The sequence below is a fragment of the Streptomyces sp. NPDC001157 genome, from assembly GCF_053598255.1.
The window spans coordinates 1-55,010 of record NZ_JBSFJW010000007.1 but is presented as its reverse complement, the minus strand read 5'-3'; the positions used below and the strand labels follow the sequence as shown (position 1 = coordinate 55,010).

The 55,010-nt window shown below is 69.3% G+C and carries 56 protein-coding genes and 2 pseudogenes (1 of these 58 running past the window's edge); 36 read left to right on the top strand and 22 right to left on the bottom strand.

The features are described 5' to 3' along the window. The 3 genes from tadA to ACWDAG_RS15020 form a co-directional block, all read right to left on the bottom strand. Positions 1 to 177: the 5' end (the start) of a tRNA adenosine(34) deaminase TadA gene (tadA, locus tag ACWDAG_RS15030; protein WP_450696031.1), read on the bottom strand. 249 nt of this gene lie to the left of the window's left edge; only the first 177 of its 426 coding nucleotides appear in the window; its start codon is at positions 175 to 177; the stop codon falls past the left edge of the window. Between the two features lie 59 nt (positions 178 to 236). Next, entirely contained in the window at positions 237 to 764 is a 528-nt protein-coding gene (locus ACWDAG_RS15025; RefSeq protein WP_450696030.1) for a tRNA adenosine deaminase-associated protein, read from the bottom strand. A gap of 240 nt (positions 765 to 1,004) precedes the next feature. Next, on the bottom strand, positions 1,005 to 1,199 hold the full coding sequence (locus tag ACWDAG_RS15020; protein ID WP_450696029.1) for a hypothetical protein: 195 nt from the start codon (positions 1,197 to 1,199) through the stop codon (positions 1,005 to 1,007). A gap of 95 nt (positions 1,200 to 1,294) precedes the next feature. Here ACWDAG_RS15020 and upp point away from each other — a divergent pair, with 95 nt between their 5' ends. After that, complete coding sequence (upp, locus tag ACWDAG_RS15015) at positions 1,295 to 1,930, top strand: uracil phosphoribosyltransferase (RefSeq protein WP_450696028.1); 636 nt, start codon at positions 1,295 to 1,297, stop codon at positions 1,928 to 1,930. A gap of 95 nt (positions 1,931 to 2,025) precedes the next feature. Here the strand turns inward: upp and ACWDAG_RS15010 are convergent, their stop codons facing one another. From ACWDAG_RS15010 to ACWDAG_RS14985, 6 genes are all read right to left on the bottom strand, one after another. Further along, on the bottom strand, positions 2,026 to 2,664 hold the full coding sequence (locus ACWDAG_RS15010; RefSeq protein WP_450696027.1) for a LytR C-terminal domain-containing protein: 639 nt from the start codon (positions 2,662 to 2,664) through the stop codon (positions 2,026 to 2,028). A gap of 110 nt (positions 2,665 to 2,774) precedes the next feature. After that, positions 2,775 to 3,071, bottom strand: coding sequence for a type II toxin-antitoxin system VapB family antitoxin (locus tag ACWDAG_RS15005; protein WP_003999914.1), 297 nt, complete (start codon positions 3,069 to 3,071; stop codon positions 2,775 to 2,777). Positions 3,072 to 3,252: 181 nt separating this feature from the next. Beyond that, a complete protein-coding gene (locus ACWDAG_RS15000; RefSeq protein ID WP_450696026.1) occupies positions 3,253 to 3,375 on the bottom strand; it encodes a hypothetical protein in 123 nt (40 codons plus the stop codon). A 56-nt stretch (positions 3,376 to 3,431) separates the two neighbouring features. Further along, complete coding sequence (locus ACWDAG_RS14995; RefSeq protein ID WP_450696025.1) at positions 3,432 to 3,746, bottom strand: hypothetical protein; 315 nt, start codon at positions 3,744 to 3,746, stop codon at positions 3,432 to 3,434. Positions 3,747 to 3,826: 80 nt separating this feature from the next. Continuing rightward, complete coding sequence (locus tag ACWDAG_RS14990) at positions 3,827 to 4,492, bottom strand: HdeD family acid-resistance protein (RefSeq protein ID WP_450696024.1); 666 nt, start codon at positions 4,490 to 4,492, stop codon at positions 3,827 to 3,829. Positions 4,493 to 4,601: 109 nt separating this feature from the next. Next, entirely contained in the window at positions 4,602 to 5,195 is a 594-nt protein-coding gene (locus ACWDAG_RS14985; protein WP_450696023.1) for an HhH-GPD-type base excision DNA repair protein, read from the bottom strand. Positions 5,196 to 5,285: 90 nt separating this feature from the next. On the opposite strand from ACWDAG_RS14985, the gene ACWDAG_RS14980 reads away from it, so the two are divergent. The 10 genes from ACWDAG_RS14980 to ACWDAG_RS14935 all read left to right on the top strand — a co-directional run bounded on the left by ACWDAG_RS14980 (position 5,286) and on the right by ACWDAG_RS14935 (position 18,255). Continuing rightward, positions 5,286 to 7,436 carry a penicillin acylase family protein gene (locus ACWDAG_RS14980; RefSeq protein ID WP_450696022.1) on the top strand — a complete coding sequence of 717 codons (2,151 nt, stop codon included), beginning with the start codon at positions 5,286 to 5,288 and terminating at the stop codon, positions 7,434 to 7,436. After that, positions 7,429 to 8,022 (top strand): GNAT family N-acetyltransferase, encoded by a 594-nt coding sequence (locus ACWDAG_RS14975; RefSeq protein WP_450696021.1) that lies wholly within the window; start codon positions 7,429 to 7,431, stop codon positions 8,020 to 8,022. The genes ACWDAG_RS14980 and ACWDAG_RS14975 overlap by 8 nt, the downstream gene beginning before the upstream one ends. Beyond that, positions 8,019 to 8,486, top strand: a complete 468-nt coding sequence (locus ACWDAG_RS14970) for a cupin domain-containing protein (RefSeq protein ID WP_450696020.1) — start codon at positions 8,019 to 8,021, stop codon at positions 8,484 to 8,486. Before ACWDAG_RS14975 ends, ACWDAG_RS14970 begins: the two co-directional genes overlap by 4 nt. A gap of 445 nt (positions 8,487 to 8,931) precedes the next feature. Continuing rightward, the gene (locus ACWDAG_RS14965) at positions 8,932 to 10,665 is read left to right on the top strand and encodes a copper resistance CopC/CopD family protein (protein ID WP_450696019.1); all 1,734 of its coding nucleotides are present in this window, start codon (positions 8,932 to 8,934) and stop codon (positions 10,663 to 10,665) included. A gap of 251 nt (positions 10,666 to 10,916) precedes the next feature. Continuing rightward, on the top strand, positions 10,917 to 12,230 hold the full coding sequence (locus ACWDAG_RS14960; protein WP_450696018.1) for an ABC transporter substrate-binding protein: 1,314 nt from the start codon (positions 10,917 to 10,919) through the stop codon (positions 12,228 to 12,230). Further along, positions 12,227 to 13,207: a carbohydrate ABC transporter permease gene (locus tag ACWDAG_RS14955; protein WP_450696017.1), complete on the top strand. Its 981-nt coding sequence runs from the start codon at positions 12,227 to 12,229 to the stop codon at positions 13,205 to 13,207. The genes ACWDAG_RS14960 and ACWDAG_RS14955 overlap by 4 nt, the downstream gene beginning before the upstream one ends. Beyond that, entirely contained in the window at positions 13,204 to 14,088 is an 885-nt protein-coding gene (locus ACWDAG_RS14950; protein WP_450696016.1) for a carbohydrate ABC transporter permease, read from the top strand. The genes ACWDAG_RS14955 and ACWDAG_RS14950 overlap by 4 nt, the downstream gene beginning before the upstream one ends. Before the next feature lie 26 nt (positions 14,089 to 14,114). Further along, entirely contained in the window at positions 14,115 to 15,431 is a 1,317-nt protein-coding gene (locus ACWDAG_RS14945) for a glycoside hydrolase family 36 protein (RefSeq protein WP_450696015.1), read from the top strand. Beyond that, positions 15,428 to 17,440, top strand: coding sequence for a beta-galactosidase (locus ACWDAG_RS14940; RefSeq protein WP_450696014.1), 2,013 nt, complete (start codon positions 15,428 to 15,430; stop codon positions 17,438 to 17,440). The genes ACWDAG_RS14945 and ACWDAG_RS14940 overlap by 4 nt, the downstream gene beginning before the upstream one ends. 38 nt (positions 17,441 to 17,478) lie before the next feature. After that, positions 17,479 to 18,255: an Fpg/Nei family DNA glycosylase gene (locus ACWDAG_RS14935; protein WP_450696013.1), complete on the top strand. Its 777-nt coding sequence runs from the start codon at positions 17,479 to 17,481 to the stop codon at positions 18,253 to 18,255. Positions 18,256 to 18,273: 18 nt separating this feature from the next. On the opposite strand, the gene ACWDAG_RS14930 is transcribed toward ACWDAG_RS14935, so the two are convergent. After that, positions 18,274 to 18,741 (bottom strand): hypothetical protein, encoded by a 468-nt coding sequence (locus tag ACWDAG_RS14930; protein WP_450696012.1) that lies wholly within the window; start codon positions 18,739 to 18,741, stop codon positions 18,274 to 18,276. 93 nt (positions 18,742 to 18,834) lie between these two features. Here ACWDAG_RS14930 and ACWDAG_RS14925 point away from each other — a divergent pair, with 93 nt between their 5' ends. Beyond that, positions 18,835 to 19,881, top strand: coding sequence for a helix-turn-helix transcriptional regulator (locus tag ACWDAG_RS14925; RefSeq protein ID WP_450696011.1), 1,047 nt, complete (start codon positions 18,835 to 18,837; stop codon positions 19,879 to 19,881). Positions 19,882 to 20,051: 170 nt separating this feature from the next. Further along, positions 20,052 to 21,581, top strand: coding sequence for a cytochrome bc1 complex cytochrome b subunit (gene qcrB, locus ACWDAG_RS14920; RefSeq protein ID WP_450696010.1), 1,530 nt, complete (start codon positions 20,052 to 20,054; stop codon positions 21,579 to 21,581). On the opposite strand, the gene ctaF is transcribed toward qcrB, so the two are convergent. Next, positions 21,499 to 21,903 carry an aa3-type cytochrome oxidase subunit IV gene (ctaF, locus tag ACWDAG_RS14915; RefSeq protein ID WP_450696009.1) on the bottom strand — a complete coding sequence of 135 codons (405 nt, stop codon included), beginning with the start codon at positions 21,901 to 21,903 and terminating at the stop codon, positions 21,499 to 21,501. The two genes, qcrB and ctaF, sit on opposite strands and share 83 nt — an antisense overlap. Further along, complete coding sequence (gene ctaD, locus ACWDAG_RS14910; protein ID WP_450696008.1) at positions 21,900 to 23,579, bottom strand: aa3-type cytochrome oxidase subunit I; 1,680 nt, start codon at positions 23,577 to 23,579, stop codon at positions 21,900 to 21,902. Before ctaD ends, ctaF begins: the two co-directional genes overlap by 4 nt. Positions 23,580 to 23,779: 200 nt before the next feature. On the opposite strand from ctaD, the gene ACWDAG_RS14905 reads away from it, so the two are divergent. After that, positions 23,780 to 23,971, top strand: a complete 192-nt coding sequence (locus ACWDAG_RS14905; RefSeq protein WP_450696007.1) for a hypothetical protein — start codon at positions 23,780 to 23,782, stop codon at positions 23,969 to 23,971. 52 nt (positions 23,972 to 24,023) lie between these two features. On the opposite strand, the gene ACWDAG_RS14900 is transcribed toward ACWDAG_RS14905, so the two are convergent. From ACWDAG_RS14900 to ACWDAG_RS14875, 6 genes are all read right to left on the bottom strand, one after another. After that, positions 24,024 to 25,052 (bottom strand): Ppx/GppA phosphatase family protein, encoded by a 1,029-nt coding sequence (locus tag ACWDAG_RS14900; protein WP_450696006.1) that lies wholly within the window; start codon positions 25,050 to 25,052, stop codon positions 24,024 to 24,026. After that, complete coding sequence (locus ACWDAG_RS14895) at positions 25,006 to 26,061, bottom strand: iron-containing redox enzyme family protein (RefSeq protein WP_450696005.1); 1,056 nt, start codon at positions 26,059 to 26,061, stop codon at positions 25,006 to 25,008. Before ACWDAG_RS14895 ends, ACWDAG_RS14900 begins: the two co-directional genes overlap by 47 nt. After that, on the bottom strand, positions 26,058 to 26,279 hold the full coding sequence (locus ACWDAG_RS14890) for a CDGSH iron-sulfur domain-containing protein (RefSeq protein ID WP_450696004.1): 222 nt from the start codon (positions 26,277 to 26,279) through the stop codon (positions 26,058 to 26,060). The genes ACWDAG_RS14895 and ACWDAG_RS14890 overlap by 4 nt, the downstream gene beginning before the upstream one ends. Further along, entirely contained in the window at positions 26,263 to 26,952 is a 690-nt protein-coding gene (locus tag ACWDAG_RS14885) for a HemK2/MTQ2 family protein methyltransferase (RefSeq protein ID WP_450696003.1), read from the bottom strand. Before ACWDAG_RS14885 ends, ACWDAG_RS14890 begins: the two co-directional genes overlap by 17 nt. 240 nt (positions 26,953 to 27,192) lie before the next feature. After that, positions 27,193 to 27,723 (bottom strand): hypothetical protein, encoded by a 531-nt coding sequence (locus ACWDAG_RS14880; protein ID WP_450696002.1) that lies wholly within the window; start codon positions 27,721 to 27,723, stop codon positions 27,193 to 27,195. A gap of 173 nt (positions 27,724 to 27,896) precedes the next feature. Continuing rightward, positions 27,897 to 28,358 (bottom strand): DUF6174 domain-containing protein, encoded by a 462-nt coding sequence (locus ACWDAG_RS14875; RefSeq protein ID WP_450696001.1) that lies wholly within the window; start codon positions 28,356 to 28,358, stop codon positions 27,897 to 27,899. Between the two features lie 213 nt (positions 28,359 to 28,571). On the opposite strand from ACWDAG_RS14875, the gene ACWDAG_RS14870 reads away from it, so the two are divergent. From ACWDAG_RS14870 to ACWDAG_RS14855, 4 genes are all read left to right on the top strand, one after another. After that, positions 28,572 to 29,618, top strand: a complete 1,047-nt coding sequence (locus ACWDAG_RS14870) for a cation diffusion facilitator family transporter (protein WP_450696000.1) — start codon at positions 28,572 to 28,574, stop codon at positions 29,616 to 29,618. Positions 29,619 to 29,887: 269 nt separating this feature from the next. Beyond that, on the top strand, positions 29,888 to 31,747 hold the full coding sequence (locus ACWDAG_RS14865) for a glycoside hydrolase family 15 protein (RefSeq protein ID WP_450695999.1): 1,860 nt from the start codon (positions 29,888 to 29,890) through the stop codon (positions 31,745 to 31,747). 13 nt (positions 31,748 to 31,760) lie between these two features. Beyond that, entirely contained in the window at positions 31,761 to 33,158 is a 1,398-nt protein-coding gene (locus ACWDAG_RS14860) for an MFS transporter (protein WP_450695998.1), read from the top strand. A gap of 187 nt (positions 33,159 to 33,345) precedes the next feature. Then, positions 33,346 to 34,008, top strand: coding sequence for a class I SAM-dependent methyltransferase (locus ACWDAG_RS14855; RefSeq protein ID WP_450695997.1), 663 nt, complete (start codon positions 33,346 to 33,348; stop codon positions 34,006 to 34,008). A gap of 1,253 nt (positions 34,009 to 35,261) precedes the next feature. Here ACWDAG_RS14855 and ACWDAG_RS14850 read toward each other — a convergent pair. After that, complete coding sequence (locus ACWDAG_RS14850) at positions 35,262 to 35,639, bottom strand: winged helix-turn-helix domain-containing protein (protein ID WP_450695996.1); 378 nt, start codon at positions 35,637 to 35,639, stop codon at positions 35,262 to 35,264. 1,267 nt (positions 35,640 to 36,906) lie between these two features. Between ACWDAG_RS14850 and ACWDAG_RS14845 the strand changes: the two are divergent. The 3 genes and pseudogenes from ACWDAG_RS14845 to ACWDAG_RS14835 form a co-directional block, all read left to right on the top strand. After that, positions 36,907 to 37,897: pseudogene (locus ACWDAG_RS14845) on the top strand (tyrosine-type recombinase/integrase); the annotation flags it as partial. Between the two features lie 444 nt (positions 37,898 to 38,341). After that, a complete protein-coding gene (locus ACWDAG_RS14840) occupies positions 38,342 to 39,280 on the top strand; it encodes an AbiTii domain-containing protein (protein ID WP_450695995.1) in 939 nt (312 codons plus the stop codon). 253 nt (positions 39,281 to 39,533) lie between these two features. Beyond that, the gene (locus tag ACWDAG_RS14835; protein ID WP_450695994.1) at positions 39,534 to 40,559 is read left to right on the top strand and encodes a hypothetical protein; all 1,026 of its coding nucleotides are present in this window, start codon (positions 39,534 to 39,536) and stop codon (positions 40,557 to 40,559) included. Positions 40,560 to 40,618: 59 nt separating this feature from the next. Here the strand turns inward: ACWDAG_RS14835 and ACWDAG_RS14830 are convergent, their stop codons facing one another. After that, on the bottom strand, positions 40,619 to 41,866 hold the full coding sequence (locus ACWDAG_RS14830; protein ID WP_450695993.1) for an XRE family transcriptional regulator: 1,248 nt from the start codon (positions 41,864 to 41,866) through the stop codon (positions 40,619 to 40,621). A 158-nt stretch (positions 41,867 to 42,024) separates the two neighbouring features. Further along, a complete protein-coding gene (locus ACWDAG_RS14825; protein ID WP_311591204.1) occupies positions 42,025 to 42,360 on the bottom strand; it encodes a winged helix-turn-helix domain-containing protein in 336 nt (111 codons plus the stop codon). A 424-nt stretch (positions 42,361 to 42,784) separates the two neighbouring features. Here ACWDAG_RS14825 and ACWDAG_RS14820 point away from each other — a divergent pair, with 424 nt between their 5' ends. The 15 genes from ACWDAG_RS14820 to ACWDAG_RS14750 all read left to right on the top strand — a co-directional run bounded on the left by ACWDAG_RS14820 (position 42,785) and on the right by ACWDAG_RS14750 (position 54,832). Further along, positions 42,785 to 43,597, top strand: a complete 813-nt coding sequence (locus tag ACWDAG_RS14820; RefSeq protein WP_450695992.1) for a DUF4097 family beta strand repeat-containing protein — start codon at positions 42,785 to 42,787, stop codon at positions 43,595 to 43,597. Between the two features lie 101 nt (positions 43,598 to 43,698). Then, a complete protein-coding gene (locus ACWDAG_RS14815) occupies positions 43,699 to 43,989 on the top strand; it encodes a hypothetical protein (RefSeq protein ID WP_450696322.1) in 291 nt (96 codons plus the stop codon). Continuing rightward, positions 43,986 to 44,432 (top strand): Pycsar system effector family protein, encoded by a 447-nt coding sequence (locus tag ACWDAG_RS14810; RefSeq protein WP_450695991.1) that lies wholly within the window; start codon positions 43,986 to 43,988, stop codon positions 44,430 to 44,432. The genes ACWDAG_RS14815 and ACWDAG_RS14810 overlap by 4 nt, the downstream gene beginning before the upstream one ends. Positions 44,433 to 44,488: 56 nt before the next feature. After that, positions 44,489 to 45,547, top strand: coding sequence for a conjugal transfer protein (locus tag ACWDAG_RS14805; RefSeq protein WP_450696321.1), 1,059 nt, complete (start codon positions 44,489 to 44,491; stop codon positions 45,545 to 45,547). Further along, a complete protein-coding gene (locus ACWDAG_RS14800) occupies positions 45,547 to 45,894 on the top strand; it encodes an RRQRL motif-containing zinc-binding protein (RefSeq protein ID WP_450695990.1) in 348 nt (115 codons plus the stop codon). Before ACWDAG_RS14805 ends, ACWDAG_RS14800 begins: the two co-directional genes overlap by 1 nt. Before the next feature lie 2 nt (positions 45,895 to 45,896). After that, complete coding sequence (locus ACWDAG_RS14795; RefSeq protein WP_450695989.1) at positions 45,897 to 46,214, top strand: hypothetical protein; 318 nt, start codon at positions 45,897 to 45,899, stop codon at positions 46,212 to 46,214. Next, positions 46,208 to 46,393 carry a pRL2-8 gene (locus ACWDAG_RS14790; RefSeq protein ID WP_450695988.1) on the top strand — a complete coding sequence of 62 codons (186 nt, stop codon included), beginning with the start codon at positions 46,208 to 46,210 and terminating at the stop codon, positions 46,391 to 46,393. The genes ACWDAG_RS14795 and ACWDAG_RS14790 overlap by 7 nt, the downstream gene beginning before the upstream one ends. A gap of 139 nt (positions 46,394 to 46,532) precedes the next feature. After that, positions 46,533 to 48,665: an FtsK/SpoIIIE domain-containing protein gene (locus ACWDAG_RS14785; protein WP_450695987.1), complete on the top strand. Its 2,133-nt coding sequence runs from the start codon at positions 46,533 to 46,535 to the stop codon at positions 48,663 to 48,665. A gap of 207 nt (positions 48,666 to 48,872) precedes the next feature. Beyond that, positions 48,873 to 49,337 (top strand): hypothetical protein, encoded by a 465-nt coding sequence (locus tag ACWDAG_RS14780; protein ID WP_450695986.1) that lies wholly within the window; start codon positions 48,873 to 48,875, stop codon positions 49,335 to 49,337. 202 nt (positions 49,338 to 49,539) lie between these two features. Next, positions 49,540 to 50,142, top strand: a complete 603-nt coding sequence (locus ACWDAG_RS14775) for an SAM-dependent methyltransferase (protein WP_450696320.1) — start codon at positions 49,540 to 49,542, stop codon at positions 50,140 to 50,142. Continuing rightward, a complete protein-coding gene (locus ACWDAG_RS14770) occupies positions 50,139 to 51,017 on the top strand; it encodes a bifunctional DNA primase/polymerase (RefSeq protein WP_450695985.1) in 879 nt (292 codons plus the stop codon). The genes ACWDAG_RS14775 and ACWDAG_RS14770 overlap by 4 nt, the downstream gene beginning before the upstream one ends. Beyond that, the gene (locus ACWDAG_RS14765; RefSeq protein WP_450695984.1) at positions 51,014 to 51,337 is read left to right on the top strand and encodes a hypothetical protein; all 324 of its coding nucleotides are present in this window, start codon (positions 51,014 to 51,016) and stop codon (positions 51,335 to 51,337) included. Before ACWDAG_RS14770 ends, ACWDAG_RS14765 begins: the two co-directional genes overlap by 4 nt. A gap of 11 nt (positions 51,338 to 51,348) precedes the next feature. After that, positions 51,349 to 52,896, top strand: coding sequence for a YfjI family protein (locus tag ACWDAG_RS14760; protein WP_450696319.1), 1,548 nt, complete (start codon positions 51,349 to 51,351; stop codon positions 52,894 to 52,896). Between the two features lie 340 nt (positions 52,897 to 53,236). Next, complete coding sequence (locus ACWDAG_RS14755; protein ID WP_450695983.1) at positions 53,237 to 53,464, top strand: excisionase family DNA-binding protein; 228 nt, start codon at positions 53,237 to 53,239, stop codon at positions 53,462 to 53,464. Positions 53,465 to 53,548: 84 nt separating this feature from the next. Then, positions 53,549 to 54,832, top strand: coding sequence for a tyrosine-type recombinase/integrase (locus ACWDAG_RS14750; RefSeq protein ID WP_450695982.1), 1,284 nt, complete (start codon positions 53,549 to 53,551; stop codon positions 54,830 to 54,832). 84 nt (positions 54,833 to 54,916) lie between these two features. On the opposite strand, the pseudogene ACWDAG_RS14745 reads toward ACWDAG_RS14750, so the two are convergent. Then, positions 54,917 to 55,010: pseudogene (locus ACWDAG_RS14745) on the bottom strand (NAD-glutamate dehydrogenase domain-containing protein); the annotation flags it as partial.

The following is a 55,010-nucleotide window of genomic DNA, read 5'->3' as shown; positions in this document are numbered from 1 at the left end:
GAGGTCGGCCGCGGCCCGGCGGATCGCGAGGACCTCGGCGTGCGCCGTCGGATCACCGGTGGCCTCGCGCTCGTTGTGTCCGGCGCCGAGCACGGTCGTACCGTCCGAGGCCAGTACGACGGCGCCCACGGGCACGTCGGCGCCGGCCCGTCCGGCCTCGTCCAGGGCGAGCCGCATCGCGGCCCGCCAGCGGTCGCGTACCGGGTCGGGGGTGCCTCCTTGGGTCGCTGCAGCGGTCAGCGGACGGTCTCCAGGACCTCCGAGGCTCCCAGGGCCTCGGCGATCGTGTTCAGGGCGTCCTCGTCCAGGCTGCGCAGCTCCTTCGGGCTGACACCGAGGTCGTCGAGGATCTCGGCGTCGCCGACGGGGCTGTGCGGCACGGACTCGGCGGACGGCGTGTCCTCGTCGCCGTCGTCCTCGTCCTCACCGTCCTCTGTGCCGTCGAGGTCGAGGGAGTCCAGGTCGGCGTCGTCGTCGCCGGGCTCCCTTCCGAGCAGTTCGTCGGTGAGCAGGATCTCGCCGTAGCTGCTGCGGGCGGCGGCGGCGGCGTCCGAGACGTAGATACGAGGGTCGTCCTCGCCGTCGACGCGGACGACGCCGAACCAGGTTTCTTCCTGCTCGATCAGGATGAGCACCGTGTCGTCCTCGGTCGAGGCTTCCCGGGCGAGATCGGCCAGATCCGACAGGGTTTCCACATCGTCGAGCTCTGTGTCGCTCGCTTCCCACCCGTCTTCGGTGCGCGCGAGCAGTGCGGCGAAGTACACCGTGACTCTCCCACTGGTCTTAGGCGTGCCGGTTGGAGGTCCCCCCGGCGGGGCTCAGGGCGGGGAGAGCTGTGCTCCGAGCCCCACCCACTCGGAATCGTGGCAGAAACAAGGCGTTCAGGGGACGTCTTCGGCACCCTGTGTCCGCCTACTTTGATCGGCCACGAGCGGGATCGTACGCGGCGATCGGCGTGTGCACGCAACGGGTTGCCCTCAGGCGCGTCCCGAGTCGGACCCGAGCTACCAGCGGAAGGTGCGCATGCGCATGGCGTGGCGCAGCCGTGCGGTCTTGGCGCGCCTGGGCTGGACACGGTCCCGCAGCTCACGGGCTTCGGCGAGGTCACGCAGGAACTGGGCCCTGCGGCGCCGGCGCTCGGCGTCGGTCTCGGCCGACGGCGAGTCGCCTCGGGTTTCACGCTCAGGCAGGTCAGGCATGGGCACACCACCCCCCGGTACGTCCTCCCACTTTCCCTCTGATGGGCGGTTTGATGCCAGCGCAGGGCTCACGGGGGCGCGGTTACTGTTAGGGCATGCGTCTCCACGTCGTCGACCACCCTCTGGTCGCTCACAAGCTCACCACGCTGCGCGACCAGCGCACCGACTCCGCGACCTTCCGCCGTCTCGCCGACGAGCTGGTCACCCTGCTCGCCTACGAGGCCACGCGCGACGTGCGCACCGAACAGGTCGACATCACCACGCCGGTCTCCACGACCACCGGCGTCAAGCTCGCCCGCCCGCGACCCCTGGTGGTGCCGATCCTGCGGGCCGGGCTCGGCATGCTCGACGGCATGGTGCGGCTGCTGCCGACGGCAGAGGTGGGCTTCCTCGGCATGATCCGCAACGAGGAGACGCTGCAGGCGTCGACGTATGCCTCCCGCATGCCGGAGGACCTCTCCGGGCGTCAGGTGTACGTCCTGGACCCGATGCTGGCCACCGGTGGCACGTTGGTCGCGGCGATCCAGGAGCTGATCAAGCGCGGTGCTGACGATGTGACCGCGGTGGTGCTGCTGGCTGCCCCCGAGGGGGTTGAGGTCATGGAACGTGAGCTGGCGGGGACGCCGGTGACCGTGGTGACGGCGGCCGTCGACGAGCGGCTCAATGAGCACGGGTACATCGTGCCGGGGCTGGGGGATGCGGGGGATCGCCTCTACGGGGCGGCTGAGTAGGGCTTCGCCTTTTCGCCGTACGGGTGCGGAGGTTTCGCGGCTGCGGGTCGTTTGTGGTTGATCGCGCAGTTCCCCGCGCCCCTGAGGGGCGCGTCTCAGCAGCGCTTCGTTGAAGACGTCGGCGTCGGCTGGGGATTGGTCAGTGCCGTCAGTGCCTTGTCCGCGGCTGCCTTCGGGGTGAGGTCCTTGAAGGCTGTGCCGAGGATCAGGTCGACATCCGTGCCCTTGCGGGTGTCGGCGCGCCGTTCCGTGCCGGCGAGCTGGGTGGCGAGGACGGGGAGCGAGCTGTTGAGGGTGGACGGGGCGCCGAGCAGTATGGCGGTGCCCTTGACCTTCTTGTCGAACTCCTTGGACGCGTTGCCCACATCGCCGATCTTGAAGCCGCGCTTCTTCAGCTCGTCCGCCGTGCTCTTGGCCAGCCCGCTGCGGGGCGTGGCGTTGTAGACGTTGACCGTGATCGTGCCGGGCTTGGGCAGGGCGGCCTTCTTGGTGTCGGCCGAGGGGCTCGGCTTGGCCCTGCAGTCCGCCTTGGGACCGGCCGCCGAGGCCTTCTCGCCGCCGCCGGTGAAGAGGTCGATGAGCTGCAGCGTGCCCCAGCCGACCAGGCCGAGTGCGGCGACGGAGGCCACCAGGGCGACCCCGAGCCTGCCGCGCCGGCGCCTGCGCATCCGTGGGTATTTGTCCCCCGTGATCCGGTACTTGCCGCCCATGCCCGGGGGGGTCAGCATGCTCATGAGCGCAGCGTAGTGCTCCCGGGCGGCGATGCCTACTAGATGATCATTCGAGGCCGCACAGGTGAACCCGAAAGGGCCAAGCCGTTACCGGCGGGCCTTCGGGGGGTGCGTCAGTCGAGTTCGAGCACGCGTGCGTGCAGCACCTGGCGCTGCTGCAGCGCGGCCCGCACCGCGCGGTGGAGGCCGTCCTCGAGATACAGGTCGCCCTGCCACTTGACGACGTGTGCGAACAGGTCGCCGTAGAAGGTCGAGTCCTCGGCCAGGAGGGTCTCCAGGTCGAGCTGTCCCTTGGTGGTGACGAGCTGATCGAGGCGGACCGGGCGCGGCGCGACGTCCGCCCACTGCCGGGTGCTTTCCCGGCCGTGGTCGGGGTACGGCCGGCCGTTTCCGATGCGCTTGAAGATCACACGGAAAGCCTACCGGTCAAGACCTTCCGGGCGCAGCCATGGCGACGCAGTGCGGGGACCGAAAAGAAGTTGCAAAACGGGGCAAATGATCCGTACGGGTGTTACGCACAGGCTGTGGACGGTGGGCGTGGGCCCGGCGGAGGCGGTGGTTCACGGGGAACGTCCGCCTCCGCCGGCGGAATCAGCGGTCCCGTTCCTTCGGGGGCTGCTCGGGTTCCGGCTTCTTCAGGTTCTGTTTCGGCGCGTTGCGTGCGGCTTCGGCGCGCAGCAGCGCGCGCAGGACCGCGTACGGGTCGGAAGGCATGGCTGTGTTCCTTGGTTCCTTGCGTGGTGACTGACTCTTCCGGGGGCCGGGGTCTGTCAGCAGCGCAGGACCACGGAGCGCACGGCGTGCAGGGCGTGCGGCGGCCGGGGCGGGGTGGTGAGGGGGTGGTCCGCCGGGATGTCGAGGGGGCGGGCCTGGAGGGGCGCGGGGCGCAGGGCCACGACGGTGCGGTGCAGGGCGTCGGCCGCCGGCCGCACGGCCGCGTCCGGGGCGTCGTACTCGACGATCTCCGTGGCCGCGGAGGGTGCCGCATACAGCTCCGCGTGTGAGCCCGGGACCAGCAGGGCGAGCAGCAGGACGAGCGTCCGCAGCCAGGCGTGGCCGCGGGACAGGCTTCGTACGGTGCTCACGGGAGATCATCTGCCCAGGGGGCGTCCGACGTTCTGCATGTCGGGGCCGAGAACCGCCCGTTCGGGGGACTCGGCGGGGCTCAAAGGGTGCGTGGCACTTGCCGGGCCCGGCCCCGGATGCGGAATGCGGTGACGATCTCCACCACGCCGACTGCGACCAGCCAGATGCCGCCGACCAGGGTGAGGACGGCGACCGATGCGAACGGCGAGTCGATCAGCACGATGCCGCCGAGGAACGTGACGATCCCGAGGAAGATCTGCCAGCCGCGGGCCGGCATGGTGCTGTCGGAGGCGGCGGCCAGGGTCTGGGTGATCCCGCGGATGAGCCAGCCGATGCCGATCCACAGGGCCAGCAGCAGGATCGACCGCATCGGGCCGCGCAGGCAGAAAAGGCCCAGCAAAATCGACAGGGACCCGCTGATGAAGGCCAGGACGCGCAGCGCCGTGGTCCTGTGTGTGCCGAACGCGGCGACCAACTGGAAGATGCCGCTGATCAGGAGGTAGACGCCGAAGAGGACGCCTGCCGCGAGCAGGGAGGCGCCCGGCCAGACCAGGACCAGGACACCGAGGATCAGGGAGGCGGCGCCGGTGAGCAGGACGACCTGCCAGGCGGCGCGGGAGAGGGCGTGCAGGGGGCCTTCGAAGGGGGGTTCCGGCTCATGCGGGCCGGTCGCGCGTCCGGCGGCGTGGACCTTGCGGTCGTCGAACTGCGGGCCCGCGGAGGAGCCGCTCGATGGCTCGGTCATGTTCCATGCTTGGACCTGCCGTGGTCGGCGCGCCACCCCTGGGAGCCGGTCGGCTGACGGCTGTCTCCCGGGTGCCTTCCGCTCTTTCCCGGCCGCTGCTTCCGGGCCGCTACTTCCCGGTGGCCTTCGCGGCCTTTGCGGCCGCCTTCATCTCCTGCTTGTGCGCCCGGACCTTGGCCAGTGAGTCGGGTCCCTCGATGTCGGCGACGGAGCGGTGGCAGTTCGCCTCGCCGTATCCGCCCGCGGCCTCCCGCCAGCCCTCGGGCCGGACGCCGAGCTGTTTGCCCAGCAGCGCCAGGAAGATCTGCGCCTTCTGCTTGCCGAAGCCGGGCAGCTCCTGGAGGCGCTTGAGGAGCTCACGCCCGTCGGCCACGCCCTTCCAGACCAGCTCGGCGTCGCCGTCGTAGTGCTCGACGAGGTACTGGCACAGCTGCTGGACGCGCTTGGCCATGGACCCCGGGTAGCGGTGCACGGCCGGCTTCTCGGACAGCAGCGCGGCGAAGGCGTCCGGATCCATGACGGCGATCTCGTGCGCGTCCAGGTCGTCGGCGCCGAGCCGGTCCGCGATCGTGCGGGGTCCCTTGAACGCCCACTCCATCGGGACCTGCTGGTCCAGCAGCATCCCGACGAGCGCGGCGAGCGGGGAGCGTCCGAGGAGCTCGTCGGCCTTGGGGTCCTGGGCGAGGTGCAGGGTGACGTCCATGTCCCCGATCATGCCTCTTTCATGCCTCGCGTACGATTCCGGCACGAATTACTTAGGCAAGGCTTGCCTTAATGTGTAGGGGGTTGCAGCGTGACGATCGAGATCCACCGCGACGCGTGGGGCATCCCGCACCTGCGCGCCGGCAACGCCCGCGAACTCGCCCGCGCCCAGGGTCTGGTGACCGCCCGCGACCGCGCCTGGCAGCTGGAGGACGGGCGGCACCGCGCGCAGGGCACGTCGGCGTCCTTCCTCGGCCCCGAGGCCCTGCACTGGGATCGGTTCGCCCGGCAGGCCCGCCTCGACGACACCGCCCGGCGCTGCTGGGCGGCCCTGGAGGAACGGGACCCCGAGACGGCGGACTGGGTACGGGCGTACGTCGACGGGGTCAACGCCGGGCTGGAAAGCGGCCCGACGGCCCCGGAGTTCGACGCCGTCGGTCTTGCCCCCGGCCGCTGGGAGCCCTGGACCCCGCTCGGCATCTGGCTCGCCACGCACATCCTGTTCGCCGGGTTCCCGGCGAAGCTGTGGCGCGAGGAGGCCGCGGTGCACCTGGGCGAGGAGGCCGTCGGGCTGTTCGCCGCCGACGGGCCCGGCAGCTCCGGCAGCAACGGGTGGCTGGTCGGCGGGGCGCGGACCACGACCGGTCACGCCGTGATCGCGGGCGACCCGCACCGGCTCATCGAGGACCCCGGGGTCTATCAGCAGATTCACCTCTCCTGCCCGGAGTTCGACGTCGTCGGTCTTGCCGTGCCCGGCGTTCCCGGTATCGCTCACTTCGGCCATGCCGGCCCGGTCGCCTGGGCGATCACCAATGCCATGGCCGACTACCAGGACCTGTACCGGGAGCGGCTGCGGCGTACGGGGGTCGGGGTGGAGGCCCTCGGGCCGGACGGGGTGTGGCGGCGGGCGGCCCGGCACACGGAGAGCGTCGAGGTGGCGGGGGAGGGGGCGGTCGAGGTCGAGGTGATCGAGACGGAGCGGGGGCCGGTGATCGCCGGGGGGATCCCTTTCGCCCCCGCCGCCCCTTCCCTTCCCGTCCCTGGGGGCTCTACCCCCAAACCCCCGTTCGGCCCTGAAGGGGCCTCGTCCTCAAACGCCGGACGGGCTGAAGGGCTCGCCCTTCGTCACCCGCCCCGCGTCACCAGCGACCTCGGCTTCAGTGCACTCCTCCCCCTCCTGCGGGCCCGGCGGGTCGCCGACGTGGATCGTGCCGTCGATCTGTGGGCCGAGCCCGTCAACGTCGTCCTGGCCGCCGACACCGAAGGTGGCCTGCTGCACCGTGTGGCGGGGCGGGTGCCGGTGCGGGCCGAGGCCAATCGGCGCCGGCTGGTCCCGGCCTGGGAACCCGGTCACGAGTGGCAGGGCTGGCACGAGATGCCGCGCGCCACCGAACTCACCGACTCCGTGGCCGTGATGGCCAACCAGCGCGGTATCGCGACCCCGCTCGGCGTCGAGTTCGCCCCGCCCCACCGCGCGGACCGGATCGCCGCGCTGCTGGCGGAGAAGGAGCGCTGGTCGGCCGCCGACATGCCGGCGATCCACACGGACACCCATCTCGCGTCCGCCGGGCCCCTGTTGGACCACCTGGCCGCCCTCGAAGGCCTCTCCCCCGAGGCCGCCGTCCTCCGCGACCGCCTCCTGCGCTGGGACCGCCGCATGGACGCGAGCAGCACCGACGCGGCCGTCCACGCGGCGGTGCGCGGCGCGGTCGTGCGGCGTCTCGCGGCGCACCCTTCCTTCGCCGCGCTCTCCGCTCCGCCCGCCTGCCCCGAGGTCTTCCTCCCTTGGCTCGCCCTGCTCCCGCGTATCGGTTTCGCCCTCGAACACCTGCTGCGTGCGGAGGAGTTGTACGGCGTCGACCGGGCGGACGTCGTGCGGGCGGCTCTGGAGGAGGTGGCCGCCGAGCCGCCCGCCGGTGCCTGGGGGGACACGCACCGGCTCGCTCCCTGGCGGGCGCTCACCGGGACGCCGTACGACGGGCCGGGGCTCTCCGGCGACCACGACTGCGTGCTGTGCACCTCGGCCGTGCCCGGGCTGACGGATCTGGCCGCGCGAGGGCCCGCCGCCCGGTACGTGTGGGACCTGGCCCGCCGCGAGGACAGTCTGTGGGTCGTCCCCTTCGGTGCGTCCGGTGTCCCCGGCTCGCCCCACCACGACGACCAACTCCCCTTGTGGCTGGAGGGAGACCTCGTTCCGGTCGTCACCGACTTCGCCCTCCTGGAGAAGGAGACCCATGAGTGACGTGTACGTCCACGAGGAGAGCGTCGACGGTTTCGGCACCGTCCGTATCCGTGCTCTCGACCCGTACGCGGACGCGGAGGTCGTCCACCGCTGGGCCGCCGAGGAGCGTGCCGTCTTCTGGGGCATGAACGGCCTCACCAGGGACCAAGTGGCCGGGATCTACGCCCATATGGACACCCTCGACACCCATCACGCCTTCCTGCTGCTCAAGGACGGCACACCGGCCGCACTGCTCCAGACGTACGAGCCGGAGGCCGACCGCGTCAGCGAGTGCTACGCGGTGCAGGGCGGCGACCTCGGCGTCCATGTCCTGCTGGCGCCCGCCGGCCCGGACGGCGGGCGGTCCGGCTGGTCGGCGGCGCTGTTCGGGGTCGTCGCGTCGTACGTACTGAAGGGCCTGGACCGGCGCCGGATCGTCGTCGATCCCGATGTGCGCAACGAGAAGGCGATCGCCCGTTTCCTGCGGCAGGGTTTCGAGGCGGGGCCGGTGGTCGTGCTGCCCGAGGTCGACGTCCCGGACGTGTACCTGCCCGCGAAGAAGGCTCAACTGGCCTTTCTGCGCCGGGAGGTAGCCTTCCCCGAATGACTCCTGAGGACCTCGTCGCACACTACGGACTGGAACCGATCCCGCGCGAGGGCGGCCTGTTCCGCCAGACCTGGGCGGGCCCCGAGCGCGCCGACGGACGGCCGGAGGGCACCGCGATCGTCGCCCTGCTGACGGCGGACGACCACTCGGCCCTGCACCGTCTGCCCACCGACGAGATCTGGCACTTCTACCTGGGTGACCCGCTGGAGCTGCTGCTCCTCGCCCCGGACGGAACGTCCACGACGGTGGTGCTCGGACCGGACGTACTGGGCGGCCAGCAGCCCCAGACGACCGTGCCGGCCGGCACCTGGATGGGCGGGCGGACCGTCGGCGCGTGGACGTTCTTCGGCTGCACGATGGCGCCCGGGTTCACCTACGAGGGCTACGAGCACGGGGACGCGGCCGAGCTCACGGCGCGGTATCCGGCCGAGGCCGACCGGATTGCGCAACTGTGCCGTCCATGAAGCTGCTGGAGGGACAGGTCGCCCTGGTCACGGGCGCCGGGTGCTGGGGGCGTGGGTGAGGTGCCGGGCCTTGGGCCGGGTGTGTCGGGGGCGGCGGGTCTTGAGGAGTGGAGTGGGCCGTGCCCTCAGGACGGCGGGTCCTGAGGCGGAGGGGCAGCGGGCGGTTACCCTCAGGGCCCCCGGGGGGGCGTGGGTGAGGCGGGTGTTGCTCGGTTTGCGGCTGGTGTCGTGGGGGGCGAGGTAGGACCTGGTGGTGGACGGTGGGCCCGGGGCTTGCGGTCGGTTCTTTTGGGGGCCGCGGACCGGGGTGGGGTTCGGTGTGGTGAGTGCTCGGTGGTTTGTGTGCGTACCTATTCGGGAGGCGGTCGGGGCCGGGACGGAGAGTGGCGTGCGGTGTGACGGTGAGCGCGGAGGGCGCCGGCGGCGGCGATGGCTTCAAGGGCTGGTGTTGCTGGGTGCCCTTTTGGGACTGACCGTCGGCGGTGCGGGGGCCGCGTCGGCCCACGCGGCCCTCAAGTCCACCGACCCCGAGGACGGAACCGTCCTCAGGGTGGCCCCCCGCTCCATCACCCTGACGTTCACCGAGTCCGTCGGTCTGCTGGACGACTCCTTCCGGGTCCTGGACCCCGACAACCGACGTGTGGACATCGGCGAGGCACAGCACGCCGAGGGCCGCTCCGACACGGCGAGCGTGACCCTGCCCGCGAGGCTCGCGAAGGGCACGTACGTCGTGGCCTGGCGGGTCGTCTCGGCGGACAGCCACCCGGTGGGCGGCGCGTTCACCTTCTCGGTCGGCAAAGCCTCCGCGACGGTCGCCACGGTGGACACCGGGCCCGTCGAGAATCCGGCGACCGCCAGTCTCTACAACATCGCCCGCTATCTGGCCTACCTCGCTGCGGCGCTGCTGATCGGCACCGCCGCCTTCGTGGCCCTCTGTCGCCCGACGGACCGCGGACCGCTGCAAAAACCCCTGCTCGTGGGCTGGTGGACGCTGCTGGGGACCACCCTGGCGCTGCTGGCGCTGCGCGCCCCGTACGAGAACGGCACGGGCCCCGCGACCGCCCTCGACGCCACCGCCTTCACCCGCACCCTCACGGGCCGCCCGGGGTTCGCCCTGCTGGCCCGGCTCACCCTGCTGCTGATCGCCGCCGTGTTCGCCGTACGACTCCGCAAACGAGAGGCGTGGCCGCGGCCACTGCTCGCCGGCGGTGCCGCCCTCGGCGTGGCTCTCGCGCTCACCTGGGCCGCCTCGGAGCACGCCTCGGCGGGCATCCAGGTGCCCCTGGCGATGGCGTCCGCCGTGCTGCATCTGCTGGCCATGGCGGTCTGGCTGGGCGGTCTCACGGCGCTGCTGATCCTGCTCCACCGCACCGAACTCCCCCCGGCCGTCGCGGCCCGCTTCTCCCGGATCGCCTTCGCCTCCGTGACCGTCCTGGTCGCCACCGGCGCCTACCAGTCCTGGCGCGGCCTGGGCTCCTGGAGCGCGCTCACCGGGACGACGTACGGGCGCCTGCTGCTCGTCAAGCTGGCCGCCGTGGTGCTGCTGCTGGCGGCGGCCGGGCTGTCGCGGCGCTGGACGGCCCGGCTGGTGACGGCGGACGCCGGGACAGCCGTACGGGAACGGGTCCCGGAGCCCGTGGGCGGGCCTCCCGCGACCGCCCCGGAGGAACCGGCCGTCCCGGCCGCCTCAGGCGCCGGACGCCGCAATCTGCGCCGCAGCGTGCTCGCCGAAGTCGCCGTCGGTGTCGTGGTCCTCGTGCTCACGACCGTGCTCAGCAGCACGCTGCCGGGCCGCGCGGCCGCCGAGGCGGCGCAGGCACCCGCGACGGCCGGCGGGCTGCCCGCCGCGTCGGTCACGACGATCCCGTTCGCGGTCGGCGCCGCGCGCGGCAAGGTGCAGATCACCCTCGACCCGGGCCGCGTCGGCGACAACACCGTGCAGGCGGTCGTCTTCGGCCCCGACGGCGGCATCGTCACCGTCCCCGAGCTGCGGCTCTCCCTCAGCCTCCCCGCGCAGCGGATCGGCCCGCTGGACGCGAGGCTGACCGACCAGGGCGGCTACTGGGGGACGAGCTCGGTCACCGTGCCCATCGCCGGAACCTGGACCATGAAGGCCACGGTCCGGACCACCGAGATCGACCAGGTCAGTGTGACGAAGCCGGTCAGGATCGTCCGCTAGCAGGCCCTGGCCGCGACGCGAATCGGGCATTTACTCTCAACTTCGGGCGGGGTCGTTCGATCACACGGACCGAAACGATCACGAACATGTCGGTCACATTTCCACAAAGGTCCCCGGCGGCTCTTGACGCATGACCGGACATAGGACTGATATAAGCGCCACGATGTTCGGTCGAGTTGATTTATGGTCGGTTTCGACTTTTTTTCGACGTGGCGTAGTTGTGACCGAACCCCTGCCTTCAGGAGCCGCACATGGACCTCTCCCCGTCGGGTCTCTCTCTTCCCGCGACCAGCCGTCGCAGTCTGCTGCGTGGTGTGGGTGGCGCAGCCCTGCTCGCGGGTGCGGGCATACCCCTGCTGTCCGCGTGTGGCAGCAGTGGGTCCTCCTCGGACCCGAAGACCGTCAGTCTCGGCTCCAACTCCTCCGACGCGGTGCCCAAGAAGGCCTTCGCGGAGATCTACGCCGCCTTCACCAAGAAGTCCGGCATCAAGGTCGACGTGAACACGAAGGACCACAACACCTTCCAGGAGCAGATCAACTCCTACCTCCAGGCCACGCCGGACGACGTGTTCACCTGGTTCGCGGGCTACCGCATGCAGTTCTTCGCGGCGAAGAAGCTCGCGACCCCGATCGACGACGTGTGGACGAAGATCGGCGGGAACTTCCCCGACGCGATGAAGCAGCTGTCCAAGGGCGAGGACGGCAAGTACTACTTCGTGCCGCTTTACACGTACCCGTGGGCGCTCTTCTACCGCAAGAGCGTCTTCCAGCAGCACGGCTACAAGGTCCCCACGACGTGGGACCAGCTGGTGGCGCTGTGCAAGCAGATGAAGAAGGACGGCCTGGTTCCGATCGCGTTCGGTGACAAGGACGCGTGGCCGGCGATGGGCACCTTCGACCAGATCAACTTCCGGCTCAACGGCTACGACTTCCACAAGTCGCTGATGGCGGGCAAGGAGGCGTGGACGGACCCGAAGGTCAAGGCGGTCTTCGACCACTGGTCCGAGCTGCTGCCCTACCACCAGGACGGCTTCATGGGCCGCACCTGGCAGGACGCCGCGCAGACGCTGGTGTCGAAGAAGGCGGGCATGTACGTCCTCGGTTCCTTCGTGGCCCAGCAGTTCACCAACAAGGCCGACCTCGACGACCTGGACTTCTTCCCCTTCCCGGAGATCAACCCGCAGTTCGGGCAGGACACCGTCGAGGCACCCACCGACGGCTTCATGGTCTCCAAGGCGCCCAAGAACCACGCCGGTGTCACCAAGCTGATGGAGTTCCTGGGCACGCCGGAGGCCGAGCAGATCTACCTCAAGGCCGACTCCAGCGTGGTGGCCGCCTCCAGCAAGGCCGACACCTCGTCGTACACGCCGCTGCAGAAGAAGGCGTACGACATGATCAGCAACGCCAAGAGCCTCACCCAGTTCATGGACCGCGACTCGCGGCCCGACTTCACCTCGACGGTGATGCAGCCGGGTCTGCAGAAGTTCCTCCAGAACCCCAAGGGCGTCGACAGCCTGCTGTCCTCGATCGAGCGCCAGAAGAAGACGATCTTCGCGTCCTCATGAGCTCCGATACCTCCACGAAGACCCCGGAGGCGGCCGCCGTGCCGCCTCCGGGGCCCGCGCCTGTCCACACGCGGGTCCCGCAGGGGCACAAGCGCCTGCTGACCCGCCGTGACCGCATCACGCTCGGCTTCATGGCCGGCGTGCCCACCTTCCTGCATGTGGCCCTGGTGTGGGTGACGGCCCTCGCGTCGATCGCGCTGGCGTTCACCACCTGGGACGGCATCGGCTTCGACTCGATCAAGTGGGTCGGACTGGACAACTTCAAGCAGTTGTTCACCGACAACCCGCAGTTCTGGCCGGCCGTCCAGCACAACATCATCTGGTTCGTGGTGCTCATCCTGATCCCCACCCCGATGGGCCTGTTCCTGGCCGTCCAGCTGGACAAGAAGATCCGCTTCAGCCGGGTGTACCAGACCGCGTTCTTCCTGCCGGTCGTGGTCTCGCTGGCGGTGACCGGTTTTGTGTGGCAGCTGGTCTACAACCCCGACACGGGCCTGATCAACAGCCTGATCGGGGCGAACAAGCCGGGCCACTACATCGACTGGATCGGCGACCCGCACCTGAACCTGTGGGCGGTGCTGATCGCCGCGTCCTGGCGGCACACCGGCTACATGATGATCCTCTACCTGGCCGGCCTCAAGGGCGTCGACCCGTCGCTGCGCGAAGCGTCCTCGCTGGACGGCGCGAACGAGTGGCAGACCTTCAAGAACGTCATCTTCCCCACCCTGCGCCCGACCAACACGGTCGTCCTGGTCGTCACGATCATCGAGGCGCTGCGCGCGTTCGACCTGGTGTTCGTCTTCAACAAGGGCGCGCAGGGCACCGAGCTGCTGTCGATCCTGATCACCAACAACATCATCGGCGAGTCCAGCCGGATCGGTTACGGCTCCGCGATCGCGGTCGTCCTGCTGGTCATCTCCCTCGCGGTCATCATCCCGTATCTGATCGCGACCTTCCGGAAGGAGCGGCGCGCATGAGCACGGCTGTCATCGCGAAGAAGCGCACGCCGGTCCGCCCGGCCCGGATCCTGCTGCACACGTTCCTCGTGGTCACCGCGCTGGCCTGGCTGGCCCCGCTGCTGTGGGCCGTCTTCGCGGCCCTGCGGCCGTACTCGGAGACCAGCAACCGGGGCTACGTCTCCTGGCCGCACAAGCTGAGCCTGGAGAACTTCACCAACGCCTTCCAGCAGTCGGACATGCTGCACTACTTCGGCAACACGCTGATCATCGCGGTCCCGGCCGTGCTGATCACGCTGCTGCTGTCGTCGATGGTGGCCTTCTACGTCAGCCGCTTCGACTTCCGGCTGAACATCTTCCTGCTGCTGGTGTTCACCGCGGGCAACCTGCTGCCGCAGCAGGTCATCATCACCCCGCTGTACCGCATGTACCTGCTGATCGACCTGCCCGGCATCACCGTCAGCGGCAAGCTGTACGACTCCGCGCTCGGCCTGGTGCTGATCCATGTGGCGTTCCAGTCCGGGTTCTGCGCCTTCGTGCTGTCCAACTACATGCGGATGCTGCCGCACGAGCTGACCGAGGCCGCCCTGGTCGACGGGGCGTCGGTGTGGCGGATGTACTGGCAGATCGTGCTGCCGCTGTGCAAGCCCGCCATGGCCGCCCTGGCCACCCTGCTGTCCATCTGGATCTACAACGACTTCTTCTGGGCGATCGTGCTGATCTCCACCGGCGAGAACATGCCGATCACCAGCGCGTTGAACAACCTCTCCGGGCAGTACTTCACCGACCCCAACCTGGTCGCCGCGGGCGCCCTGCTCACCGCGATCCCCACCCTGATCGTGTACTTCGTACTGCAGCGCCAGTTCGTCAGCGGACTGACCCTGGGCGCCAACAAGGGCTGACGCCCTCCCTCTTGAAAGAGACCTCCGTGCAGCACCACCCCTTCACCGCCGTCGCCTCCGTCCCCGTGGACCCGGCCAACGCCCGGGTCCACGAGGAGGGCTGGCAGTCCTGGAGTCCCAGTGGCGCCTACGCCCTCGGCGACAAGCCGTACCGCCCGACCAACGACAACTGGGCGACCGTCTGCTACCGCCCCGGCGTGACCGCCCCCGAGGGCACCTTCCAGGGCGAGGGCCTGCTGGCGCTCGACCCCGGCGACGGCTCTCCGGCCCGTCTGTGGGCGGCCGTCGACCCCGTCGCCGAGGTGCCGTCCATCCGTCTGACCGTGACGGACGGCATCGCGGAGGTCACCGCCGACGGCGCGGTGAAGGAGTGGACGGGGACGGACGTCCAGGAGGTACTCGGCAGTTGGGCCGAGGGCCTCGGCGTCGAGCCCCCGCGTCCGGCGCCGACCGTCTGGTGCTCCTGGTACGAGTACTTCACGAACGTCACCGAGGACGACATCCACGAGAACCTCCGTGCGATGGACACCCTCGACCTGCCGATCGACGTGGTCCAGATCGACGACGGCTACCAGAAGGCCTTGGGCGACTGGCTCACCCTCTCGGGCCGCTTCCGCTCCCGCCAGGGCATCGCGGACGCCATCCGGGCCCGCGGCCGCCGGGCCGGTATCTGGACCGCCCCCTTCCTGGTCGACCCGGCGAGCGACCTGGCCACCGAGCACCCCGACTGGCTGGTCCGCGACACCACCGGCGGCTTCACCCACGCCGGCCGCAACTGGGGCCACGACCTGCGCGTCCTGGACACCACGCACCCCGAGGCGGCGGCGTATCTGACCGAGGTCTTCCGCACCCTGAGCACCGAGGGCTACGACTACTTCAAGGTCGACTTCCTGTACGCGGGCGCGCTGGACGGTGTACGCCACAAGGAGGTCGACGCCCTCACCGCGTACCGCGAGGGCATCGAGCTGATCCGCGAGGCGATCGGCCCGGACGCGTACCTGCTGGGCTGCGGCGCGCCGATCCTGCCCTCGATCGGCCTGTTCGACGCGATGCGGGTGAGCCCGGACACGGGCCCGCACCGCCGCCCCGAGGCCGACGACTTCAGCCAGCCCGGCCAGGACCCGGCCGAGTTCACCGGCGCCGGACGCCAGTGGCAGCACGGCCGCCTCTGGGTCAACGACCCCGACTGTCTGATGGCCCGCCCGGCCGTGGAGACACGGGAGCGCTGGGCGGCGCACGTGGAGGCGACCGGCGGCCTGATGGCCTCCAGCGACCGCCTCCTGTCCCTGGACGAGTGGGGCGTGGCCACCACCCGCCGTCTGCTCTCGGGAGGTGAGCGATGACCCGCGCCCTGAACGTGCCCGGCATCGCCTACGGCGGCGACTACAACCCCGAGCAGTGGCCCGAGGAGGTCTGGGCCGAGGACATGCGGCTGATGGCCGAGGCCGGGGTCACCATGGTCAGCGTCAACATCTTCTCCTGGGCGCTGCTGGAACCCTCCGAGGGCACGTACGACTTCTCGCGCCTCGACCGCATCCTCGACCTGCTGCACGCCCACGGGATCGCCGCCGACCTGGCGACCCCGACGGCGGCCCCACCGGCCTGGTTCTTCGTCAAGCACCCCGAAGCGCTGCCGGTGGACAAGGACGGCCGCAGACTGTCGTACGGCAGCCGCCAGACGTTCTGCCCGTCGAGCCCCGCCTACCGCGAGGCGGCCCTGCGCATGGCCGGCGAGCTGGCCCGGCGCTATGCCGACCACCCGGCGGTCGTGATGTGGCACATCCACAACGAGTACGGCTGCCACAACGCGGAGTGCCACTGCGACGTGAGCGCGGAGGCGTTCCGTGCCTGGCTCCAGGACCGCTACGCGAGCCTGGACGCCCTCAACCACGCCTGGGGCACCACCTTCTGGAGCCAGTGGTACTACCACTGGGACCAGATCCTGCCGCCGCGCGCGACGGGCGCGGTCCCGAACCCGACCCACCGGCTGGACTGGCGCCGCTTCTGCAGCGACGCCCTGCTCTCGCTGTACGAGGCCGAGCGGGACGTCCTGCGGGAGGCCGCCCCGGAGACCCCCGCCACCACCAACTTCATGGTGATGTTCAACTTCGACGCCCTGGACTACTGGCGCTGGGCGCCCGAGCTGGACATCGTCTCCAATGACCACTACCTCCAGTCCGCCGACCCCGAGTCGCAGATCGACATCGCCCTCAGCGGCGACCTGGTCCGCTCGCTCGCGGGCGGCCCGTGGCTGCTCATGGAGCACTCCACGGGCGCGGTGAACTGGCAGCCCGTCAACCGCGCCAAGACGGCGGGTGAGTTGCGCCGCAACGCCCTCGCCCATGTGGCGCGCGGCGCCGACGGCATCGCCTACTTCCAGTGGCGGGCGGCGAAGGCGGGCGCCGAGCAGTGGCACTCGGCGATGCTGCCGCACGCGGGCACCGACAGCCGGATCTGGCAGGACGTGGTGCAACTGGGCGCGGACCTGCGGGCGTTGGCGGAGGTGCGGGGTGCCGTCGGCACCGCCGAGGTCGCCATCGTCTGGGACTGGAACGCCCGTTGGGCCATGGAACTCCCCTCGCAGCCCAGCGGCGAGCTGCACTTCCAGGACCTGGTCCGGGCCTGGTACGAGCCCCTGTGGCGGTCGGGCGTGGCGGTGGACTTCGTCCGCCCGGACGCGGACCTGTCGCCGTACCGCCTGGTCCTGGCCCCTTCCCTGTATCTGATCGACGACGCGGGTGCGGCCAACCTGACCGGCTTCGCGGAGCGCGGCGGCACTCTGGCGGTCGGCTTCCACAGCGGGATGGTCGACGCCAACTGCCATGTGCGGCTGGGGGGTTACCCGGGCGCGTTCCGGGAGGCCCTCGGGGTGCGCACGGACGAGCTGTTCCCGCTGCTGCCCGGGCAGACGGTGGCCCTGAGCGACGGCACCACGGGCACGCTCTGGTCGGAGCGGGTACGGCTGGAGGGTGCTCAGGCGGTGACGTCGTACACGGACGGGCCGCTGGCCGGGGTGCCGGCGGTGACCCGCAACGCGTACGGCACGGGCACGGCCTGGTACGTGGCCACCCACCCGGACCCGGAGGCCCTCACCGGCCTCCTGGAGCGCATCCGCGTGGAGGCCGGGGTGGAACCGGTGCGCTCCGCTCCGGCGGGCGTGGAGGCGGCCCTGCGGCGTGGCGCCGAGGCCGACTACCTCTTCCTGATCAACCACACGGACCAGGACGCCGAGGTCGCCGTCTCCCCGGAGGCGACCGAGCTGCTGTCCGCGAAGCCGGTGCCCGGCGGGAGGGTGACGGTGGCGGCCAGGGAGGTCGTGGTGGTGCGGGAGCCGCGGGCGGGTACCCGGTAGCGAAGTCGCCGGAGCCTCCCCGAGCGAGGTGAGCCGTCATGCCGGAGCTGCCGGACGTCGAGGGTTTCCGGAAGGTCTTCGTGGACTGCGCGAAGGGGAGGCTGATCCGGCACGTCGACGTCCGTGACGCGGGCGTGCTGCACGGGGTGGGCGCGCGGCGGCTGCGGGAGGCGCTGGAGGGCCGCCGCTTCACTGGGGCGGAGCGCCACGGGAAGTGGCTCCTGGCCCGCACCGGCGGGCCCACCCTCGTGTTCCACTTCGGCATGACCGGCTTGCTGGTCTGCGCCCGCCCGGACGAGGAGGCCGCGCCCCACGACCGCGTCCTGTTCACGGTGGGCGCGGACCGCCAGCTGCGCTACCGCGACCAGCGCAAGCTCCAGGGCCTGTGGCTGGCCGAGGACGAACCCGCTGTCGAACGGCTGCTGGCGCGCCAGGGCCCGGACGCGCTGGCCGTGGACCGCGAGCGGTTCGAAGCCGCGCTCTGCGCCCGCCGCGGCACGATCAAGACGGTCCTCACCGATCAGTCCGTCGTCGCCGGGCTGGGCAATCTGCTGGCCGACGAGATCCTCTGGCGCGCGAGAGTGCGTCCCGGCGTCCACTCGAACGACCTCACCGAGGCCGACCGCCGCCGCGTCTACACCCAGATGCGCAGCACGCTGCGCTCAGCGCTCCCCACCGGCCGCGTCCCACCCCGCGACTCCTGGCTCACCGGCCACCGCGACACGCCGTCCCCGCACTGCCCCCGCTGCGGCGAACCGCTGCGCCGCTCCCGTCTGGGGGGCCGTACGACGGTGTGGTGCGCGAAGTGTCAGTAGATCGTGCGCAGGCCGTCGTCAGCTCATGCAGAGGCCGTCGTTCGGGCAGAAGATGACGTCGACGGGGTTGTAGCCGGAGGCCACGGTCAGGCGCGCCGGTTCGGGGCCGATGTTGAGGTACGAACCCGGATCGGGCGTGGCGGTGAAGGTGACCGTCGTTCCGACGGGGAAGACCGCGTCGCACGTGCCGGTCTGGTCCGGTGCCTGCGCGTTGTCGGCGTAGGGGTCCCACGCCGTGATGTGGCAGTTGATCCCGGCCGGACTGCTGGTGAGGCGTCCGCCGCCCCAACCGTCGCCGATCCATGCGTACACATGACCCGTCTGGGTCTGGGCGGGCGCGGCGTGAACCGGGGCGGCGGTGCCGAGAGCGGCCGCGGAGGCGAGCGCGGCCGCGACCACGAGCGCACGCCAGGAGGTGCCGACGCGTCGGCGCGGGGAGGTCACGGCGGGTTCGGCCGTCGCGCGGGTGTCTGGGTTGCTGGTCATGGAGGGCTCCTGTTCCGATCCCTCCATCGTCGACCGCGGCCCGGAGCGGAGCCCATCCCAGAAATGTGGGGAATTGCGTCGTACGCTCGAAACATGGCGGTTCCTGTCGCCTACGCGCGGTCGCACGAGCGTGTCGTCCGCCTCTGCGAGGCCGGTGGCGACTCCCGGGACCTGCGTGTGCGGCTCCTCGACGAGCTGCGCACCGCCACCGGCTTCGACGCTTACGCCTTCCTCCTCACCGACCCCGAGACCGCCGTGGGCTGCTCACCGGTGGCTGATGTGCCGTGCCTGCCGGAACTGCCCAGGATGACCCGTCTCAAGTACCTGAGCGCGATCGGACGCTGGACGGCACTCGACGGCATCGCCCTGCTCAGCGAGCTCCCCGACCGCTCCGGCAGCCTGTTGTGGCGTGAGCTGCTGCACGGCTACGGCGTGCGGGACATCGCCTCGATGGTGTTCAGGGACCGCTTCGGCTGCTGGGGCTTCCTCGACCTGTACCGCTACGACGGGGGCTTCAGCGCCGCGGAGGCCGAGTACCTGGCCCGCCTCACCGCCCCCGTGACCACCGCCCTGCGCCGCAGCCAGGCGGAGACCTTCGTCGTGCGTCCGTCCGGCGCGCCGCGCCCGGGCCCGCTGGTGCTGCTGCTCTCCCCCGACCTGCGGGTGCTTGCCCGGACTCCGGAGACGTACGCCTATCTGAGCCTGCTGGTGCCGCCCGAGCACGCTCGCCCGGAGGTGCCCGCGAGCGCCTACGACGTCGCCGCCCAGTTGCTGGCCGTGGAGGCCGGGGTCGATACGAACCCGCCGCGCTCGCGGGTCCACCTGGCGGACGGCCTGTGGCTGACCCTGAGCGCCGCCCGGATCGGCGACGCGGCACCACCCGCCCGGCGGCGGGCCATCGCCGTCACCATTGAGGAGACCTCACCGGCCGAGCGGCTCGCCGTGTTCGCCAGGGCCCACGCCCTGAGCCCCAGGGAGAGCGTCCTGCTCGGCCACCTGGCGAAGGGCGGCGACAGCCACGAGCTGGCCGACCGGATGTCCCTCTCGGAGCACACCGTGCAGGACCACCTCAAGTCGATCTTCGCCAAGACGTCCACCAACAACCGCGGAATGCTGCTCGCCCGCGCCCTCGGAGCGTGAGCCTCAGCCGATCGGGTGCGACACCGCGGGCGCACGAGTGTTTCGTGACCGAGGGGTACTCGCCGCGTGCGCTCCGGGCAAGGGATGCCGGGAGCAGGCGGTGTCGAAGGGAGAGCGGCCGTGAGGTGGGTGCCGTACGAGGAAGCCGTCGGCCGCGCCATGGGCCCGTCGTGACCGCCGCAGGACCGGCTCGCCCGTCCCACCCCGGGGAGCGGCTGGCGGACGCGGTGGACGCCCGGCTGCCCCTGTACGACGGGGGCGGCCGGCTGCTGCGCAAGGCGTTCCCGGACCACTGGTCGTTCCTGCTCGGCGAGTTGGCGCTGTACAGCCTGCTCGTCCTGGTGGTGACCGGCGTGTGGCTGACCCTCTTCTTCAAGCCGGAGATGCGGGAGGTCGTCTACGACGGGCCGTACCTCCCGCTGCGGGGTGTGCGCATGTCGCAGGCCTTCGACTCCACCCTGCACATCAGCTTCGACGTACGGGGCGGACTGCTGATCCGTCAGCTGCACCACTGGGCCGCCCTGGTGTTCGTCTTTGCGATCGGCCTCCATCTGCTGCGGATCTTCTTCACCGGTGCCTTCCGCAGGCCGCGGGAGCTGAACTGGGTCATCGGCGTCACCCTGTTCGTGCTCGCCCTGGCCGAGGGCTTCGCCGGCTACTCCCTGCCGGACGACCTGCTCTCCGGCACCGGTCTGCGGATCGCCGAGGGGATCATGCTGTCCATCCCGGTGGTGGGGACGTACGTCGCCTTCTTCGTCTTCGGATCCCAGTTCCCGGGCCACGACGTCATCCCGCGGCTGTACAGCCTGCATGTGCTGCTGCTGCCGGGGGCGTTGATCGCCCTCGTCACGCTGCACCTGATCCTCGTCTTCCACCTCAAGCACACCCACTGGCGCGGCCCGGGGCGCACGAACGCGAACTCCGTCGGAAGGCCCCTCCACCCGAGCTTCACGGCCTCCTCCGCCGGCCTGTCCCTGACCGTGTTCGGGGTGCTGGCCGTCCTCTCCGGCGTCGCGCAGATCAACCCGGTCTGGGTGTACGGCCCCTACCAGCCGGACCAGGTTTCCACCGGGTCCCAGCCCGACTGGTACGTCGGCTTCCTGGAGGGCGCGCTGCGGCTGGTACCGCCGTGGGAGACGACCGTCGCCGGCCACACCCTCATGTGGAACGTCCTGCTGCCGGCGGTCGTCCTGCCCGGACTGCTCTTCGCCGTCCTGTACGTCTACCCCTTCGTCGAGCAGCGACTGACCGGCGAGTGGCTCAGCGAACAGCACCTGTGCGACCGGCCCCGCGAACGGCCCGTCCGCACCGGCCTCGGCGTCGCGGGCATCACGTTCTACGGCGTCCTGCTGCTGGCCGGCGGCAACGACGTGCTCGCGGCCACCTTCCGCATCTCGGTCAACGCCCTGACCTGGATCCTGCGCATCGCCCTGATCGTGGGCCCGGTGCTCGCCTTCGTGGTCACCCGCGCGCTGTGCCACGCCCTCCTGGAGGCGGAACGCGAACGTCTCGCCGAGGGTGAGGAGACCGGCGAGGTGCGGCAGAGCGTGGCCGGGGGCTATGAGAGCGGCCACCGCCCCGTCACCGACTTCCGGCCCGGCGCGCCGCGTGCCCCGCTCAGTCCTGTGGAGCGGCACCCCGGTCCACGTACTGGAACACCAGACCAAGAACACCCCGGCCCAGCACGCCGAAGCCGATGAGGAACAGCCACAGGCCGTAGACCACCCCGGTCGCCGTGACCGCGAAACCGAACGCGGTGACGATCGGCCAGGGGCTGTGCGGCGGGAAGAACTCCAGCGGCCCGGCGGCGTCGGCCACCTCGGCGTCGCCGCGGTCCTGGGGGCGCCGGCCGTGCCGGGCGTACTGCACCGCGCAGAAGAACGACACCAGCCCTGCCATCGCGAACGCCACGACGAGCGCCGCGGTGCCGGCCGGGTCCCAGTGGGACCACACGCCGTAGAGCGCCGCCGAGCCGCCGAAGAAGACGGCCACGACACCGAAGAGCACGGCCTCCACCTTCACTGCAGTCCCTCCTGCCTGGCCTGCTGGACGACGTCGGGGTGGTGCAGGTCGAAGGCCGGGGACTCCGAGCGCACCCGGGGCAGCGCCGTGAAGTTGTGCCGTGGCGGCGGACACGAGGTGGCCCATTCCAGGCCCCGCCCGTACCCCCAGGGGTCGTCCTCCTCGACGGTCCGCCCGTGCCGGGAGGTGTGCCACACGTTGTAGAGGAACGGCAGCGTGGACACACCGAGGAGGAAGGCGCCCGTCGACGACAGGGTGTTGAGCAGGGTGAACCCGTCGGTCGGCAGATAGTCGGCGTACCGGCGGGGCATGCCCGACTCGCCCAGCCAGTGCTGCACGAGGAACGTCAGCTGGAACGCCGGGAACAGCAGCCAGAAGTGCAGCTTGCCCAGGCGCTCGTCGAGCATCCTCCCGGTGATCTTCGGCCACCAGAAGTAGAAGCCCGCGAACATCGCGAAGGCCACGGTGCCGAAGAGCACGTAGTGCAGATGGGCCACCACGAAGTACGAGTCGGTGACGTGGAAGTCGAGCGGCGGCGAGGCCAGCAGCACCCCGCTGAGGCCGCCCAGCAGGAACGACACCAGGAATCCGAGTGACCACAGCATCGGCGTCTCGAAGGAAACCGACCCGTTCACCATCGTCCCGATCCAGGCGAAGAACTTGATGCCCGTGGGCACCGCGATCAGGAACGACATGACCGAGAAGAACGGCAGCAGCACGGCCCCGGTGGCGAACATGTGGTGCGCCCACACCACCGCCGACAGCATGGTGATCGTGGTCGTCGCCCCGATCATCGGCAGATAGCCGAAGAGCGGCTTGCGCGAGAACACCGGGATGATCTCCGAGATGATGCCGAAGAACGGCAGCGCGACGATGTAGACCTCGGGATGCCCGAAGAACCAGAACAGGTGCTGCCACAGCAGGGCGCCGCCGTTGGTGGCGTCGAAGACGTGCGAGCCGAACTTCCGGTCGCACTCCAGGGCCAGCAGCGCCGCCGTGAGCACGGGGAAAGCGGGCAGCACCAGGATCGACGTGAACAGCACGTTCCAGGTGAACATCGGCATCCGGAACATCGTCATGCCCGGGGCGCGCAGACACAGGATCGTGGTGATGAAGTTGACCGCGCCCAGCGTGGTCGACACCCCGGTGACCACCAGCCCCATCACCCACAGGTCACCGCCCGCGCCGGGCGAGAAGTACGCGCTGTTCAGCGGCGCGTACGCGAACCAGCCGAACGCCGCCGCGCCGCCCGGCACCACGAACCCCGACACCACCATCAGACCGCCGAACAGATACATCCAGTACGACAGCGCGTTGAGCCGCGGGAACGCCACGTCCGGCGCGCCGATCTGCAGGGGCATCACGGCGTTCGCGAACCCGGCGAACATCGGAGTGGCGAACAGCAGCATCATGATCGTGCCGTGCTCGGTGAACAGCTGGTTGTAGGTGTGCTCGTTCATGAACTGGAGCCCCGGGCGGGCCAGTTCGGCACGCATGCCGAGGGCGAGCAGACCGCCGAGGAGGAAGAAGCAGAACGCGGTCACCATGTACAGCCGGCCGATCACCTTGTGGTCGGTCGTCGAGGCCCAGGCGAGCAGCGTGCGCCCCAGCGGGACGGCGGCGCCGCGAGACGCACGCCCCGCGCCTTCCTCGAGGCGCCTCGACGCTTGGGTCATTGTTCTCCTCAGCCGTGCCGAGAGCGAGAAGCGCCTCGCGGGTGCCCGCCCCGGCTGACGGGAAACCAGCGACTCCTCTGCGTGACGACGCTACCCACGCGCCGGTCGGCGCGAGGTCTGCCACGCCCGCCGTGCTTCGCACGGGCCTCATGGGGAACTCGCCGGGGCGAACGAGTTCCGACCCAGGCCGGTGTCCGAGCATGTCCAACCCACAGCAACCGGAGCAGCGACGCAGCGCCAAGGGCGGTGCCACACCGCAGCGCAGCGGCGAGCTGAAGGCACGGCAGGACCAGTCGAAGGGCGGCGGTCGTCCCCACGGCACGGACAAGGGCGCCAAGGGCGGCGGCAAGGGCGGGGGAGTGCCTCCGGACCAGCGGACCGACCACCCGTGACCGCGGTCGGCCGCGCCGACTGTCCGTCGTGATCGCCGACTGTCCGTCGTGATCAGGGCCTTGACGAAGAGCGGGCCACCCGCAGGGGGTGGGTGGCCACGGCCACCCCGTCCAGGGGGCGGGCCGTCTCGTCCTGGCCGTCCATGTCGGACCACCACTCGGGCCCGTCCTCCAGGTAGCGCAGCAGGATGCCCTCACGCAGGGCCCAGGGGCAGATGACGACGGTCTTCACACCGCTGAGCTTCATCACGGTGTGGCCGACGATCGCCCCCGCCAGGCTCTGCCGGGCCCGGGCCTTCGAGATGCCGGGCAGTTCGGCCCGCCGGCCGGCGGGCAGCGCGGCCAGCCGACCGATCGCGCGGCGCAGGTCGCTGCGGTGCAGGACGCGCTCGGCGAACGGGCCGCGGCGCCCCGGCGCGGCCCCGCACAGCCGCGCCAGCTGCTGGAACGTACGTGAGGTGGCGACGGCGGTCCGGGGATGCTCCCAGCGGATACGGGCGGAGGCGTCACGCAGCTGATGGCGCGCCCGGCGGCGCAGGGCAGTGGTCTCGGAGCTCCCCGGGGGGTCCGCCGCGTGCAGGAACTCCTTGGTGAGACGGTTGGCGCCCAACGGCAGGGAGACCGCGAACTCCGGCATCCTGCCCAGGCCGAAGGCGACCTCCAGGGAGCCGCCGCCGATGTCGAAGAGGGTGAGCGGGCCCGAGCGCCAGCCCATCCAGCACCGGGCGCCCAGATACGTCAGCCGGGCCTCCACGTCTCCCGGCAGAACCCGCAGGCTCAGCCCGGTCCGGTCGTGCACCGCCCGCAGGACGTCCGCCCGGTCGGGCGCGTCGCGCACCACGGAGGTGGCGAACACCAGGGGCTCCTGCGCGTCCCACCGGTCGGCCAACTCCGCGGCCGAACTCAAGGCCGTGAGCAGCCGCTCGGTGCCGGGCTCTCCGAGCCGGCCGTCGTCCTCCACCTGCTCGGACAGGCGCAGTTTCCACTTCGCGGTGTGCACCGGGAGCGGCACTCCCGCCTCCGCGTCGCTCACCTCAAGCCGGACCGTGTTCGAACCGACGTCCAGCACGCTCAGTCTCATGGACCCGGGGTACCCCGTCCCGGCGGCGCCAGTCCGCCAGCAGCCTGGCCGCCAGGGCGTCCTCCAGGTGGCCGGTCGTACGGATCCCGAAGACGACATCGCCCTCCAGGCCCGGTTCGCTCTCCAGCAGGCCGCCGACGACGTCATGCCGTACGACCTGTTCATGCACGGCGTCGGCCTCGACGTGCTCGGTGTAGAACCGCACGGCCGCCGGTCCGGCCCCGGCCCGGCGCATCGCTTCGGCGAGGCGGCGGGAGGCCGGGGACGAGGTCACCTCCACGGCGGCGAAGTGCCCGACGAGCGCGCCGCGCAGCGCCCGGTGCAGACCGAACAGGGACATCAGATTGACGGTGGCGAGCACCTCGGCGGGGGCGGCGTCGACATAGTGCCCGTACGCCGTCTCCAGCCCCAGGTCCGCCATGAGGTCGGCGTACAGCTGCGCATGGATCTCGTCCGCGCGGCCCGCGCCGAACTCGTCGAACTCGACCGCGACCATCGCCGCCTTGGCCCGCCCGTGCAGCCGGGGGATGACCCACGCGTGCGGATCCGCTTCCTTGAGGTGGTAGAGCGAGCGCAGGGCCGCATAGTCCCGCAGCCGGTCGAGATCGCCCTCGTCCCGCAGGAAGTGCGAGACGCTGCCCGCGCCGTCCACCGGCTCGACCTGCAGTTCGTCCAGCGCCTGTCGGGCCGTGTCGGTGCCGTCCACCGGCACGTCCGCGCGCAGGGCGCCCAGGAAGCGGTCCTCGATCGCACCGCGGCAGGCCAGCAGACCGCTGTCCCACTCGAACCCGTCGGGCACGCCCCGGAAGCCCTCGTAGTGCAGCTCGTAGAGGACGTAGAGGGCGAGCTGCAGGTCCTCGCCGTACGGCGCGCAGCGCGCCGGGGGCGGGATGCTCCCGGAGGCCGACCCGCGCAGCCGGTCCAGCACGGCGGCGGAGAGCGGGCCCCGCGGTTCGGGCAGGGGCGGTGGCCGGTGCCGCGACTGCTCCCGGGGGCGGGCGGGGCTCATTCGGGCCCGCCTTCGCAGGGGCGCCGGCCGCGGCGGCGGTGGCTGGTGTCGCACCAGGGGAACGTACGGCTGCGGCGGCAGGTGCAGACGGCCACGGTGAAGCGCCGGGAGACCGTCACCTCGCCGTTCTCGTCCACCACTTCGACCGGCCCCTCGATGAGCAGGGGCCCGTCGCGCTGGACGCGCACCCGGCGGGGCCGCTCAGGTGTGTTCGGCACGGATCACCACCAGCTCCTCCGTCGTACCGCCGGCCGTCAGGCCCCGATCGCGCAGCCAGCCGAGCCGTGAACGCAGCACGCGGCCGAACGGGAGCCGGGTCCGGTCCACGACCTCGGCACAGAGACCGGCGTCCGCGAGCCGGGCCAGCGTGGCGTCGATGCCGCACAGATGCGAGTGCACGATCAGCAGTGCGCCCGTCGGCCGCAGGAACGCCGACGCGGTGTCGCAGATGCGGTCGATCAGCAGCCGGCCGTCCGGACCCGCGTCCCAGGCCCGGGCGGCACCCACGGGCGGACCCTCGTCCTGGGCGGGCACATAGGGCGGGTTGGCGACCACGAGGTCGAAGCGGCGGCCGGGCACGGCCGAGGCCAGGTCGCCGTGGCGCACCCGCAGGGTCTGGCCGTTCAGCAGGGCGTTGAACCAGGTGGCCGCAACCGCCCGCCAGGAGATGTCGACCGCGGTGACCCGGCCGCCGAGCCGCGCCGCCTCCACCGCGAGCGCTCCGCTCCCGGTGCCCAGGTCCAGCACATCCGTATGTTCCGTGATCGCCTCGCGGCACATCGCCCGCCGCAGCAGCCGGGTGTCGGTCTGCGGGGGATAGACACCCCGCGGGACCCAGCAACGGGGCGGGGCGGCGACGATCGGGCGGCTGGTGGTCAGCGGTGTCTCCATCAGCCCGGAGCCTTCCACCGAGGACGAGTGCCACCGGGACGAACCGGCAGCGTCCCACGGGTACCCCTTGGCGACAGAAGTAACGACCGGCGCCGAAGGCACCACGATCCGCGAGGCCCTGCGCCTGCGCCGAATGCGCTGAAGGGTGCTCAACGTCCTGAACGCGAGGGGAGACCGGCCGCCACCGGTCTCCCCTTCGTCGGCGTACGCCTGACCGCGGTCTGCAGCGGTGGTGGCCCACTAGACGTCCTTGCAGGCCGCGGCCTTGAACTCCGCCAGGGAGGCGATGGCCGTGGATTCGTCGCCGTCGGCGGAGAAGTCGTCGTAGAGGACCTTGCCCGGGGTGAGCCGGGTCCGATCGGTCAGGGCGAAAGAGACACTGCCGGACGACCACGAGTTGTCCTTCGTCCAGCCGTAAAGGACGTACGTGGTCCTGGCGTCGAGCCGAGTGAGCGCTGTGGTCGTGGTCCAGCCCGCGGCAGGAGCATCGAGGGGCCATGTGGTGATGCCGGCCTTGAGGGGCCGGTCGGCGGTCCATGAGCCGACGGTCCGCTCGTCGTCGACATCGTCGCTGCCCACGTAGAGGGTCGCGCCGTCGATCTGATGCCCGCAGACCATCATGACGCCGAGCAGACGGCCGTCCTCGGTCACGGAGATGCCGGCGACGGCATCGATGGGAACCGTGCACCCTGCTGTCGCGGTCAGGGCCAGGCCGGCCGTGACGAGGCCGACGACGCGGCGGAACGCCGGCGGTGGAACGGTCGTCCGCATGGAGCCCCCCTGCCCCCGGGGCCCGCTGTCAGGTCCCCTCACACCCAAGGATGCTAAGGACGTCGCCCGTCGAGCAGGAGCGCTGCCACCTACACGTTGCGCCCTCGTTGTGACCTCGTGGCCCACGGCCGAGGGGCGATGTGCCGACTGCGGCACGGGCCCGGTGAGGTGCGTCAGGAGGCTGCCGGCTCGTAGGCGCTGATCACGTACAGGGCTTCGTCGTCGATGGCGTTCTCGTCCCGGTCCAGGGTGATCCGCAGGGGGTGCCCGTCGGCCGCGTACTCCGCCTTAGCGGTGTGCGCGTCGTCGCTGCGGGCCTTGGCCAGCCTCTTCAACAGCTCGCCGATCGTGGGGATTTCACCGGGCAGTTCCCGCACCTGTCGTCGGCTGTCCTCGTCGACGCCGTCCGCCTCCGTCACCTTGCCGTCGCGGACCTCGACCCGGAAGGTCCCGGCCAGGACCTGGGTGGTGGAGGTCAGCGTGTACGTGTACGAGACGGGCTCCCGCCAGGTCGTCGTGGCGGGAGCGGTGTGGCTCTTCGGCCCACCGGAACCGCATGCGGCGGTCGCGCACAGCACGGCCCCGGCCAGCGCGGTGACGGAGAGGGCCCGGGCGGGAGAGCGTACGGCGGCCATGACGGCTCCTTCGAGGACGGCTACCGCTACGACGCGGCTCCGCCCGCCGACGTTCGGACGAACTCGCGAGCAGCTCGCGCGCCGAAGATATTTCCACAGGTCAGCGGCATGTTAACGGGCATGACAACGGTCACCGATGCAGCCTTTGGTGATTCGCGTACGCATGCGTTTCACTGCGGACACGGCACCCGTCACAAGGGGGAAGACGTCAGCATGAGCGATCACGGCCACGACCACGAGCATGGCTCGGGACACGATCACGGCGGGGGCGGTCACGCCGGTCACTCCCACGGGGTCTCGGCGGACGCCGACCGCCGTTGGCTGACCATCGCGCTCACCCTGATCACCGCGTTCATGGCGGTCGAGGTCGTCATCGGCGTCGTCGCGAGCTCACTGGCCCTGATCTCGGACGCGGCGCACATGCTGACCGACGCGGCCTCGATCGTGCTGGCCCTCGTCGCGATGCGGCTCGCGGCCCGGCCCGCCCGCGGCGGTTTCACCTACGGCCTCAAGCGCGCCGAGATCCTCTCCGCACAGGCCAACGGCCTGACCCTGCTGCTGCTCGCGACCTGGCTGGCGTACGAGGGCGTGCGCCGGCTGATCAGCCCGCCGAACGTCGAGGGCGGCCTGGTCCTGGCCACCGCGCTGGCCGGGATCGTGGTCAACGTCGCCGCCGCCTGGTGTCTGTCGAAGGCCAACCGCACCTCTCTCAACGTCGAGGGCGCCTTCCAGCACATCCTCAACGACCTGTACGCCTTCATCGGCACCGCCGTCGCCGGCCTGATCGTCCTGCTCACCGGCTTCGCCCGCGCCGACGCCATCGCCTCCCTCGTCGTGGTCGTCCTCATGCTCAAGGCCGGCATCGGGCTGGTCCGCGAATCCGGCCGGATCTTCCTGGAAGCCGCCCCCGCCGGCCTGGACCCCGACGCCATCGGAGACGAACTGGCCGCCCAGCCGTCCGTCGTGGAGATCCACGACCTGCACGTGTGGACGATCACCTCCGGCCAGCCCGCCCTCTCCGCCCACGTCCTGGTCGAGCCGGGCGGCGACTGCCACGCCGTCCGCCGCGGACTGCAGCACCTCCTGCGCGAAACCCACGGCATCGGCCACGCCACCCTCCAGGTCGACCACCTCGGCGAGGACGCCGAAGCCGAGGAACTCCTGCAGATCACCGCCCACGCCGGAGAACCCGCAGAACCCGCAGAACACTGCGACGACGCCCACGGCCCCGTCCACCGGCCCGGACCGCACGAGCACTGATTCTTCGCGGTTCCGCGGGGAGAGGCGGTCGAGGCCGCCGCCGGGCCTGACCCACGGCAGCCCGCGGTCTCGGGCCGGGAATGCGCCCCGACCTGAACGGGCGCACGCTGGAGGAAAGCCCTGCGGTGCGCTCCAACCGCAGCAGAGCTGGTCCGGTAGCGGTTGCACGGGATCACAGGGTGGTGCGCAGATGAGTGCGCCGACAGCCGAGCGGTCGCCCGCTTGAGCGGGGCCCAGGTGTGTCGGGCCTTGGCGAAGGAGACGTACCGGTGAACCGTTACCCGCCGATAGCCGATCACGGCATGGTCGGTGATCTTCAGACCGCCGCGCTGGTGTCCTCCGAGGGATCGGTCGACTGGTGGTGCACGCCACGCTTCGACTCACCCAGCATCTTCGCCTCCCTGCTCGACGACGAGCGGGGAGGTTTCTGCCGGCTCGGCGCGGATCTTCCCGGTGCTGCCGAAGCCACGGTCCGGCAGCTCTATCTGTCGGACACCGCGGTGCTGGTCACCCGGTTCATGGCGGCCGGCGGGGTGGGCGAAGTGGCCGACTTCATGGAGCCGCTCCCCGCCTCGGCGCCGACCGACCGGCACCGCCTGGTCAGGGTGGTGCGGGTGGTGCGTGGCAGTCTGCCCTTCACCTTGGTGTGCCGGCCCCGCTTCGACTACGGACGGGCGGCCCACACCCTGGAGCACACCGACAGTGACTCGGTGGTCTTCCACGGCCCCGACCTGGATCTGCATCTGCAGGCGAGCCGACCCGTCGTGTTCCATGACGACGCCGGTGACATCACCGCCCGCTTCACCCTGGGAGCCGGGGAGGTCGCCGCCGTCGTGCTCACCAGTGTGTCGGGAGGCGGCGCCGCTCCGCCCCCGCTGTCACGGGAGTCCGTCCGCGCCGAGTTCGACGCCTGCCGGTCCTTCTGGCTGGGCTGGCTGCGCTCCTCCACCTACCGGGGCCGCTGGCGGGACATGGTCAACCGGGCGGCCATCACCCTCAAACTGCTCACCTATGCCCCGACCGGTGCACCGATCGCCGCCGCCACCGCGGGCCTGCCGGAGCAGATCGGGGGTGAGCGCAACTGGGACTACCGCTACACATGGATCCGTGACGCCTCGCTGTCCGTGCGGACGTTGAGCGATCTCGGCTTCACCGAGGAGGCGCAGGCCTTCCGCGACTGGCTGCGCGACCGTATCGCGGCCGGGCGCACCAAATCGGGCGAGCCCCTCCAGATCATGTACCGGGTCGACGGCGACCCCAGTCTGTCGGAGGAGATCCTCGATCACCTGGAGGGCTACCGGGGCTCGGCGCCGGTACGGATCGGCAACGGGGCGGCCGACCAGATCCAGCTGGACATCTACGGTGAAGCGGCCGACGCCCTGGCCGCGGCCGGTGAAGTCGGGGGCCTGCAGGGCTGGCGTGCCTTCGCGGGCATGCTGGACTGGCTGGCCGATACCTGGGACCGGCCCGACGAGGGCATCTGGGAGACCCGGGGCGGCCGCAAGGACTTCACCTACAGCCGTCTGATGACCTGGGTCGCCTTCGACCGGGGCGTCCGGGTGGCGACCCAGCACGCCCGGCCGGCCGACACCACCCGGTGGGCGCGGACCCGCGACACCGTCCTGGACCAGATCGTCGAACGCGGCTGGAGCCCGAAACGAGAAGCATTCGTACAGCACTACGACTCCGAGGTCCTGGACGCGTCGCTCCTGCTCATGCCGCGGGTCGGCTTCCTCTCACCGCGCGATCCGGCGTGGCTGAGCACCCTGGACGCCATGGACCGGGAACTGGTCAGCGACAGCCTCGTCTACCGCTACAACCCCGAAGCATCCCCGGACGGACTGCGCGGCTCCGAAGGCACCTTCAACCTGTGCAGCTTCCTCTACGTCGAAGCGCTCGCCCGCGCCGGCCGGCTGACCCAGGCGCGCTACGCCTTCGACAAGATGCTCACCTACGCCAACCACGTCGGCCTCTTCGCCGAGGAGATCGGCCCTTCCGGCGAGCAACTCGGCAACTTCCCCCAGGCGTTCACCCACCTCGCCCTGGTCACCGCCGCCATGGCACTGGACGAACAACTCGACACCCCGACGAACCGGCCGCACCCCGAATCGCCCTGGTCGGCGGTCTGAAGGGCCGGCACCGATGACGCGGGCCGACGTGCACGCCCCTCCCGCCGACACACGCCGGGGAGTGCTCCTGCCACTCGCCCTCGCCCAGTTCATCTGCAGCTTCGCGGGCTCCAACATGAACGTGATGATCAACGACATCAGCGAGGACCTCGACACGACCGTGCAGGGCGTACAGGTCGCGATCACGATCTTCCTGCTGGTCATGGCGGCCCTGATGATCCCCGGCGGCAAGGTGACCGACCGCTACGGCCGCAAACGCTGCTTCGTGGCCGGGCTCGTCGTCTACGGCGTCGGCGCCCTGCTCAGCGCGGTCTCCCCGGGCCTGGGCGTGCTCATCCTCGGCAACTCGATCCTCGAAGGGGTCGGCACCGCCCTGCTCATCCCGCCCGTCTACATCCTCACCACGATCCTGTTCACCGACATCACCTCACGTGCCCGTGCCTTCGGCGTCATCATGGCGCTCGGCGGTATCGGCGCCGCCGCCGGACCGCTGATCGGCGGGCTCATCACCTCGGGTCTGAGCTGGCGGTTCGCCTTCGTCTTCCAGGCCCTGGTGATCGCCGTCATCATCCTGCTCAGCCGCCGCATCCAGGACCCCCTGCCACCGGACCCCGACCGCCCCTTCGACACCCAGGGCGCGGTGCTGTCCGCGACCGGCCTCATTCTCCTGGTGATGGGCATCCTGGCGGCCGACGACAACCTCTGGCTGATGACCGGCCTGCTCCTGGCCGGCGCGCTCTTCCTCGTGTGGTTCCTCCGGTCGGCACAGGCCAAGGAACAGGCCGGCGAGGAACCTCTCCTGTCCCTGTCACTGTTCCGCGACCGCACCTCCAACCTCGGCCTGATCACCCAGAACATCCAGTGGCTGGTGCTCATGGGAACGTCCTTCGTGGTGGCCGCCTACCTCCAGGTCGTCCGCGGCTACGACGCGATCCAGACCGGCGTCATCTTCACCGCCGCCACTCTGGGCCTACTCGCCTCGTCCCTGGCCGCCGAACGTCTCGCCAGACGACGCAGCCAACGCACCCTCATCATGGCGGGCTTCACCCTCACCACCGCGGGCATCGGCGTCCTGCTCGCCCTGGTTGCCGGCTCCCCGAAGGCCTGGGCGTTCGCACCGGGACTGCTCCTGATCGGACTCGGGCTCGGCCTGATGCTGACCCCGTCGGTCAATATCGTCCAGTCCAGCTTCCCCGAACAGCAGCAGGGTGAGATCTCCGGCCTCTCCCGCAGCATCTCCAACCTCGGGTCCTCGCTCGGCACGGCCATCGCCGGAACCATCCTCGTCGCCGAACTGACCAAACACGCCTATGCCGCCGCGATGATCACCCTCGCAGCCACAGGCCTCCTCGGCCTCACTGCCGCAGCCCTCCTTCCCCGAAACGCCACAGTCACCGATTCGCCTGCTTAGCGGACCGCTCACACACGACGCGGTCCTGCGGCTCGGCCTGGGGTTCGGCACGCAGGTTGCCGGGGGCGTTCTCCCAGTCCGGTCAACAGCACGAACGCGCCGACCTCGGCGCCGTGCCGGCCCGCTTCGCGTGAAAAGACCGACGACACTCGACGAACCTCACCCAGTAGACCCGGCGGGAGAAGCCATGCAGCACGACAACAACAATCTCGCCGACGCCCAGCAAAGCCACTGGCAGCGCACCTACGTCGCCCATCCCGGCATGTACGGCCGACAACCCTCCGCGCCCGCGGTCCACGCCGCGGAGGTCTTCCGCACCAAAGGCGCCAAGGACCTGCTGGAACTCGGTGCCGGCCACGGCCGCGACACCCTGTACTTCGCCCGCGAGGGGTTCACCGTCCAGGCGACCGACTTCAGCGCCGTCGGCCTCGAACAGCTGAAGGACGCCGCACAGTCCCGGGGCCTCGCCGATCGTGTGACCACCGCCGTTCACGACGTGCGCGAGCCGCTGCCGCTGCCCGACGCCGCCACGGACGCCGTGTTCGCCCACATGCTGCTGTGCATGGCCCTGTCCACCCAGGAGATCCACAACCTGGTCCACGACGTCCGGCGCGTGCTCCGTCCGGGTGGCGCATTCATCTACACCGTCCGCCACACCGGCGATGCCCATTACGGCGCCGGAACCCCGCACGGCGACGACATCTACGAGCACGCCGGCTTCGCCGTGCACTTCTTCACCCGTGCCCTCGTCGACTCCCTCGCTGACGGCTGGACCCTCCATGAGGTCCACGCCTTCGAGGAGGGCGAGCTGCCCCGCCGCCTGTGGCGCGTCACCCAGACCCGTCCCTGAAGAACACCGCCCCGAACACGCAGCACAGCGCCTTCAGCGAATCCGTTCCAACTGGCTGCAGCTGGTGGGTGACTGGTGAAGTCCGGGCGATGTGAGGTGGCCATGAAGGGCGACTTCACTGGGAACCACCGGATCGAGATCGCCGCCGTCGCCCGCATGTGTGCCTGCGGTACAGCGTCTGACACCGGGTGATCGGCCGCTCGGGCAGGGCGTGGCGCCCCCGGCTCGTCCACCCCCGCCCCGCCGCGTCCTCCTCGCACGGCGAGTCCTGACCCGCGCCGTCGAACGGAACCCACATAAGCCCTGGCGGACCTGTCGGCCGCCGAACGACCGGGCCGCAGACCCGTCCGGCTGCTTCACCTCGTACACCCGCTCCGGACTCGACCACCAACGAGCCGAGACACTCCACGCCCTCAACGAACGCGGCCAGGCCCGCTCAGCCCTCGAAGCCGCCTGCCTGCACTGGCACGCGCGCACGCACATTCCCTTCGCCTGCCCGGATCCCGCACGCGGCCACAGTCAGGACCCGCGAGTAGGTCCGCGAGTTGTCTGAGAGGGCCGTGGGCCAGGGCCTTCCAGTGCCAGAACGCTTCTTCCGCGGCTTCGGGCCACGCAGCTCGTAGATCTTGTGCGAAGAAGCTCCAGGTACGGACGGACGTTGAGGTCTGGAGTGTGTCCAATGGCGGTCGGCTTCCGGCAAGACTGCACAGCACTGGCAAGGTCGAAGTCGGGTTACCCGCGGCCTTCCAGGGAAAGGTCTCGGGTGCATCTCAGTGAGTTCGGAGGGGGCTACTCATGAGCGGTACGTCACGGTCGCGTCACGACAAGACGGAGCCGGGGCCGCCGCCCGAGCGCGGCTCCGATCGCTTCAGCGACGATCCCCCCGATCCCCTCGCCTCGCTGCTGGCCAAGGTCAACAAGGGGGAACACATTTCGACTCCTGGAGACAACGCGGGCGGCGAAGACCGTGACCCCCATGAGGAGGAATGGCGGGAGCATGATCGCCGCGGCCCCTATGCGCAGGGGCGTCGCCGGAGGAACTAACGCACAGGGCGGAGTCCGTCTGCGGCAGCGCAGGCGGGGACTTGCCGTGAGGGCTACTCACGCGGGCTGGAGCGCGCCGGGCGACAGCTCGCCCCCGTACGGGCACATGTCGCCCGACCGTCTCAACGCGGAGGCCGACGCTCGAGCGGCTCCGGCGAAGTTGGACTTGGATTCGCCAGGCATCGTTGCCGCCGTTGACAGCTTTGGCCTCACAACGGCTGTCGTTCGGCTCCCGTAGCGATGAGTCGTTGGGCTTCTGCCCGTCCGGCCGAAGTCAGCTCCCACCACCCTTTGGGCACCTCAGACCGGGGCCGGATCAGATGTTCCCGGACTAGATTGGCACGCTCATATGCAGTCCGGTTTTCCCACTTTGTCTCACCATTAGATGGTTGTATATTTTGGTCGGCATCAGTCAGCTTATGCCCAAACTTTGCCCGAATGGCTCGTAGGGCGTTGCTTTTGGTTGCCCCGCCTCCAGATTCTGCAAGCACTATCAGTAGCCAACGCCGAAGCGTCCTTTGGTGCGTCAAGCTCACGTGACCCCCTACGCGTCGACGGCACACAACTTCTGAGGCCCGTTGACCCATCGGCAACACTGTTGATGATGTTTCCTCAATCGAAGCCGGGAGAGATTGTAAGTTTCACACTCTTTCACCAAGTCTGCACGTATCCGGCGAGAGCTGTGGCGCAACAGGTGTACTCGCCTGAAGGCAGTTGCTTCGGTATGACTGTTGACCACGGAGGTGGCCAGAGTCCCTGCCGGTGGCGACTACTACACCTACGGAGCACGTCGCGTATGGGTGCCACAGTAGAGGGAGATTGGAGAGGTAAGTGATGCCTGCGCTTCGCAATGGGTCGGAGGGGAGGCTGAAGATCGTCATCGCCGGAACACTCTTTGCTTTATTGGTCAGCGCTGGCTGCCAGACGTCAAAGCCAGACGATGCGCCGGCTCATCCCCCGGCAAAGTACACTCCTAATGCACTAACGAAGGCCTATGAGCAGGCGTGGAACTTTGCGCAAGACGCCATAGAAAAGGGATACGCCCGTCATGTCCTGGCCGGCCAAGAGAATGCTGCGGGAAGGGAGTGCGGAAAGGCTAGAGACTACTACTTTTCAACCGAGCGTAGACTCCCACCGGGGGACAGTACGGGAGACAACGGGGCGTGGCGGAGAGGGTGCCGAGACGCTGTGCTGGGACTACCCATGCGCCCTGAGCGCGCACCTTCGCCTTCGCCATCCTCTTCACCTTCACCCTCGTCATACACCGGGTCTGACGTATTGAACGGCCAGTTAATTCGGTGCCAGACTGTGTATGCAGAAGATGAGTACCAGAGGCCACTGGATAAGCCGATTCGGGCAACGTGCAGCATTCCGATAGCTAACACAGATAGTAAGCCCCATGGCTACAGGGTGACGCACCATCTTGGTGATCAAAAGGCGTGCATTGTCGTCGTGAAACGCATTAATCCGGGAAGTGGCGAAATGAAGGAGTGCACGGTCGCGGTCACGCGAACTGTACGAGACAATCCTTATGAGGTGGATGTCGAGCTACTACCAGTGAGGTAGAAGTGACCTATCAATCATCTCTGATTCCGGCTCCGAAAGTGCTGGCGCTGCTGGAAGGAAGCTGACGTGATTGGGCTTGCGATCTCTCTGGTGCGGCTAACGCTGCGCATGGCCTTTGGGATGATCGACATGATGTTCTGGGTGTGCACTCTTGGGAAGGTGGACCCGAGGACTCGCAGGTTCGTTTAGAGCGTGTCCTCCGTGTGCCTGCCATCTCGATCCGAGCTGGACGTGGTGGTCGCTGAGGTCTCCTGGGCTGGTGGCTCTCCTCGGGCGCTGGCCCGTGTGAACATCGCCAAGCCCTACGTCTCCGAGAACACGTACGACGGCTACGAGGTCGACGTACGCGTACACCTCGTGCCCGGCCCGGACGCTCACAAGCTCGACAAGTTGGAGCCCGAGCACCTGGAGCGCTTCTATCGGAAGATGCAGGACTCGGGGAGCGCCCCCGGCACCGCTCACCACGCCCACCACACGATCCGCGTCGTCCTCGGTGAGGCCAACCGGCGTGGGCACGTGGTCACCAACGTGGCCGAGATCGCCAAGGCTCCGCGGCTCGAAGAAGAGGACATCGAGCCGTTCACCGTCGAGGAGGTACAGAGCCTCCTCGTGGAGGCGGCCAAGCTACGCAACAGCGCTCGCCGGGTCGTCGCCCTGGCCCTCGGCCTGCGCCAAGGTGAAGCACTCGGACTCCACTGGGAAGACGTCGACCTGGGCGCCGGGTATGCCCGCATCCGCAAGAACCGGCTCCGTCCCAAATACGCCGACGGCCGCGGAGACAATCCGTGCGGCCGGAAGGCCGGCTACTGCCCCCAGAAGCAGCAGACCCGCCGTGAGCGCAAGTCCACCAAGTCCCGGTGCCGGACGTCGCACGATCGGCTTGCTCGACCCGCTGATCAAGCTGCTTCGCCAGCACCAGGAGGAGCAGGAGAGGGAACGGACCGCCGCCGGTACCGACTGGCAGGACAAGGGAAAGGGATACGTCTTCGCCTCCCCGACCGGCGGGTCCCACAGCCCGAACACCGACTTCCACACCTGGAAGCGGCTCCTGAGGGGCGCGGGCGTACGAGACGGCCGTCTCCACGAGGCTCGCCACACCGCCGCGACCGTCCTCCTGATCCTCGGCGTCCCGGACGTCGTGGTCGACGCGATCATGGGCTGGGAGCCCGGGGGAGCGGCCCGCATGCGCGCCCGCTACATGCACGTCACCGGAACGCTCCTGCGGAAGGTCGCCCGGCAAGTAGGCGACGCTCTCTGGGAGCCGCCGAAGACCAGCTGAAGCCCAACTGAGACGGGAAACCGAGACGGACAACACGGACAACGTCGAAGGGCCCCACCGCGAACGGTGGGGCCCTTCGACATCGTGCCCGGTGAGGCACTGGCGGAGGATACGAGATTCGAACTCGTGAGGGGTTGCCCCCAACACGCTTTCCAACTGTCCGCGCGGCCGTTCAGGGCGGTTCGGAGGGGTTCAATGGGCAGGTCAGGCGGGGTCCGCGTACGGCTGCGAACGAGCGCGGCCGTCGGTGTACTGGACAAAGACCTGGACAACGAGTGGCGTTGCCCGAGACGGAGGAATAGGTTCAGCCGTCGGACGCCTGAGGGAACAGAGTCATGGCGAACTGGGCCGCCCCTGAGCACGGCTGCCTTCCCTTCGGCGGCGGAGGTGCGACGGTTGATGAATTCGTGGACTGTGCAGGTTTGACACAAGTAGGAGGCTGATATGACGCCGGAAGAGCATTCGCATGCTTTGGAATTGGCCGATGAGCTGCTAGCCGATATTGAGCTAAGCCGCCTACCTTTGGATGCGCTCCTCCTCAAAGGTGCCAGGTTGGCGCGTCTGACTTATGACGACGAATTCGCTGAATGGGTTTCGTTTGAATTGAACGGTTACCCAGCGAGTGCTTTCAATGGAAAGTATTGGTTGCTCACTGGGCGCAGGTCCAACAAAAATGAAGCCGATTACGTCGGCGCCGCGCGTCTTTCCGTTTACGTGAGCACGCTTGAGGAGGAGCTAAAAAATATGAAGCTCCCCAGTGGCTCGGGTGATTATGGGGTAATCGCTGTTCGTGAGACGCGGACTCATATTGCCGGTGTCAGGAACACGGTCCTGGAGCATCAGGCTATCCTCTCGGCCGTGAAGGGCGTACTTCACTCTTTCGTGAGCAAGCACTTTTACTTGCTTCGCTTTTCGACTCATCAGGGCGAACTCTTTGATGTTGCGAAGTCAAATATCGACAGGGTCCTCGCCGGTGTCCCGGGAGAGGCCTTGCGGAAGATTGATTCTGCCTATACTAATATCAGAGCTGGAGACCCGGAGTCGATCGCGGGCGCAATGAACAGCGTGCGCCGCCTTATTGATGCCGTAGCGGATGCCGTCTTCCCTGCCACAGATCAGACGCGGACGGATGGTCAGGGAAACACGATCAAGCTTGGTGATCAGCAGCGGCTGAATCGGATTAAGGCGCATATCGATGACCACACTGACCGTAAAAGTCGCGGCGATCGACTAAAAAGGGCAGTGAGTGACATTTATGGGCGCGTTTCAACCGGCGTTCATTCCGATGTGGCAGCGTCGGAGGCCATGTACCTCTTTCTTTCCTCGTACGTGCTGCTCGGCGAGATTGTCTCTCTTCCGGATCCGGTGGCCTCGCAGGGATAGCATCGAACCAGGCGTGATGGCGGCTGGGAAGGGCTCGCCGACGGCGACACTTACGGCCAGTACGGCGGAAATGGGGGTGCTGCTGCGGCGACTTCACGACCTGGATTCGCCTGTCGAGGCGTCAGCCCGGAGGCGAGGTGCGGCACCCCGCGACTGAGCCGGAAGGCGGGCCGGGAACCCGGAGTTGGTCTCCACTCGCGTGAACGTGGATGAACTCCCTACACCGCACTCGCGGTTGTGCAACGATGCGTCCATGTCTTGGGAGCTAGCGCTCGAATACATTAAGGCCCTTATTTGGCCCATCATCGTCCTGGTGCTTGGATTCACCTTTAAGAAACAGGTCGGTGGCCTAATCGGTAGGTTGCAGTCGTTGGAGACGCCGGTTGGTTCCGCCAACTTCGTGGAGAAGACGGGCGCGGTGGGGCAGGCTGCCGCTGAAATCGGAGATGAGATTTCCTCGCAGTTGGCCAGTGCTGGACCCAGTGGAAGTTCCGAAAGGGAAGAGTCTAATGGAGATCGAGGGTCTCTCGATTCCTTTAGTGAAATCCTCGATGTCGACCAAGATGTAGAGGTTCGAATCCGATCCCTAATTTCCAGGGAAGGGGTAGATCCGACATCTCTAGTGTTGAATTCATGGCGCGCCGTTGAGGAAGCGATGAACAAGTCGCTCAAAATTGAGGCTGGAGGGAGTCTGCCGATTGTTCAGTTGATTAATAGGGTTGCAGACCAAGGGTTCTTGTCCTCCCCTCTTGTCGCGCTGGTGAACGATTTGTTCGAGCTACGTAACCAGGTTGTTCACGGGACTGGTCCGGTTATTACGAGACCGGAGGCGGAATCCTATCAAAATGCGGCAAGGAACGTGATTGACGCCTTGAAGCTGGCTGAGTCGCCAATCTACCGTTCCATGAAATACGAGGAGAGATTGTTTCGATCCCTGCGGAGACTGGTAGGGGGTGGGATTGAACCTGTGGGTGGGAATTCGGGGCCGGCGGACTTCCGGATTACTCTCGGCGACGGTAAGAGTGTTTTGATTGAAACAAAGTATCGAACCAGGCGCCCATTTGACGGCAAGGATGCCGGCGCCTACTTGGAATATGTGCGGAACCAGGTAGGGAGTGACGCGGGGGTTCTGATTGTCACCAATGCTGCCCTCTCTCCCAGTGCTAGACAATTCAATGAAAGGCATTCCGTCGAGTCTCCATCTGCTGAGGTAATTCAGTGGCAGGGCGATGAAGACAACGACTACCTGCTCCGGGCGATAAGTCGAACGGCGCGATAGCGCAACAGGGATGGGCGCGGCCTCGCTGGGAGGCCGCGCCCGTTTTCTGTTTCTGCCGCTCAGGAGGGGAGGAATCCCGGCTTCTCCCTTCCAAGATCTTGCAGGCTGTTCAGATAGTCCTGCGCCGCCGGTTCCTTGCTGTAGCGCTGCCTCATGACGGCCGCGAGTTCTCGGCTGGTCATGATGAGGGAGGGGACGGATTGCCGGTCGCCCTGTAGTGCTCGCTCGCCATGGATGAGGGCCTGTTCGAGGTCGCCCTCACGTGCTGCGGTGACTCCGAGCGTTACCCGCGCTTCGGCGTTCCGCATGGGTGAGCGTTCCGTGCCGTCGAAGTCCGTTCCCGCGCGTAGAACCTCGTCCGCGAGCGTCCGAGCAAGCCGGTCTTCTCCTACCAGCCGGTAGCAGTCCATCGAGTAAAAATCGAACTTGGCGGGGTCCACCACGAAGTGGTTGTCCAGGTTCTCGGGGTGCGACATCCCTTCAAGGAGCCGGCGTCCCTTGTCCAGTGCCACCTCAACCTGTCGGCGGTCTCCGAGTCGCGCCCATGCCTTGGCTTCCTGGCCCGCGAGCTGCACGGCGACGCCGTGGTTCGGTGCTGCCTCTGATCCGGCCTGTGCTGCTGCGATAACACCGCGATAGTCGCCGGTCGTGAGGGCGAACCATGCCCGCATCTCATGGGCCCACCCCGCAACCTCGGGGTGGTCTGCCTCCGTCGCGAGCGACAGGGCAGCGCGGCGCGTCGACTCGGCTGCGTGGCGGTCTCCCGTGTCGTACTCGACGCAGCCGACTAGCAAGGCGAGCCAGCCCGACAGGGCGAGCACTTCGCGGTGCTGGGCAAGCGTGAGGTTCTTCGCGGTCAGGTCAACGACGCGGCGAAGCCACTGCCGCCCCTCGATGAGGAGCTGATCGCTTGGCATGTAGGGGTACTCAGAGCAGAGGCGGTCCGTGGTGATCCGGAGAGCATCTAGCGTCGCGCCGTCGACGTCGGACCGGTTCAGGCGACTCACGATCTCCAGAGTCTCCATCCCGCTTGCCGTCAAGATCTCCTTGTCGCCGTCCCGCCGTGACGGAGCAGGAAAGAGCGCGTGCGTCACCGTGCCGAACACGGCCGCGATGATCGGCTGATAGAAGTCGTTCGGTGCCTGGCCGGACTCCCAGCGCTTCCACTGGCGAATCATGCTGTCCTCTGCCGGCAGCTCCGTGGGTGCGTGCGCACGCAGGGCCCTGACCGCGTCACGCTGTGACCAGTCGCGCGCCTGTCGTTCGGCAGCGATGCGTCGCGCCCATGCGGGCCTGTCGTCAGTCATGCGCCCTCCTCCGAGTGCCTACTCCGAGTCTCGCGCGCGAGCAGGGGGGACAGGGAAGGGGACAGGGGGGTGTCACTGGACATGTCCCCACCCCCTTTCGCCGTCCCCCTGGCTGTCACTTACCTCACACACTCCGTTACTCCCATGCTGGTTGCAGATCAAGCGCCACCCGGTGCGGAGCGGCTTTCCAGCGCTTCGAGCCGTTCGGTCAACGCCTGGAGTTGGGAGCGGATTTCCTTGATGTCGTCACGTACGTCGCCACCCGGGGCAGACCCGTCGCTGACGAAGTTGCCCAGGTTCCCCGCCGACACGATCAAACCTTCGGCCCGGAGTGCGGCTAGCCCGTTCTGGATGGTCTGGCTGGCGTATCCGAAGCGGTCCATCAGCTCACGCTGAGAGGGGAGTTTCTCCCCCGGCTTCATCTTCTTGATGTCGTCGCGGAGCGCGTCTGCGACCTGCACCGCTTTCGGCTTGGGCCCTCCTGTGACAGTCATGCCTTGAGGGTACCCACCACAGCGAACTAGTGCGCATCACCCCACAGGGGTTGTGCACCACAGCAGACTAGTGCAAGCTAGTCATCAAGAGGTCGCCCCGACTCAAAGGGGAAACCGCTTGACCTGCACAGACAGCGTCCGGAGGAAAGCCCGCGGGGGTGAGTACGAAGGCAGCGCCTGTTCTTTGAGAACTCAACAGAGTGCTTTGAGATCGACGGGGCTTGACCCCGTCCCCGTGACGGCCGGGTGACGGCCGTCGGCCCCGGCATCCAGCCGTGAGGGCGCGGAATCGACTTCCGCCCGGGGTCACTCGGCCCGCCGCGACGCGCGGCGTTGGCCCTCATATCCGGACGTGGCGGCACTCCCGGACAGGACAGCCCGCCGCGCCGGATCACCCATTCCCGACGCAATCAGGAGTTCTTCCATGACCGAGCGCATCATCCCCGTGGACGTCGTCGGCCCGATCGCCCTGGATCTGACGATGAACACCGGCAGTATCCGCGTCGTCGTCGATCCCACGCTGAAGCAGGCGCGCATGGTGCTGTCGACGGAGGCGGCTTCCGGCCCGTCGGCCGACGCGATCCGTGACACCACGGTCAGTCTGAACGGGCAGAACCTCAGGGTTCGTGTCCCGGACGTTGCCGGCGGCATGAGCGGCATCACCACCGTCAGCAGGGGCGGCTACACCATGACGTTCTCCGGCGGCAACGGTGTGCAGATCATCAACGGAAACGTCCACATCACCGGCCACGGCGGCGGCAAGGTGTTCGTCAACGGCCGCGAGGTCACCGCGACCGGCCCGGCCGGGGACGCGGTGACGCCGATCAGCACCGAAGTCCACCTGCCCGCCAAGTCGGTGGCCGCGATCAGTACGCACACCGCGAACACCGTCGTCACGGGCGTGCTGGCCCGACTGGAGTACGACGGCACGTCCGGGATGCTGACCGCTGACCGCGTCGGCGACCTGGAAGCCACGGTGACCAGCGGCAGCGTCAACGTCGGCGAGGTGAACGGCCCGCTGGACATCAGCCTTACGTCCGGCAGCGTCAACGTCGGCGCCTACAGCGGCCATCACGCCCGCCTGAACGTCACCTCCGGCAGTGTCCGCATGGCCGCGACCTCGCAGGCCAGCGGCCGTCTGTCCGTGAACGCCACCTCCGGCAGCGTCCGCGTCACCGGCGCCGGTCACCTGAACGTCCGCCGCCGGGTGACCAGCGGCCACGTGCAGATCAGCTAGCCCCCTCTACCTCGCCCCTCGCGGGGCGGTCGCACTCCCGGACAGGACAGCCGACCGCCCCGCGCCATCCCGACGTATCCAAGGAGAGATCCACCATGCGTATGCGCACCTTCGTCGCCGGCCAGGAAGCGCACGGCGACATCGAGTTTGCGGAACTGGCGCTCGGTATCGACGTCGACCTGTTCCGGGGCCCGCTGGAGTTCGAGACGGACGGCGAGCGTGCCGCCCGCGAGGACGCGGCCCACGACATCCTCGCCGACCTGCGGGCGGAGGCGGAGGCCGGTGACGAGATCGCCGGTTGGGACGCCCTGTACGCCGACGCGCTCACCCGGACGGTGCCGTTCCTGCGTACCGCTCGCGGCCACCGGTCGGGGACGGGGGAAGCGGCATGAGCACCGTGACCGAGAACCTGAAGGCGGCGCACGCCGAAGTGAAAGCGGAGATTGCGCGGACGGACAACAAGACTGCGCTGCTGCTGGCTTTCGTCGGCGCGGTTCTGGCCGGCGCCTGGTCCATCGCCCGTGACCTGTCCCTGAATGTGCCCGCGTTGGTGGTGGGCGGGTGCGGGATGGCACTGCTGGTCGCGGCTGCTGGTCTGTTGCTGCGCTCCGTACGACCGAACCTGTCCGGCCCTCACGGCTTCCCGCTGTGGGCCACCCTGACCCCCGAACAGATCGCCGACGTCGTGTCCGGCGACCTGGCCGCCGACGTTGCGGGCCTGTCTCGGCTCGCAGTGGTCAAGTTCACCGGTCTGCGCCGCGCGGTCGACCTGACCCTGACCGGCGGCGCCCTGCTCGTTCTGGCCCTCCTGCTCAGCGCCGGGGGTGCCCTGTGAACCGGAACGAGCTGACGAAGCTTCAGATTGGTGTGCTTGCCGCCGCGTTCGTGCCCATGCTGGGTACGGGCGTGATCGGCGGTATCGGTACGTACAGCAACATCGGGCACGCCTACGGCCGTGGCACCGCGCTCGGGGCGCTCGGTGCGGGCGAGGGTGCTACCGCCGTGCTCGCGCTGGTCCTGCTCGGCTTGACCATGCTGGGCCAGTCCTCCCCGCGCGTCGTACGCATCGGTCTGTGGGCGCTGCCCGCCGCCGCGTCCGTGATGGGCGCCATGGCCGCGCCCGATCCCGCCCGCACCGTCATCTACGCCCTGACCCCGATGGGCATGTCTGTCTCGGCTGAGGGCATGGCGTTCCTGGCCCGGCGGATCGTAGTGCACACCGACGGCCGCGATGCCGAACACGAGCGGCGCACCGCCGATCTCGTGCAGGCCCTCGCCTACCACCGCGCCCGTGCCGCTCAGCACCCGACCGAGTGGGTCAGGAAGTCGTCGGAGCGCAAGTCGTGGCGCCTGGCCCGCCGGATCGGCGTCGGTGACACGGCGCTGGGATCGAGGTTGCTCGATGTCCAGCGCGATCGGGTCACCGAGGGTGCCGATGCCGCGCTCGCGTCGATGTTCAACACCCCCGCCGCCCCCGCGCTCATCGCTCCTGTGAATGCGGAGGAATCTACCGAGACTATGAGGAAACGGTCTATGGCTGACCTTGGGGAATCGACCCCGGCCCCTGTCGTGACGCTGACCCGGCTGGTCGTGCCGGAACCGGTCGCGGTCGACCTGGGCAAGTCGATTCTTCCGCTCAAGCCGATGCCCGCCATCCCTGCCCCGACCCCGGCACCGATCGCCGCGCCGGTAGGGCGGAGTGTGGCGGCGGGATCGACTCCGCCGCGTGGGGTGACCGGTCGGGTTCCCGACGCTGCCCGATCGCCCCGCCCCAAGCGCACCCCCGATCAGTTGCTCGCTGAGGCACGGTCGGCGACCGCAGGCCTGCCGGACGCGAAGGTGACCGCTGAGGGCATCCGCCGCGCGATCCACACCTCACCGGCCAACGCCCGGATGCTGCGTGACGCTCTGCTCGCCGAACGCGCCGCTGCGGCCGTGCAGACGCCCTGATGGGTGCGCTTCCGGTGTTCCGGTGGCGCCTGGCTCCGGACGGCTACGCCACCCGCCGACAGCTCCGCGCGCTCGACCTGCGCCCCGGCGGTCAGGACGTGGCCGCTCAGCTCGAACGGCCGCGCCGCCGCCGGGGCCCGTTGGTCGCGTACCTGTACCGCGTCGACCTGGCCAAACCGGTCCGCCCGATGACGCCGGCACGGTGGGCGGCACTGGCCAAGGCCAACACCGCGCGCCGCACCTGCCCCGAGTGCCGCCGGGATGCCGGATACGTCATCCCGCCCTCGCTCGGCATGTGCGTGACCTGCGCCTTCCCCGACAACTCCCCCTCCCTCAGGAGTGCTTGACCATGAGCAAGCCCAATACCCGTCGCCTGGACAAAGAGATCCAGCGGACCCAGCGCAAGATCGAAGCGGTCCAGAACGAGGAAATGTGGCCGCTGACCAGCCAGGAACGGCGCCAGATCGCCCGCGCCATGATCGGCGGCTCGTACCGCGTCGCCCGCGGCAAGAGCGGCGGCCGCGCCGAACGCGCCCTGGAAAACGTCTGGAACGCCGTCAACATGCGGCTGACCGCCGAACTGACCGCGTTGCAGATGGAGCGGCAGCGCATCGTCACCCAGGCCGCCAACGACAAGGCCGCCAAGAAGTCCTCGGGGCGGTGGTGACCGTGGCCGTCAAGCCGACGCCTCCTGGCCAGTGCCGGCAGTGCTGGCAGCACGCCTACGACCGGAGCATCCACCGGCGCCTCAAGCCCCGTGAGGACTGCCTGCCGTGCCTGAACCACATGCACAACGGCTGCCCTCCGGACCAGAAGGAGCCCAAGAAGGAGTCGAAGTGGTGGTGACCGCGCCCACCACCCACACCCCCCGCCGCTAGAGCCCTCCTGCTCGCCGCCGGGGCGGCCGTCCCTGCCACGGACCCGGCCACCCCGGCGCTCTCCCTCAACTCCCGCCCTAATCGGGGCAGTCAGGAGCACCCCAAGCATGTCCGAGAACGTCGTTCACCTGCACAAGAACCCCGAACCGGCCCCCGACGCTGGCGAGTCGGCGACCGTGACCACGCTGACCGTGGTCCCCGACCCCGCCCCGGCCAAGCCGGTACCGCTGTGGGTGCGCTCCGGCCGCGCCGTGCGCACGGTCGTCACCCACGAGACCACCAAGACCACCGCGCGCGCCGTCGCCCGCCACGGCCTCTACACGTTCAACGGGGGCCGGATCGTGGCCCGCCGCACCTGGGACGGCAAGACCGGTGCCCGCTACGAACGCATGCTGCGGGCGGCGGAGGCCGCCGGGAACTACGAGGTGGCCGAAGAGTGGGAGGAGCGCCTTCAGCGCTTCCGCGAGGCACGCCACCGCCGCCGCATGGACCTGCTCCACTCTCCGCTGGACGTTGCCAAGGGCGTCGGGGTCGGGGTCGGTATGAGCATCGGCGTGCTGGTCGCGCTCGGGGTGGTCATGGCGATCAACAACCACGACGTCACCGACGTCATCACCCCGCTCGCGGCCACCATCGAGTTCATCGGCCTGTTGATCCGGATCGTGCAGGTCGTCTGGGGTCCCGCCCTCACGATCGGCCCGCTCTTGGCCCTGCTCGCCCTGTGGGCGGTGGGCAGCAAGCAGCAGGCCGCGCCTGCGTGGGCGCTGCCGGACAACGTCCGGGGTGGCGAGGGTGAGCCGATCACCCCGTCCATCGTCGTCAAGGCCCTGCGCGACCTCGGGGTGCCAGCGCTGCGCAAGGCGATTACGGAGATGGGCGACGCCGGCGCCTCGATGCTCGGACCCATCCGGATCGCCGGATGCGGGGTCGAGGTCGACGTCACGCTTCCCTCCGGGGTGGCCACGAACGAAGTGCAGGCCAAGCGCCGCAAGCTGGCGGAGAACCTGACCCGGCACGAGCACGAGGTGTTCATCACCATCCCGGAGGCCGCGCGCACGGTCCGGCTGTGGATCGCCGATTCCGGGGCGCTGGATGAGCCGATCGGCCCGTCCCCGCTGGTCACCGACGCCACGATGACCGCGAACTACAAGACCGGTAAGGCGCCGTGGGGTCAGGATCTGCGTGGCGATGCCGCCATGATCAGCCTGTATCAGCGGCACCTGCTGGTCACGGGCCTGTCGAACCAGGGCAAGACCGCGTCGCTGCGCGCGCTCGCCCTGTGGCTGGCCCTGGACCGCTCCGTGCAGTTCTGGATCGCCGACCTGAAGGGCATCGGCGACTGGGCCATGTTCGAGGGCATCGCACAGGTGCTGATCGAGGGCCCCTCGGACGACCACGTCATCCAGGCGACCGAGATGGTCGAGGACGCGGTCGAGGAGATGAACCGGCGGATCGAGGAGCGTCGCCGTGACCCGGGCGTCGTGTTCGATCCGCTGATCGTGCTGGTGGACGAGGCGCAGTTGGCGTTCATGTGCCCGGTCGTCGGCGACGACAAGCGCCCCTACGGCGGCTCCAAGGCCACGTCCCGCTACTTCATGGCCGTCCGCAAGATTCACAACCAGGGTCGTGCGGTCGACGTGCTGATGTGGCAGGGCACGCAGGACCCCACCGACCAGAACCTTCCCAAGCTGGTCCGCGAGGGCGCTCACACTCGCGCATCCCTCGTGGTGGGCACCGAGTCCCAGGCGGAGATGGCGTTGGGTGCCAAGGCCGTCAACGCCGGCGCGGCTCCGCACCTGCTGCGTCAGGGTCTGGACAAGGGAACCCTCGTGGTCGCCTCCGACGGCATCACCATCCCCGCTGGGCAGGCGTCAATCACGGTGCGGACCCACTTCATCGACGACGACCCTGCCAAGGAGATCGCTGCGCGCGCCAAGGCTCTGCGCGATGGCGTCACCACCCTGCGCGCGGTCGACGAGGGCGAGGAGTGCGATCCGCTCGCCGACATCCTCGCCGTGCTCGGGGGCGAGAAGCGGATGCTCACCCAGGACGTCATCAAGAAGCTCGCCGCCCTCGACGCGGGCACCTACGGCCGCTGGTCGTTCGGTGACCTCACCCGCGTCCTGGACGGCGCCGGCATCGAGGCGAAGAAGTCGCACGGCCGCATGGTGGTCCGTGCCGAGGACGTCTCCGGCGCCCTCGCCAATCGCGATGCGGATGGTTCCGCTTCTGCCTCCTGATCGCGGGGAGGCACACCCTCCCTCGCTGGGGAGGCGGGGAGAACTCCCCAACTGCCTCCCCGCCCCGCCTCCCCCGCCTTGATCAGCGAAAACACCGTTTCGGGGAGGCGGGGAGGCGTCCCAGGTCAGCCCCCCGAAACCCCCTCCAGAAGCCTCCCGGCAGGGGGTGTCCCTGCCTCCCCGAACGACCTTCGGAAGGGATTCCGTATGTACCCCGAGCACGCCCGCCGCGTGCCCGCTGAGCGGGCCGTGGAAGTCCACCAGCCCACCCCCATCACCCCTGCCGCGGTGACGCTGGCGCCGCTCGTTCCCGTCCAGCCGGGCATCGTCCCGGCCGTGGCGAGCATCGTCCTGCCCGACGGCCGCGTCGTCACCGGCTACGCCCTCGAACCCGCCAAGCCCGAACCCGTCCAGGCCAAGCCGCCCGTCTCCCGCGCGGCCGTCAACGTCGCCCTCGGGGGCGTCGGGTTCCTCGCTGTGTGCGGCGGGCTGCTGCTGCTCACCACGTTCATCACCGCCCTCACGGCGCTGATCACTCAGCTCATCACGCTCGCCGCCGTCATCTTCGGCGGATACGTCGCCGTGCAGATCTTCAAGCCCAGCGGCAGCAAGAGCGGCAACACCTTCAACATCCGCAAGGCCGTGTTCAAGCGCAACCATTTCAACGGCTAGCTACGCCCGTGGGCGGTGGCACTCCCGGACAAGGACAGCCCACCGCCCACGGTCTCCGAGTCCCGACGTTGCAGAACAGGAGACCTAAAGCATGACCCAACTGCGTGTTTTCGGCGAGGGCCCTTCGGCCCCTGCCACCCGTTCGGGGCGCCTGTCCCGGCCGCGTCTGCTGGATGCGTTCTGCTGCCAGGGCGGGGCGGGCATGGGCTACCACCTCGCCGGGTTCGACGTCGTAGGCGTCGACCTCGCCCCGCAGCCCCGCTACCCCTTCACCTTCGTGCAGGCGGACGCGGTCGCCTTCATCCGCGAGCACGGCGCCGAATTCGACTTCATCCACGCGTCCCCGCCGTGCCAGCACGACAGCGACTGCCAGCGCATCCAGGGCAACACCCACCCCGACCTGATCGGCCCCACCCGCGCCGCGCTGGAGTCCACGGGGCGTCCGTGGGTCATCGAGAACGTACGCGGCGCGCTGCCCAAGCTGCACCGTCCGGTGATGCTGTGCGGGCCCATGTTCGGGCTGGAGACCTACCGTCACCGCTACTTCGAACCCGGCGGACGCCTCCAGCTGCCGCAGCTCCCCCACCCCGTGCACACCGTCCCTCAGGCCAAGATGGGCCGCCCCGTCCCGCCCGGCCACTACGGGCAGTTCATCGGCAACTTCTCCGGCGTGCCCCTCGCCCGCCGGGTGATGGGCGTGGACTGGATGAACCGCGACGGCATCCGCGAGTGCATCCCGCCCGCCTACACCGAATGGATCGGCCGGGGCTTCCTCGCCGCTCTCGCCCTGCGGGAGGCGGCATGAGCACGGCGCATGATCTCCTGAGGGGCGCCCTCGTCCTCGCGGCGGCCGGGGTCCCGGTCCTGCCGCTGCGGGCGGGCAAGGTCCCGTTCGGCAACTGCCGCACGTGCAAGGGGAACGCGTGCGGCGGACGGCCCAACATGAAGGCGGCGGGCCCCTGCCGGTGCCCGGCTCCGTGCCACGCGTGGGCCGCCGCCACCACCGACCCGCACGTCCTCACCTCGCCCGTGTGGGCGGCGGTGTGGCGTGAGGCGGTGGCGGTCGCCTACCACCCAGGCGGGGCCGGACTGACCGTGGTCGACCTCGACGACGCGGCGGCCGTCGCGTGGGCCCGCGAGACCCTGCCCGCCACCCGCATCGTGCCGACGACGCGGGGCGAACACTGGCTCTACCAGGGCGCCATGCCGTCCTCGAACGCGGTCCGGCCCGGCGTCGACATCAAGTCCCTCATGCAGTACGCCCGTTGGCTTGGACCCGGAACCGGCCCTATGGCCATCCTCCCGGCCGCCGTGCGCGCCCTGGTGGTGAAGGAAGACACCACCCCCGCCCGCCGCGGGGTGGCCTCTTCTCTCCCGGCGCGCACCCTGTGGTCGCGGCAGGTGGCTACCGGGTGCCGCCACACCGAACGCTACGTCCGCACCGGTCTGGAACGCGGCCTCACCCTGGTGCGGGCCCGCACCGAATCCGGCGCGGGATCACAGGCGTTCGGCGTCGCCCGCTTCCTCGCTGCACAGCACACCGACTGCCCGGGACCGTGTGGCCTCGCCGTGCTCGGTGAGGAGATCGTGACGGCCGCTGTCTTGGTGGGCGTTCCGGAGGGTTACGCGCGCCGCGCGGTCGCCAACGGCCTTGAGGCGGCCGGGGAGTGTGCGGCATGAACAAAGCATCCCGAAGCCGTACGAACGGCCCTCAGGGCGCCGTACAGGGCCCGCCACAGCTGTGCGTGGGCGAGCCGAAGGGCGCCGCCCGCAAGGGCGTCCTTTCTGCCGTTGGTTCTGACCGGCAGACGGTCACCGTCACCGGCATCACCCCGGGGCTTCAGATCCAGTGCGAGGGCGTGCCCGTGGCGGACTGGCTCTGTGCCTGCGGTCAGCACGAACGCGCCCGGGGCCGCGCCGCCGTCATCAGGCTGACCGCCCGAGTCCGCGTCGGCGTCTGCCCGCACACCACCACCGCCGAAGGGAGGGCGGCCTCATGACTCCACAGCCTGTGGACAGCCCCGACCTGTGGGCCGGACTGCCCACCCTGGAAGACCCGCCCGGCGAGGACGACGCGGCACCGGACGTGTGGGAGGACCCCATTCCCCTCACCGGCCGCCGGGAGCGTCCGTCGTTCCCCGCCCACGTCTTCCCCACCTGGTTGGGGGAGTTCGTGGCGGCCGTCGCGGAGGAGACGCAGACCCCGGTGGACCTTGCCGGGTCGATCGCCCTCGCCGTGCTCGCCACGGCGGCCGGCGGCCGGTCGGTGGTCCACGTGCGCGGCAACTGGCGTGAGCCCACCAACCTCTACACGGTGGTCGCGCTCCCGCCTGGCAACCGCAAGTCCGCCGTCTTCTCGCTGTTGACCAACCCCCTGTATGAGGCGGAGAAGCAGCTCAAGGCGGCCATGAAGCCGGTCATCGTGGAAGCGGAGCTGACGGCGAGGCTGGCCAAGGAAGCGGCGGACAAGGCCACCGCCAAGGCCGCGTCCGCCGACGCCGACAAGCGCGATGAGATGGTGGCCACCGCCATCGGCCTCGCGCAGACCGCCGACACGCTCACCGTGCCGGCCGAACCCCTGTTGCTGGCGGACGACTGCACCCCCGAGACGGTCACCTCGCTCATCGCGGAACAGGGCGGCCGTCTGTCGGTGATGAGCGATGAGGGCGGCATCTTCGACATCATCGCCGGCCGCTACTCAGGCAGCCCCAACATGGAGGTCTTCCTCAAAGGCCACGCCGGGGGTCGCCTGAGGGTGAACCGGCAGACCCGCCGCGAGTACGTTGACGCCCCCGCCCTGACCATGGGACTGGCTGTACAGCCCGATGTGCTTGTGGACATGGGGAAGATCAAGGGCGGGAAGGGGCGCGGTCTGCTGGGCCGCTTCCTGTACTCGCTGCCGGTGTCGACGGTCGGCGAGCGGAAGGTCATCACCGATCCGGTCCCCGAGCAGACGGCCGCCACGTACACCGCGAGGGTCATCGACCTCACGTTGTCGCTCGCAGGCTGGACCGACCCGGCGCTCATCCAGCTCACCCCCGAGGCGGACGCGGCCCTGATCGCCTATCAGCAACGGGTCGAACCGCGACTCAAGGAGCGCGGCGGGACACTGGGTCACATCAACGACTGGGCCGGAAAATTGGTCGGCGCGACCGCCCGCATGGCTGCGCTGCTGCACCTCGCCGAACACGGCGGCAACGGCTACGCCCACCCGGTGACCGAAGCCACCATGAACGCGGCCATCGAACTGGGGGAGTACTACACCGCCCACGCCCTCGCCGTGTTCGACGCCATGGGGGCTGACGTGACCCTGTCCCGTGCCCGCAGCGTGCTGGACGCGCTGAGGGACAACGGATGGGAGGACGTCAGCCGCCGGGACGTCTTCAGCGTCCTGTCCCGTAGCGAGGTTCCGACCGTCGCCGACCTCGAACCCGCCCTCGCGCTACTGGAAGACCACGGATACCTGCGGTCCTACCAGCCCGAGCGCACCGGCAAGCGCGGACGCCCCCCGGCACCCCGCCTTGCCGCCCACCCGTCCCTGCGTCACGGCGGCCGGTGACCCCGTCAGCGCACGCAACCCCTCCCGCACAAACCGCAAAATCCGCAATAACCCCCGGACGCCCCGCTGACCTGCGACGGGACCCCCGCCCCGTCCCGGTCGGCGGCCCGTCGCACAATCCCGCGATATTCCGCAAAAAAACCGAGCGCCACCCACCCGCCGGGGCCGGTCACTGGTCGCACCTGATTTTTGCGGAATATCGCGGATTTTTGCGGGGCAGCGTCCACCACCGCCCCCGTACCGCATCGCCGCAGGTCAACGCCACTCCCCGGTATTTCTGCGGATTTTGCGGTTTGTGCGGCGGCACCTGCCCATGAACTCAGCCCCACAGGAGCGAGCCTTGGACAAGCACGGCACCCTCGCGACCCCCGCAGACGACGACACCACGTTGGTTCTCCTCACCGTCGAAGAAGCCGCCCGCCGACTCCGTATCGGCCGTACAACCTGCTTCGCCCTCATCCGCACTGGCGAACTGGAGTCCATCGACATCGGCCGCCTCCGCCGCGTCCCGGCGGACGCACCCGCCGAATACCTCGCCCGCCGACGCGCGGCCAAACGAGCCGCTTGACCACGCCCGGGGCGGCAGCACTCCCGGACAGGACAGCCCGCCGCCCCGGTCCCCATCCCGACACCAAGAAACAGGAGCCTGCCTGTGGCAGAGAAGAAGAAGGGAACCCGCCGCGCCAACGGCGAATCCGCGATCTACTTCGGGGCGGACGGCCGTTGGCACGCGCGCGTGCCGATGGGCTACAAGGACAATGGGGAGCCCTACCGTCGACACCTGACCCGCAAGACGCGCGATGACCTGGTTGAAGAGGTCAAGAAGCTGGAGAAGCAGCGCGACGGGGGTTCGGCGCAACAGCCGGGCAAGCCGTGGACGGTTGAGAAGTGGCTTCAGCACTGGGTTGAGAACATCGCCAAGCCGACCGTCAGCGAGAACACGTACGACGGGTACGAAGTCGCCGTTCGCGTTCACCTCGTGCCCGGTGTCGGCAAGCACCGCCTTGACCGCTTGCAGCCCGAGCACCTGGAAAGCCTGTACCGCCGTATGCAGGCGAACGGAGAGCGAAGGGCCGGTACGGCTCACCAGGCCCACCGCACCGCCCGAACCGCGCTCGGGGAAGCAGTACGGCGCGGCTACGCGGCGAAGAACGCTGCCGCGCTGGCGAAGCCGCCACGGATGGAAGAGGACGAATCCGAGGTTGAGCCCTACTCCGTAGAAGAGGTTCAGTGCCTGTTGCTCGAAGCCAACAAGCGCCGCAACAGCGCCCGTTGGATGCTGGCATTGGCGCTCGGATTGCGCCAGGGCGAGACGCTCGGACTGCGCTGGTCTGACGTCGACCTGGACAACGAGTATCTGAAGCTGCGCCGGAACCGTCTACGACCTCGGTACGAGCACGGGTGCCCGGAAGCCTCACCGTGCGGCCGGAAAGCGGGGTACTGCCCGGCCAAGGTGCAGGTGCGGCGTGAGACCAAGAACACCAAGTCGCGCGCGGGCCGCCGCGCTGTGCCCCTACCGGGTCCGCTGGTCGCCATGCTCCGTGCGCACCGCGAGACGCAAGAGCGGGAGCGTAAGGCGGCCGGCGACCTGTGGACCGAGTCGGACTACGTGTTCACAAAGCCGCTCGGTGGCCCGCTGAGCCCGAACACGGACTATCACGACTGGAAGCGGCTGCTGGAAGACGCAGGGGTCCGGAACGCCCGGCTGCACGACGCCCGGCACACGGCTGCCACCGTGCTCATGCTGCTCGGTGTCCCCGCCCGGGTCATTGATCAGATCATGGGGTGGGAGCCGGGAACCTCCGCAAGCATGCGGGCCCGGTACCTCCACGTACCGGACGCCATGCTCAAGGACGTGGCCCGGAAGATCGCCGAAGCTATCTGGGGAACCCCAGAGACACCCGCTGTGGACAAAAACCAGGACAACGAGGGCTGAGAAGCGTCGAAGCAGCGGCGACATTGAGCGTGCCCTTGCGCTGTGCATACAGCTGGGCCCTGTTGACCGCATCAACAATGGCACGTTGAGCAGGATCTTGATGTTCACCTCGTGGTCGGAGGTGTCCACGCCCGCGCTGTTGTCGATCGCGTCCGTGTTGATCTTGCCGCCGTGGCGG

What these genes read in the sequence shown, in the direction of transcription:
- ACWDAG_RS15020 (WP_450696029.1), bottom strand. Translation starts at nt 1,199, where the DNA reads ATGCCTGACCTGCCTGAGCGTGAAACCCGAGGCGACTCGCCGTCGGCC.
- upp (WP_450696028.1), top strand. Translation starts at nt 1,295, where the DNA reads ATGCGTCTCCACGTCGTCGACCACCCTCTGGTCGCTCACAAGCTCACC.
- ACWDAG_RS15010 (WP_450696027.1), bottom strand. Translation starts at nt 2,664, where the DNA reads ATGAGCATGCTGACCCCCCCGGGCATGGGCGGCAAGTACCGGATCACG.
- ACWDAG_RS15000 (WP_450696026.1), bottom strand. Translation starts at nt 3,375, where the DNA reads ATGCCTTCCGACCCGTACGCGGTCCTGCGCGCGCTGCTGCGCGCCGAA.
- ACWDAG_RS14990 (WP_450696024.1), bottom strand. Translation starts at nt 4,492, where the DNA reads ATGACCGAGCCATCGAGCGGCTCCTCCGCGGGCCCGCAGTTCGACGAC.
- ACWDAG_RS14985 (WP_450696023.1), bottom strand. Translation starts at nt 5,195, where the DNA reads ATGGACGTCACCCTGCACCTCGCCCAGGACCCCAAGGCCGACGAGCTC.
- ACWDAG_RS14975 (WP_450696021.1), top strand. Translation starts at nt 7,429, where the DNA reads ATGAGTGACGTGTACGTCCACGAGGAGAGCGTCGACGGTTTCGGCACC.
- ACWDAG_RS14970 (WP_450696020.1), top strand. Translation starts at nt 8,019, where the DNA reads ATGACTCCTGAGGACCTCGTCGCACACTACGGACTGGAACCGATCCCG.
- ACWDAG_RS14960 (WP_450696018.1), top strand. Translation starts at nt 10,917, where the DNA reads ATGGACCTCTCCCCGTCGGGTCTCTCTCTTCCCGCGACCAGCCGTCGC.
- ACWDAG_RS14955 (WP_450696017.1), top strand. Translation starts at nt 12,227, where the DNA reads ATGAGCTCCGATACCTCCACGAAGACCCCGGAGGCGGCCGCCGTGCCG.
- ACWDAG_RS14950 (WP_450696016.1), top strand. Translation starts at nt 13,204, where the DNA reads ATGAGCACGGCTGTCATCGCGAAGAAGCGCACGCCGGTCCGCCCGGCC.
- ACWDAG_RS14940 (WP_450696014.1), top strand. Translation starts at nt 15,428, where the DNA reads ATGACCCGCGCCCTGAACGTGCCCGGCATCGCCTACGGCGGCGACTAC.
- ACWDAG_RS14935 (WP_450696013.1), top strand. Translation starts at nt 17,479, where the DNA reads ATGCCGGAGCTGCCGGACGTCGAGGGTTTCCGGAAGGTCTTCGTGGAC.
- ACWDAG_RS14930 (WP_450696012.1), bottom strand. Translation starts at nt 18,741, where the DNA reads ATGACCAGCAACCCAGACACCCGCGCGACGGCCGAACCCGCCGTGACC.
- ACWDAG_RS14925 (WP_450696011.1), top strand. Translation starts at nt 18,835, where the DNA reads ATGGCGGTTCCTGTCGCCTACGCGCGGTCGCACGAGCGTGTCGTCCGC.
- ctaD (WP_450696008.1), bottom strand. Translation starts at nt 23,579, where the DNA reads ATGACCCAAGCGTCGAGGCGCCTCGAGGAAGGCGCGGGGCGTGCGTCT.
- ACWDAG_RS14905 (WP_450696007.1), top strand. Translation starts at nt 23,780, where the DNA reads ATGTCCAACCCACAGCAACCGGAGCAGCGACGCAGCGCCAAGGGCGGT.
- ACWDAG_RS14900 (WP_450696006.1), bottom strand. Translation starts at nt 25,052, where the DNA reads ATGAGACTGAGCGTGCTGGACGTCGGTTCGAACACGGTCCGGCTTGAG.
- ACWDAG_RS14895 (WP_450696005.1), bottom strand. Translation starts at nt 26,061, where the DNA reads ATGAGCCCCGCCCGCCCCCGGGAGCAGTCGCGGCACCGGCCACCGCCC.
- ACWDAG_RS14885 (WP_450696003.1), bottom strand. Translation starts at nt 26,952, where the DNA reads ATGGAGACACCGCTGACCACCAGCCGCCCGATCGTCGCCGCCCCGCCC.
- ACWDAG_RS14880 (WP_450696002.1), bottom strand. Translation starts at nt 27,723, where the DNA reads ATGCGGACGACCGTTCCACCGCCGGCGTTCCGCCGCGTCGTCGGCCTC.
- ACWDAG_RS14875 (WP_450696001.1), bottom strand. Translation starts at nt 28,358, where the DNA reads ATGGCCGCCGTACGCTCTCCCGCCCGGGCCCTCTCCGTCACCGCGCTG.
- ACWDAG_RS14870 (WP_450696000.1), top strand. Translation starts at nt 28,572, where the DNA reads ATGAGCGATCACGGCCACGACCACGAGCATGGCTCGGGACACGATCAC.
- ACWDAG_RS14860 (WP_450695998.1), top strand. Translation starts at nt 31,761, where the DNA reads ATGACGCGGGCCGACGTGCACGCCCCTCCCGCCGACACACGCCGGGGA.
- ACWDAG_RS14855 (WP_450695997.1), top strand. Translation starts at nt 33,346, where the DNA reads ATGCAGCACGACAACAACAATCTCGCCGACGCCCAGCAAAGCCACTGG.
- ACWDAG_RS14850 (WP_450695996.1), bottom strand. Translation starts at nt 35,639, where the DNA reads ATGGGTCAACGGGCCTCAGAAGTTGTGTGCCGTCGACGCGTAGGGGGT.
- ACWDAG_RS14840 (WP_450695995.1), top strand. Translation starts at nt 38,342, where the DNA reads ATGACGCCGGAAGAGCATTCGCATGCTTTGGAATTGGCCGATGAGCTG.
- ACWDAG_RS14835 (WP_450695994.1), top strand. Translation starts at nt 39,534, where the DNA reads ATGTCTTGGGAGCTAGCGCTCGAATACATTAAGGCCCTTATTTGGCCC.
- ACWDAG_RS14830 (WP_450695993.1), bottom strand. Translation starts at nt 41,866, where the DNA reads ATGACTGACGACAGGCCCGCATGGGCGCGACGCATCGCTGCCGAACGA.
- ACWDAG_RS14825 (WP_311591204.1), bottom strand. Translation starts at nt 42,360, where the DNA reads ATGACTGTCACAGGAGGGCCCAAGCCGAAAGCGGTGCAGGTCGCAGAC.
- ACWDAG_RS14820 (WP_450695992.1), top strand. Translation starts at nt 42,785, where the DNA reads ATGACCGAGCGCATCATCCCCGTGGACGTCGTCGGCCCGATCGCCCTG.
- ACWDAG_RS14815 (WP_450696322.1), top strand. Translation starts at nt 43,699, where the DNA reads ATGCGCACCTTCGTCGCCGGCCAGGAAGCGCACGGCGACATCGAGTTT.
- ACWDAG_RS14810 (WP_450695991.1), top strand. Translation starts at nt 43,986, where the DNA reads ATGAGCACCGTGACCGAGAACCTGAAGGCGGCGCACGCCGAAGTGAAA.
- ACWDAG_RS14805 (WP_450696321.1), top strand. Translation starts at nt 44,489, where the DNA reads ATGCTGGGTACGGGCGTGATCGGCGGTATCGGTACGTACAGCAACATC.
- ACWDAG_RS14800 (WP_450695990.1), top strand. Translation starts at nt 45,547, where the DNA reads ATGGGTGCGCTTCCGGTGTTCCGGTGGCGCCTGGCTCCGGACGGCTAC.
- ACWDAG_RS14795 (WP_450695989.1), top strand. Translation starts at nt 45,897, where the DNA reads ATGAGCAAGCCCAATACCCGTCGCCTGGACAAAGAGATCCAGCGGACC.
- ACWDAG_RS14785 (WP_450695987.1), top strand. Translation starts at nt 46,533, where the DNA reads ATGTCCGAGAACGTCGTTCACCTGCACAAGAACCCCGAACCGGCCCCC.
- ACWDAG_RS14780 (WP_450695986.1), top strand. Translation starts at nt 48,873, where the DNA reads ATGTACCCCGAGCACGCCCGCCGCGTGCCCGCTGAGCGGGCCGTGGAA.
- ACWDAG_RS14775 (WP_450696320.1), top strand. Translation starts at nt 49,540, where the DNA reads ATGGGCTACCACCTCGCCGGGTTCGACGTCGTAGGCGTCGACCTCGCC.
- ACWDAG_RS14770 (WP_450695985.1), top strand. Translation starts at nt 50,139, where the DNA reads ATGAGCACGGCGCATGATCTCCTGAGGGGCGCCCTCGTCCTCGCGGCG.
- ACWDAG_RS14765 (WP_450695984.1), top strand. Translation starts at nt 51,014, where the DNA reads ATGAACAAAGCATCCCGAAGCCGTACGAACGGCCCTCAGGGCGCCGTA.